General features: G+C 60.3%; 57 protein-coding genes, 1 tRNA gene and 1 pseudogene (2 of these 59 cut by a window edge). 16 read left to right on the top strand and 43 right to left on the bottom strand.

Annotation, left to right across the window (positions count from 1 at the left end; all coding sequences use genetic code 11):
• The 3 genes from ACEN2T_RS02425 to ACEN2T_RS02415 all read left to right on the top strand — a co-directional run.
• On the top strand, positions 1-793 hold the 3' portion of the coding sequence (locus ACEN2T_RS02425; protein WP_442116236.1) for an MFS transporter. It extends 755 nt beyond the left edge of the window; only the last 793 of its 1,548 coding nucleotides appear in the window; its start codon lies beyond the left edge, outside the window; it ends in the stop codon at positions 791-793.
• A 228-nt stretch (positions 794-1,021) separates the two neighbouring features.
• On the top strand, positions 1,022-1,531 hold the full coding sequence (locus ACEN2T_RS02420) for a sigma-70 family RNA polymerase sigma factor (protein ID WP_442116235.1): 510 nt from the start codon (positions 1,022-1,024) through the stop codon (positions 1,529-1,531).
• A complete protein-coding gene (locus ACEN2T_RS02415; protein WP_442116234.1) occupies positions 1,528-2,463 on the top strand; it encodes a FecR family protein in 936 nt (311 codons plus the stop codon). The genes ACEN2T_RS02420 and ACEN2T_RS02415 overlap by 4 nt, the downstream gene beginning before the upstream one ends.
• Positions 2,464-2,574: 111 nt before the next feature.
• Here ACEN2T_RS02415 and ACEN2T_RS02410 read toward each other — a convergent pair whose 3' ends face one another.
• The 18 genes from ACEN2T_RS02410 to ACEN2T_RS02325 all read right to left on the bottom strand — a co-directional run bounded on the left by ACEN2T_RS02410 (position 2,575) and on the right by ACEN2T_RS02325 (position 23,531).
• Positions 2,575-7,782, bottom strand: coding sequence for a putative Ig domain-containing protein (locus ACEN2T_RS02410; RefSeq protein WP_442116233.1), 5,208 nt, complete (start codon positions 7,780-7,782; stop codon positions 2,575-2,577).
• Positions 7,783-7,880: 98 nt separating this feature from the next.
• The gene (locus ACEN2T_RS02405) at positions 7,881-8,369 is read right to left on the bottom strand and encodes a GNAT family N-acetyltransferase (protein WP_442116232.1); all 489 of its coding nucleotides are present in this window, start codon (positions 8,367-8,369) and stop codon (positions 7,881-7,883) included.
• The gene (locus ACEN2T_RS02400) at positions 8,366-8,917 is read right to left on the bottom strand and encodes a phage tail protein (RefSeq protein WP_442116231.1); all 552 of its coding nucleotides are present in this window, start codon (positions 8,915-8,917) and stop codon (positions 8,366-8,368) included. The genes ACEN2T_RS02405 and ACEN2T_RS02400 overlap by 4 nt, the downstream gene beginning before the upstream one ends.
• 25 nt (positions 8,918-8,942) lie before the next feature.
• Complete coding sequence (locus tag ACEN2T_RS02395; RefSeq protein WP_442116230.1) at positions 8,943-9,512, bottom strand: phage tail protein; 570 nt, start codon at positions 9,510-9,512, stop codon at positions 8,943-8,945.
• Positions 9,513-9,548: 36 nt separating this feature from the next.
• On the bottom strand, positions 9,549-10,130 hold the full coding sequence (locus ACEN2T_RS02390; RefSeq protein ID WP_241089564.1) for a tail fiber protein: 582 nt from the start codon (positions 10,128-10,130) through the stop codon (positions 9,549-9,551).
• Between the two features lie 182 nt (positions 10,131-10,312).
• Complete coding sequence (locus tag ACEN2T_RS02385) at positions 10,313-11,464, bottom strand: iron-containing alcohol dehydrogenase (protein ID WP_181639556.1); 1,152 nt, start codon at positions 11,462-11,464, stop codon at positions 10,313-10,315.
• 13 nt (positions 11,465-11,477) lie between these two features.
• Positions 11,478-12,080, bottom strand: coding sequence for an ANTAR domain-containing response regulator (locus ACEN2T_RS02380; RefSeq protein WP_095184698.1), 603 nt, complete (start codon positions 12,078-12,080; stop codon positions 11,478-11,480).
• Positions 12,081-12,096: 16 nt separating this feature from the next.
• The gene (locus ACEN2T_RS02375; RefSeq protein WP_032885738.1) at positions 12,097-13,221 is read right to left on the bottom strand and encodes a transporter substrate-binding domain-containing protein; all 1,125 of its coding nucleotides are present in this window, start codon (positions 13,219-13,221) and stop codon (positions 12,097-12,099) included.
• A complete protein-coding gene (locus ACEN2T_RS02370; RefSeq protein WP_442116229.1) occupies positions 13,218-14,732 on the bottom strand; it encodes an amidase in 1,515 nt (504 codons plus the stop codon). Before ACEN2T_RS02370 ends, ACEN2T_RS02375 begins: the two co-directional genes overlap by 4 nt.
• Positions 14,733-14,742: 10 nt before the next feature.
• Complete coding sequence (locus tag ACEN2T_RS02365) at positions 14,743-15,447, bottom strand: ABC transporter ATP-binding protein (RefSeq protein ID WP_032885736.1); 705 nt, start codon at positions 15,445-15,447, stop codon at positions 14,743-14,745.
• Entirely contained in the window at positions 15,440-16,162 is a 723-nt protein-coding gene (locus ACEN2T_RS02360; RefSeq protein ID WP_095184702.1) for an ATP-binding cassette domain-containing protein, read from the bottom strand. Before ACEN2T_RS02360 ends, ACEN2T_RS02365 begins: the two co-directional genes overlap by 8 nt.
• Positions 16,159-17,184, bottom strand: a complete 1,026-nt coding sequence (locus ACEN2T_RS02355) for an ABC transporter permease subunit (RefSeq protein WP_442116228.1) — start codon at positions 17,182-17,184, stop codon at positions 16,159-16,161. The genes ACEN2T_RS02360 and ACEN2T_RS02355 overlap by 4 nt, the downstream gene beginning before the upstream one ends.
• On the bottom strand, positions 17,184-18,053 hold the full coding sequence (locus tag ACEN2T_RS02350) for an ABC transporter permease subunit (protein WP_032885732.1): 870 nt from the start codon (positions 18,051-18,053) through the stop codon (positions 17,184-17,186). The genes ACEN2T_RS02355 and ACEN2T_RS02350 overlap by 1 nt, the downstream gene beginning before the upstream one ends.
• Positions 18,054-18,063: 10 nt before the next feature.
• Positions 18,064-19,302, bottom strand: a complete 1,239-nt coding sequence (locus ACEN2T_RS02345; protein WP_442116227.1) for an urea ABC transporter substrate-binding protein — start codon at positions 19,300-19,302, stop codon at positions 18,064-18,066.
• A 525-nt stretch (positions 19,303-19,827) separates the two neighbouring features.
• Entirely contained in the window at positions 19,828-21,000 is a 1,173-nt protein-coding gene (locus ACEN2T_RS02340; protein ID WP_442116226.1) for an acyltransferase family protein, read from the bottom strand.
• A gap of 1,226 nt (positions 21,001-22,226) precedes the next feature.
• A tRNA-Leu gene (locus ACEN2T_RS02335) sits at positions 22,227-22,313 on the bottom strand.
• Between the two features lie 254 nt (positions 22,314-22,567).
• Positions 22,568-22,849, bottom strand: a complete 282-nt coding sequence (locus tag ACEN2T_RS02330; RefSeq protein WP_032885726.1) for a hypothetical protein — start codon at positions 22,847-22,849, stop codon at positions 22,568-22,570.
• A 154-nt stretch (positions 22,850-23,003) separates the two neighbouring features.
• Positions 23,004-23,531: a DinB family protein gene (locus tag ACEN2T_RS02325; protein ID WP_099602528.1), complete on the bottom strand. Its 528-nt coding sequence runs from the start codon at positions 23,529-23,531 to the stop codon at positions 23,004-23,006.
• A 103-nt stretch (positions 23,532-23,634) separates the two neighbouring features.
• Here ACEN2T_RS02325 and ACEN2T_RS02320 point away from each other — a divergent pair, with 103 nt between their 5' ends.
• The gene (locus ACEN2T_RS02320; protein ID WP_442116225.1) at positions 23,635-24,333 is read left to right on the top strand and encodes a tellurite resistance TerB family protein; all 699 of its coding nucleotides are present in this window, start codon (positions 23,635-23,637) and stop codon (positions 24,331-24,333) included.
• Here the strand turns inward: ACEN2T_RS02320 and ACEN2T_RS02315 are convergent.
• The 7 genes and pseudogenes from ACEN2T_RS02315 to ACEN2T_RS02285 form a co-directional block, all read right to left on the bottom strand.
• Positions 24,297-24,536: pseudogene (locus ACEN2T_RS02315) on the bottom strand (hypothetical protein); the annotation flags it as partial. The gene ACEN2T_RS02320 and the pseudogene ACEN2T_RS02315 overlap by 37 nt on opposite strands.
• Before the next feature lie 18 nt (positions 24,537-24,554).
• Complete coding sequence (locus tag ACEN2T_RS02310) at positions 24,555-24,902, bottom strand: DUF2493 domain-containing protein (protein WP_095184707.1); 348 nt, start codon at positions 24,900-24,902, stop codon at positions 24,555-24,557.
• A gap of 65 nt (positions 24,903-24,967) precedes the next feature.
• Complete coding sequence (gene mgtA / locus ACEN2T_RS02305) at positions 24,968-27,682, bottom strand: magnesium-translocating P-type ATPase (RefSeq protein ID WP_442116224.1); 2,715 nt, start codon at positions 27,680-27,682, stop codon at positions 24,968-24,970.
• 235 nt (positions 27,683-27,917) lie between these two features.
• Positions 27,918-28,211, bottom strand: a complete 294-nt coding sequence (locus ACEN2T_RS02300) for a hypothetical protein (protein ID WP_442116223.1) — start codon at positions 28,209-28,211, stop codon at positions 27,918-27,920.
• Positions 28,212-28,528: 317 nt separating this feature from the next.
• Complete coding sequence (locus ACEN2T_RS02295; RefSeq protein ID WP_442116222.1) at positions 28,529-29,140, bottom strand: LysE family transporter; 612 nt, start codon at positions 29,138-29,140, stop codon at positions 28,529-28,531.
• Between the two features lie 73 nt (positions 29,141-29,213).
• Positions 29,214-30,005 carry a helix-turn-helix domain-containing protein gene (locus ACEN2T_RS02290; RefSeq protein WP_442116221.1) on the bottom strand — a complete coding sequence of 264 codons (792 nt, stop codon included), beginning with the start codon at positions 30,003-30,005 and terminating at the stop codon, positions 29,214-29,216.
• Between the two features lie 12 nt (positions 30,006-30,017).
• A complete protein-coding gene (locus ACEN2T_RS02285; protein ID WP_099602524.1) occupies positions 30,018-31,301 on the bottom strand; it encodes an arsenic transporter in 1,284 nt (427 codons plus the stop codon).
• Positions 31,302-31,531: 230 nt separating this feature from the next.
• Here ACEN2T_RS02285 and ACEN2T_RS02280 point away from each other — a divergent pair, with 230 nt between their 5' ends.
• The 4 genes from ACEN2T_RS02280 (at position 31,532) to ACEN2T_RS02265 (ending at position 33,348) form a co-directional block, all read left to right on the top strand.
• Positions 31,532-31,747 carry a hypothetical protein gene (locus ACEN2T_RS02280; RefSeq protein ID WP_003191339.1) on the top strand — a complete coding sequence of 72 codons (216 nt, stop codon included), beginning with the start codon at positions 31,532-31,534 and terminating at the stop codon, positions 31,745-31,747.
• 71 nt (positions 31,748-31,818) lie between these two features.
• Complete coding sequence (locus tag ACEN2T_RS02275; RefSeq protein WP_032885718.1) at positions 31,819-32,514, top strand: AzlC family ABC transporter permease; 696 nt, start codon at positions 31,819-31,821, stop codon at positions 32,512-32,514.
• The gene (locus ACEN2T_RS02270; RefSeq protein ID WP_032885717.1) at positions 32,511-32,822 is read left to right on the top strand and encodes an AzlD domain-containing protein; all 312 of its coding nucleotides are present in this window, start codon (positions 32,511-32,513) and stop codon (positions 32,820-32,822) included. Before ACEN2T_RS02275 ends, ACEN2T_RS02270 begins: the two co-directional genes overlap by 4 nt.
• 172 nt (positions 32,823-32,994) lie before the next feature.
• Entirely contained in the window at positions 32,995-33,348 is a 354-nt protein-coding gene (locus tag ACEN2T_RS02265) for a hypothetical protein (RefSeq protein WP_095184714.1), read from the top strand.
• A 144-nt stretch (positions 33,349-33,492) separates the two neighbouring features.
• Here ACEN2T_RS02265 and ACEN2T_RS02260 read toward each other — a convergent pair whose 3' ends face one another.
• The 11 genes from ACEN2T_RS02260 to ACEN2T_RS02210 form a co-directional block, all read right to left on the bottom strand.
• Entirely contained in the window at positions 33,493-34,197 is a 705-nt protein-coding gene (locus ACEN2T_RS02260) for a YoaK family protein (protein ID WP_032885715.1), read from the bottom strand.
• 69 nt (positions 34,198-34,266) lie between these two features.
• A complete protein-coding gene (locus ACEN2T_RS02255; RefSeq protein ID WP_442116220.1) occupies positions 34,267-35,889 on the bottom strand; it encodes an ABC-F family ATP-binding cassette domain-containing protein in 1,623 nt (540 codons plus the stop codon).
• A 124-nt stretch (positions 35,890-36,013) separates the two neighbouring features.
• Positions 36,014-37,042 carry a DNA topoisomerase IB gene (locus tag ACEN2T_RS02250; protein WP_442116219.1) on the bottom strand — a complete coding sequence of 343 codons (1,029 nt, stop codon included), beginning with the start codon at positions 37,040-37,042 and terminating at the stop codon, positions 36,014-36,016.
• 72 nt (positions 37,043-37,114) lie between these two features.
• A complete protein-coding gene (gene modC / locus ACEN2T_RS02245; protein ID WP_442116218.1) occupies positions 37,115-38,194 on the bottom strand; it encodes a molybdenum ABC transporter ATP-binding protein in 1,080 nt (359 codons plus the stop codon).
• Between the two features lie 5 nt (positions 38,195-38,199).
• Positions 38,200-38,880 carry a molybdate ABC transporter permease subunit gene (modB, locus tag ACEN2T_RS02240; protein ID WP_442116217.1) on the bottom strand — a complete coding sequence of 227 codons (681 nt, stop codon included), beginning with the start codon at positions 38,878-38,880 and terminating at the stop codon, positions 38,200-38,202.
• A complete protein-coding gene (gene modA, locus ACEN2T_RS02235; protein ID WP_095184717.1) occupies positions 38,881-39,639 on the bottom strand; it encodes a molybdate ABC transporter substrate-binding protein in 759 nt (252 codons plus the stop codon).
• A gap of 117 nt (positions 39,640-39,756) precedes the next feature.
• Positions 39,757-40,815: an NAD(P)H-dependent flavin oxidoreductase gene (locus ACEN2T_RS02230; RefSeq protein WP_442116216.1), complete on the bottom strand. Its 1,059-nt coding sequence runs from the start codon at positions 40,813-40,815 to the stop codon at positions 39,757-39,759.
• Positions 40,816-40,921: 106 nt separating this feature from the next.
• A complete protein-coding gene (gene ada, locus ACEN2T_RS02225) occupies positions 40,922-41,968 on the bottom strand; it encodes a bifunctional DNA-binding transcriptional regulator/O6-methylguanine-DNA methyltransferase Ada (protein WP_442116215.1) in 1,047 nt (348 codons plus the stop codon).
• Positions 41,969-42,043: 75 nt separating this feature from the next.
• The gene (gene alkB / locus ACEN2T_RS02220; protein ID WP_442116214.1) at positions 42,044-42,709 is read right to left on the bottom strand and encodes a DNA oxidative demethylase AlkB; all 666 of its coding nucleotides are present in this window, start codon (positions 42,707-42,709) and stop codon (positions 42,044-42,046) included.
• Between the two features lie 4 nt (positions 42,710-42,713).
• Positions 42,714-42,878, bottom strand: a complete 165-nt coding sequence (locus ACEN2T_RS02215) for a hypothetical protein (protein WP_095184721.1) — start codon at positions 42,876-42,878, stop codon at positions 42,714-42,716.
• 30 nt (positions 42,879-42,908) lie between these two features.
• Positions 42,909-43,211, bottom strand: coding sequence for a DUF1883 domain-containing protein (locus ACEN2T_RS02210; RefSeq protein WP_003173824.1), 303 nt, complete (start codon positions 43,209-43,211; stop codon positions 42,909-42,911).
• A 213-nt stretch (positions 43,212-43,424) separates the two neighbouring features.
• Here ACEN2T_RS02210 and ACEN2T_RS02205 point away from each other — a divergent pair, with 213 nt between their 5' ends.
• Positions 43,425-43,778 carry a hypothetical protein gene (locus ACEN2T_RS02205; RefSeq protein WP_032885707.1) on the top strand — a complete coding sequence of 118 codons (354 nt, stop codon included), beginning with the start codon at positions 43,425-43,427 and terminating at the stop codon, positions 43,776-43,778.
• A 22-nt stretch (positions 43,779-43,800) separates the two neighbouring features.
• Positions 43,801-44,031, top strand: a complete 231-nt coding sequence (locus ACEN2T_RS02200; protein WP_032885706.1) for a hypothetical protein — start codon at positions 43,801-43,803, stop codon at positions 44,029-44,031.
• Positions 44,032-44,038: 7 nt separating this feature from the next.
• Here ACEN2T_RS02200 and ACEN2T_RS02195 read toward each other — a convergent pair whose 3' ends face one another.
• Positions 44,039-44,320 carry a hypothetical protein gene (locus tag ACEN2T_RS02195; protein ID WP_032885705.1) on the bottom strand — a complete coding sequence of 94 codons (282 nt, stop codon included), beginning with the start codon at positions 44,318-44,320 and terminating at the stop codon, positions 44,039-44,041.
• A 143-nt stretch (positions 44,321-44,463) separates the two neighbouring features.
• Positions 44,464-44,649, bottom strand: coding sequence for a hypothetical protein (locus ACEN2T_RS02190; RefSeq protein ID WP_003191311.1), 186 nt, complete (start codon positions 44,647-44,649; stop codon positions 44,464-44,466).
• Between the two features lie 310 nt (positions 44,650-44,959).
• On the opposite strand from ACEN2T_RS02190, the gene galU reads away from it, so the two are divergent.
• Positions 44,960-45,799 carry a UTP--glucose-1-phosphate uridylyltransferase GalU gene (galU, locus tag ACEN2T_RS02185; RefSeq protein WP_003212579.1) on the top strand — a complete coding sequence of 280 codons (840 nt, stop codon included), beginning with the start codon at positions 44,960-44,962 and terminating at the stop codon, positions 45,797-45,799.
• 99 nt (positions 45,800-45,898) lie between these two features.
• A complete protein-coding gene (gorA, locus tag ACEN2T_RS02180; protein WP_442116213.1) occupies positions 45,899-47,257 on the top strand; it encodes a glutathione-disulfide reductase in 1,359 nt (452 codons plus the stop codon).
• Here the strand turns inward: gorA and ACEN2T_RS02175 are convergent, their stop codons facing one another.
• A complete protein-coding gene (locus tag ACEN2T_RS02175; RefSeq protein WP_181643478.1) occupies positions 47,258-48,265 on the bottom strand; it encodes a DNA-binding protein in 1,008 nt (335 codons plus the stop codon).
• A gap of 170 nt (positions 48,266-48,435) precedes the next feature.
• On the opposite strand from ACEN2T_RS02175, the gene ACEN2T_RS02170 reads away from it, so the two are divergent.
• From ACEN2T_RS02170 to ahpF, 3 genes are all read left to right on the top strand, one after another.
• Positions 48,436-49,368 carry a site-specific integrase gene (locus ACEN2T_RS02170; protein ID WP_179178952.1) on the top strand — a complete coding sequence of 311 codons (933 nt, stop codon included), beginning with the start codon at positions 48,436-48,438 and terminating at the stop codon, positions 49,366-49,368.
• A 133-nt stretch (positions 49,369-49,501) separates the two neighbouring features.
• Entirely contained in the window at positions 49,502-50,065 is a 564-nt protein-coding gene (ahpC, locus tag ACEN2T_RS02165) for an alkyl hydroperoxide reductase subunit C (protein ID WP_032885701.1), read from the top strand.
• Between the two features lie 123 nt (positions 50,066-50,188).
• Positions 50,189-51,754: an alkyl hydroperoxide reductase subunit F gene (gene ahpF / locus ACEN2T_RS02160; protein WP_032885700.1), complete on the top strand. Its 1,566-nt coding sequence runs from the start codon at positions 50,189-50,191 to the stop codon at positions 51,752-51,754.
• A 50-nt stretch (positions 51,755-51,804) separates the two neighbouring features.
• Here ahpF and gloA read toward each other — a convergent pair whose 3' ends face one another.
• Positions 51,805-52,326 (bottom strand): lactoylglutathione lyase, encoded by a 522-nt coding sequence (gene gloA, locus ACEN2T_RS02155; RefSeq protein ID WP_032885699.1) that lies wholly within the window; start codon positions 52,324-52,326, stop codon positions 51,805-51,807.
• 198 nt (positions 52,327-52,524) lie between these two features.
• Here gloA and ACEN2T_RS02150 point away from each other — a divergent pair, with 198 nt between their 5' ends.
• Positions 52,525-53,061: a DUF4946 domain-containing protein gene (locus ACEN2T_RS02150; RefSeq protein WP_095184728.1), complete on the top strand. Its 537-nt coding sequence runs from the start codon at positions 52,525-52,527 to the stop codon at positions 53,059-53,061.
• 111 nt (positions 53,062-53,172) lie between these two features.
• Here ACEN2T_RS02150 and ACEN2T_RS02145 read toward each other — a convergent pair whose 3' ends face one another.
• The 3 genes from ACEN2T_RS02145 to ACEN2T_RS02135 all read right to left on the bottom strand — a co-directional run.
• Positions 53,173-53,538, bottom strand: coding sequence for a histone-like nucleoid-structuring protein, MvaT/MvaU family (locus ACEN2T_RS02145; protein ID WP_095184729.1), 366 nt, complete (start codon positions 53,536-53,538; stop codon positions 53,173-53,175).
• Positions 53,539-53,736: 198 nt separating this feature from the next.
• Entirely contained in the window at positions 53,737-55,278 is a 1,542-nt protein-coding gene (locus tag ACEN2T_RS02140) for an EAL domain-containing protein (protein WP_442116212.1), read from the bottom strand.
• Between the two features lie 52 nt (positions 55,279-55,330).
• Positions 55,331-55,500, bottom strand: the 3' portion of a protein-coding gene (locus ACEN2T_RS02135) for a LysR family transcriptional regulator (RefSeq protein WP_442116211.1). 736 nt of this gene lie beyond the right edge of the window; 170 of the gene's 906 nt are visible here — the last part of the coding sequence; its start codon lies beyond the right edge, outside the window; its stop codon occupies positions 55,331-55,333.

Below are 55,500 nucleotides of genomic sequence, written 5' to 3'. Positions count from 1 at the left end.
GATGCTGGACCTGTCGCTGCTGGCAAGCGGGCCTTTTGTCGGCCTGGCGTTGGTCACCGTGGCGGCATCGTTTGGCTTTGTGACGCTGCTGACGTACTTGCCGAGCTACCTGTTCGGCGTACTGCAATTGAGCGCGACCCACGCAGGACTGGCGATGTTGCTGCTGACGGTGCCAATGCTGTTCTGCCCGATTCTGGCCGGCAAGTGGGCGGCGCGTGGGGTGTCGGCGATCGGCATTCTCAAGGTCAGCCTAATTGCGTTGCTGGTGGGCGTCGTGTCGTTGGCGCTGGTCAGCCAGGTTGGCGTGGCGTTGTGGCAACTGGCAGTGCCGTTGCTGCTGGTGGGCATTGGCATGGGATTGTCGGCCGGGTTGGTGGATGGCCTGGCGCTCAAGACCGTGCCCGAGCAGAAAGCCGGGATGGCTGCCGGTTTGCTTAACACCTTCCGCCTGGGCAGCGAGGCGATTGCTGTGGCGTTGTATGGTTCGTTGCTGGCCACCTTGCTGGACAGCCAATTGCGCACAACCTTGAGCCGCCTGGCGCCCGATCCCTCGACCCTGCAACGCTGGATCGATGACGTGGCCGCCGGCAATCTCACCGGGTCGTTGCAAGCCCTGAGTACGGAACAGGCCGGCACGGTGCACAGCCTGTTTATCGGCGGCTATGACAGTGCGTTCCACGGCGTGCTCTGGGTGTTGGCCGCGATCCTGCTGGTGCTGACCGCAGTGGTCGCCTGGCTGGTGCGCCCGCTGCGTGAACAGGAGCGTACGGAGGCGCAATTAGCCGCTAACTGAGTGACTCACCACACCGCCTGCGGCGCTCGCAGGCGGTGCTTTTGCGTGCCTGCAGGGATGCCAAGGGTTATGCAGAAAATGCAGCTTATTGGATGTTTTTATTCTTTTATCCGGTGATGCCCGCTGGGGCAAACTGGACTCACCTGCCTGGATGCAGGTCTACCTCAAACCGACAGGCCCACCACCACTTGTCCGCTGGCGTGTGCAGTCCATGAAGACTATGGACCTATGGACCCGAATGCCTTGCTCAAGAGCCGCCTCATCGGCCAGATTTTCCAACAGCACTACAGCTGGTTGTGCGCACGCTTGTCGTACCGCACCGGTTGCAGCCACAGCGCCGAGGACATCGCCGCCGAGACCTTCCTCAAGGTGTGGATGCTGTCCGATCCCACGGCCATTCGCGAACCGCGCGCGCTGCTCACCACCATCGCCCAGCGCCTGATGTATGAGGGCTGGCGCCGTCGCGATCTGGAAAAAGCCTACCTGCAAATCCTCGCCGAAGTGCCTGAACACGTGCACCCGTCGCCCCAGGAACAGTTGATCCTGATCGAAAGCCTGCTGGCCATCGACCGGCTGCTGGATGGCCTTTCAGGGCAAGCCAAGGCGGTGTTCGTGCACAGCCAGTTGGACGGCATGACCTACGCGCAGATCAGTGAACGGCTCGGCCTGTCGCTGGGGCGCATCCACCAATTGATGACCCAGGCCCTGCGCGCCTGTTACCTAGGGTTGAACGAGTGAGCAAACGAGCGTTGAACGACCCGGTGGCCGAGGAGGCCATTGGTTGGCTGGTGCAGATCCAGTCCGGAGATTTCAGTGTCGAACAGCAAGCGGCGCTGGAGGTGTGGCGTGGCACTTCGGCCCATCATCGTCAGGTCTACGCGCAACTGATCGCAGGGCTGGATCAACTCAAGGCTTCGCCGTGGCGCGGACGCTCCAGCTCGCAACTGTTGCGCAGCCTGGAACAGCCCAACAGTCGCCGCGCGTTCCTGCGCACCAGCTTGTGTGCGCTGGGGCTGGCGGCGGGTGTGGGTTGGGTGACGCGCTTTGAACCGGGCGGGCAGTCATACGCCACCGGCACGGGCGAGCGGCGCACCTGGCAGTTGCCCGACGGTTCGACGCTCAAACTCAATGCCCGCAGCCAGGTGATCGCGACGCTCGCCGACGGGCAGCCCAGCCTGGAGCTGCGTGCAGGCGAAATGTTGGTGAATGCCTCGGGACCGTTGCAGGTCAGTAGCCATGCCGGACGTATCACTGGCGCCAGCGGTCGCTTGATGATGAGCGAGCAGGGTGCGGCCTTGCGTCTGGTCACCCTCGACAGCGATGTGGTGTTGCATCTCGAAGGCGGTACGCAGCAGCGCGTGGCGATGCATCAGAGCACGGTGTTTGATCATCAGCGGATTCTCACTCAGGTGCCGATGGCGACCAGTGAGACCGCTTGGTTGGAGGGTTGGTTGGTGGTGCGTAATCAGACATTGGCGAGCGTGGTGGATGCGATTCGGCCCTACCGCAATGGCATCGTACGGCTGGACTCGGCAGTGGCGGGGTTGCGGGTGACAGGGCGGTTTCCGTTGGATGATGCGCAGCAGACGTTGGAGGCGCTGGAACAGAGTTTGCCGATCAGGGTCAGGCAGTGGGGGGGAATGGTTGTGTTGATTGGGGGGAGGGTTTAGGCGGGTTGGGTACATATCCGTTGCTGCGGTAACGGCTGCCTAGGGCTCCGCTCTTACAGTGGGTCAGTCACTGTTGCATTGACTGACCCACTGCTATCACCAGTAAGCGCGTCAGAACTTGCCATCCACGCCGATGCGGAAGGTGTCGTTTCGTTCGTCGCTACCCAGGGCGGTCTTGTAGGAGACGCCCATTTGCCACGATCGGCCCAGGTTGAAGTCCAGCCCGAGGTCCAGATTGGCGAAGTTGCTGTCCAGTGGGTCGGGTTTGAGGCGATAGAGCACGCCGTCGGAGCCTTGGTCGGTGTAGCGCATTTTGTAGTCACTGCTGCCACTGAAATTGTGGCCCCAGGCCAAGCCGATCTTGGGGGTCATGACACCGAGTCGGGTCGCTACGTCGTAGCCTGTGCGCAGGCCGATGAACGAGGTGAAGTTCTGTTGGCGTTGCTCGTCGTAAGACAATCCATAGATCCCGCCACCGCTTTCGCGGAAGGCGTCCATGCGCGTGGTGCTGGCGTTCAGGCGCCCGTAAGGCGTGAGCGACAGCGGGCCCTGGCGGTATTCGTAGCTGGTGGTCAGCGAGGCGAATAGCTGGTCGGCATCACGGGAGCCCTTGGCGTATTGCGCATCGCTGCCGGTGATGTAGCGCCGTGAATCGAAGCTGATGCGGTTGTAGCCGAGCAAGCCATCGACGAATACCTTGGGCGCCAGGTTGAGGCTCAGGTAGGTGGCAATGCCGAGTGCGTCGGCGTCGCTGCGGGTCTTGTTGTTGCCGATGTCGCTGCGGTCGTTGCCATAGCCGAAGCCAATGCCGGCAATCGCGTTCGGCGACAGTCGATAGTCGACACCGGCGCTCAGGCCGAAGGTGGTGAAGCTGTTGTCTTTCGCGCCGCGGGCATGGGTCGAGCCGTTATTGATAAAACCGTCGCTCCAGTAGGCAATGGCGTCTTCTTTACAACCATCTTCGACTTGGGCAGCGGTCTGTCTTTTCTCTTCGTCGGTGCTGTTGGCCGAGCCGCCCATCTGTTTCTGTACGGCACTGGCGATGGCCTGCATGGGCACGTTTTCACCGTCTTTGCGCACGCTGGCATTAAACGAATTGCGGTTGCAGGACACTTGGTGCAACTGCTCCAGGCGGCGGTTGAAGTTGTCCATCTGGGTGCTGGCAAAGCGTTCTGCCGCGCGGGTCTGTGCGTTGAGCAGGCCGATGACTTCGGCATCCTTGGTCGGGTCAGGACGGGGCGCGATGATAAAGCTCACCGAGCTGTTGGCCAGGGAACCGCTGCCGTTTTGCAGGCTGAAGCGCACGACGGCCGTACCGGCAAACGCCGCCGATGGCACGAAACGCATGGAGAACCGGCTGACCATAAATGCCCGGCCAGCGGAAGCCGGGGTGACTGTGCCCAGGTTGGCCTGGGTGAACGGGCCACCGGTGGCGCCTTTGGTCAGGTCCACTTCGGCGCTTTCCCCGACGCTAAGGATTTGGCTGGAGGCCGGCACGGTGATCGGTACGGCGGCAATGTTGATCGAGTAAGCCTGTGTTCCGCTGGCGCCGTTGGCGTCGGTGACGGTGAGTGTGAAGTTGGCGGTCTGGTTGGTAGTGGGCGTACCGCTGATCGCCCCGGTGGCGGCGTTCAGGCTCATGCCGGTCGGCAGGCTGCCGCTGGTAACGCTGTAGGTGTAAGGCGCGGTCCCGCCCGATGCGCTGACCGCGGCGCTGTAGGGGCTGCCCGTTGTGCCGGCCCCCAGGGACGCCGGGCTCACCAGCAGGGTGGGCGCGCTGATGGTCAGGGTCACAGTGGCGGGGCTGGACGTGCCGCTGGCGTTGCTGGCGGTGTAGGTGAAGCTGTCCGCGCCGGAGTAACCCGCGCTCGGCGTGTACGTGATGCTGAGACCACTGGCAACGGCGCTGCCATGTGCGGCGGCGCTCGCGATGGCCACGTTGGTGGCGCTGCCGCCACTGAGGTTCAGGGCGATCGAATTGGCGCTGCTGTTGGCCGCGACGGTGGCGCTGACGGCTGACGCCACAGGCAGTGCCACGCTGACGGTGCCGGAGAAGGTGATTGACCCGGTTGCGCCGTTGCTGTCGGTGACGGTGACCGTCGAGCTGTAAGCGCCTGGCACCGACGGGGTGCCGCTGATGATCCCGGTCGATGGGTTCAAGGTCAGGCCGCCGGGCAGGTTGCTCGCGCTGAAGGCGTACGGCGCACTACCACCGCTGGCACTCAAGGTCGTGCTGTACGCACTGCCGACAGTGAACGCGCCCAGCGTCGCTGGCGTGATTACCAGCGTAGGCGCTGTCACGGTGATGGTCACGGTAGCGGGGCTTGATGTGCCGCTGGCATTGCTGGCGGTGTAGGTGAAGCTGTCCGCGCCGGAGTAACCCGCAGTCGGGGTGTAGGTGATGCTGGTGCCACTGGCAGTGGCGGTGCCATGGGCGGCAGCACTGGCGACGGCCACGCTGGTAGCGGCACCGCCGCTGAGGTTGAGAGTAATCGGGTTGGCGCTGCTGTTGGCCTCGACGGTGGCGCTGACGGCTGAAGCGACAGGCAGTGCCACGCTGACGGTGCCGGAGAAGGTGATTGATCCGGTTGCGCCGTTGCTGTCGGTGACGGTGATCGTCGAGCTGTAAGCACCTGGCGCCGACGGGGTGCCGCTGATGATCCCGGTCGATGGGCTCAAGGTCAGGCCGCTGGGCAGGTTGCTCGCGCTGAAGGCGTACGGCGCACTACCACCGCTGGCACTCAAGGTCGTGCTGTACGCACTGCCGACAGTGAAAGCGCCCAGTGTCGCCGGCGTGATCACCAGCGTTGGCGCTGTGACCGTAATCGTTACGGTGGCGGGGCTCGAAGTGCCGGCGGCATTGGTGGCGGTGTAGGTGAGGCTGTCCGCGCCGGAGTAACCCGCAGTTGGGGTGTAGGTGATGGTGGTGCCACTGGCAGTGGCAGTGCCATGGGCGGCAGCACTGGCGACGGCCACGCTGGTAGCGGCACCGCCGCTGAGGCTGAGGGTGATCGGGTTGGCGCTGCTATTGGCCGCGACGGTGGCGCTGACGGCTGAAGCCACAGGCAGTGCCGCGCTGACGGTGCCGGAGTAAGTGATCGACCCGGTTGCGCCGTTGCTGTCGGTGACGGTCGCCGTGAAGCTATAGGCTCCAGCGGCAGTGGGGGTTCCGCTGATCTGGCCGGTTGATGTGTTCAAGCTCAGACCGCTGGGCAGGCTGTTGACGTTGAAGGTGTACGGCGCGTCGCCGCCGCTTGCGCTCAGGGTCGCGTTGAAGGCGCTGCCGACGGTAAAAGTGCCCAGTGTCGCCGGCGTGATCACCAGCGTTGGCGCTGTGACCGTAATCGTTAAGGTGGCGGGGCTCGAAGTGCCGGCGGCATTGGTGGCGGTGTAGGTGAAACTGTCCGCGCCGGAGTAACCCGCAGTCGGCGTGTAGGTGATGGTGGTGCCACTGGCAGTGGCGGTGCCATGGGCGGCAGCACTGGCGACGGCCACGCTGGTAGCGGCACCGCCGCTGAGGTTGAGAGTGATCGGGTTGGCGCTGCTGTTGGCCGCCACGGTTGCGCTGACTGCTGAAGCGACAGGCAGTGCCGCGCTGACGGTGCCGGAGTAAGTGATCGACCCGGTTGCGCCGTTGCTGTCGGTGACGGTCGCCGTGAAGCTATAGGCTCCAGCGGCGATGGGGGTTCCGCTGATCTGGCCGGTTGATGTGTTCAAGCTCAGACCGCTGGGCAGGCTGTTGACGTTGAAGGTGTACGGGGCGTCGCCGCCGCTTGCGCTCAGGGTCGCGTTAAAGGCGCTGCCGACGGTAAAAGTGCCCAGTGTCGCCGGCGTGATCACCAGCGTTGGCGCTGTGACCGTAATCGTTACGGTGGCGGGGCTCGAAGTGCCGGCGGCATTGGTGGCGGTGTAGGTGAAACTGTCCGCGCCGGAGTAACCCGCAGTCGGGGTGTAGGTGATGCTGGTGCCACTGGCAGTGGCGGTGCCATGGGCGGCAGCACTGGCGACGGCCACGCTGGTAGCGGCACCGCCGCTGAGGTTGAGAGTGATCGGGTTGGCGCTGCTATTGGCCGCGACGGTTGCGCTGACGGCTCCCGCGACGGGCAGGGCCTGGTTGATGGTGACGGAGTAGGAACGTGAGGCCGTCGCGGGGCCGTTTCCGCTGCTGGAGTCGGAAGCAGTCACTGTAAAGTTATAGGTGCCTGCGCTGCTGGGCGTACCGGTCAAACTGCCAGAAGAAACAGCCAAGCTGAGGCCGGTTGGGAGGGTGCCACTGGTGATCGCGTAGGTATATGGGGCTGTGCCGCCCGTTGTGTTGAGCGACTGGCTATAGGCCGTATTGACCGTGCCATTTGGCAGTGACGCCGGGCTGATGACAAGCGTTGGCGCACTGACGGTGAGGGTGACGGTGGCCGGGCTTGAGGTCCCGCTGGCATTGGTCGCGGTATAGGTAAAGCTGTCCGAACCGAAGAACCCCGCAGTCGGGGTGTACGTGATACTGGTGCCGCTGGCGGTGGCGGTGCCATGTGCGGCGCCGCTGGCAACCGCCACACTGGTGGCCGCCCCCCCGCTGAGGTTGAGGGTGATCGGGTTGGCGCTGCTACCACTGGCAACCGTCGCACTCACCGGGCCGACGGTAGGCGCCGGTACGGTATAGGTGAAGCCGTTGGTGAGGGTCGCGGTTCCGTTTGAGGTCGTGACGACCACGTTTACCGGGCCTGCGGCATGCGCGGGGGTGACGGAGGTAATGCTGGTGCCGCTATTAACGACGCTACTGGCCGTCGAGCCGCCAATGGTGACGCCGGTGACGTTGACGAAGTTGGTGCCCGTCAAGGTAACCGAGGTGCCACCCGCCGTGCTGCCGGTATTAGGGCTCACTGACGTCAAGGTCGGGGCCGAGCCGCTGGTGACGACCAGGGTATAGGTGGCGACTCCGGTCTGGGATTGGTTGTCGTTGAGTGAAACCTTGAAGGTGTAGGTCCCGGCTGTGGTCGGTGCGCCGTGCAGTAGTGTCGTGGTGCTTCCGAATGACGGGTCCAGGGTCAATCCCGCTGGCAGGCACGGGGAGCCGTCGTACGCTAGGTCAGTGATGTCACACTCAAACCACTGATCGATGGGGAAGTTGTCGATGGTCCCCGACAGGGTAATGCTCATCGACTGATTCACCGCGACCGAAGGCAACGTGCTGCCCGACGCAGGGCTGGTGATGACCGGTGCGGCCAATACCTGGCTGGCCAGGGGCAGCGCTATTAGCAGCAACGCGGCTGAGGCCAGCCTGCGGGTCAGTCTGGCGGCACGGGTCGAAAGTCTTGTGATCATGTTTAGGCATCCTGCCGTATGCGCCGCTAGGGGCGGTGTCCAACGAAAATGTCGATGAGTGGCTGACAGCGTGGTTTAAACAGTCTTTGCTGCCTTTTCTAATCTGAATCCAGGCGCGGGGGCCTGTGCATTTGAAGGTAAAGGCCGGTTTCTTCGCCGGGTTGGAAACCGAGGCGCTGGTACAGGCGACGTGCCGGGCTGCCTTGCTCGACGCTCAGGCGGCATGGCTGCCGACGCGCATCGGCCTCAGACAGAACGGCCTGCAACAGGCCCGTGCCTATGCCCTGGCCATGCCAGGCCGGCAACAGCGCAATGTCGACAATTCGCACGTCTTCATCGCTGTGCAACACGCACAGGCGTCCGATGGGCGCTGCTGCCTGCTCAATGATCAGGAACTGTGCCGATGGGTAATGCTTTTCATAGTGCTGGCGTTGCAACTCGGCCTGGGAATGCAGAAACGCGCGGCGCTGGACGTCACTCCAGCCCGGTACGGCGCTGACCTCGGCCCAGCGGCGGGTAACGAAGAGCTCCCGCAGAAAGCCCAGGTCATGGGCCGTTTGTGGACGCAACTGCGCGCTGATCGTCATGGCCTGAGGGGGTATTCGCCATTGATGCAGATGCAATAGGCCAAGGTCAGGAACGGTTGCAGTGTGCTGCGCGGCACGCTGCTGCCGGGAGCAAGCTGACCGGCCTGGCTCACAGTGGTGGGCGCCAGGGTCGGGCCTCCGGCAACGGGTTGGGTGGCGTTGTACAGGAGAACGTTACGGGGTTGGGACAGATAGCTTGTGGAAGTGGGTGTGTCCACCGCCGCTGCGGTATCGCCACCGACTTTCACCTGTACCGCATGGGTATGGCCGGCCATGTTGGCGGGTAGCAGGGTGACCTGGTCCTCGCCCACGGCAGTGCCGGTCGGTCGAGGAGTGAGACCCGGGCCATTGCCCGCGCCCATGGCTGCGCGCCCGTTAAGGTTGGGCAGCTTGAAATTTTGCCCAGGCGTGCCGCCATAGAGATTGCCGATGATGGAGTACAGCGCGGGCGCCTGTTGAACCGTTAACGTCGACCCATCGCAATAGGCCCAGTCTTGCGGAGCGAAAGTAAAGGGAAACAGCCTGATTTCACCGGTAAAAGCGTCCATGAGCGGTCATCCTGAAATAAAAGACTTACGGGCGTGATGGGTAGATCCCTGCCAGGCAGATGATGTAGTTGACGGCCAGGGACCCCATGAGGTTGGTGTGGGGCGTACCCACTGCCGGGCCTAGCGCCGTGTCGAGAAAATTCGGGTTCAGGTTGACCGTCGCCGAGGTGCCGGTTGCAGTGCTATAGAGGCCTTTGATGGCGCCAAGCGGGCTGAATTGGCCGAAGGTCTGGCTAGCCGACGCAGGAGGCGAGGGCACGGGCGTCGTTGAGGTCGCCATCGTGCTGCTGACCACAAAGGCATGGCTGTGCGCCGGAGTGTTCGCCGACACCAGGGCGACCGTTTCCACGCCGGTGGTTTGCGCCAATAGCCGAGGGCTCAACCCGGTGCCGGTGCCTTGCCCGATGGGCAAACGGCCCCGATAGTCCGGCAGGCCGAAGGTGGTCACGCCGTCACCGCCATACCGCGTGCCCAATAGGGTAAACAGTGCTTGATTGGCGTTGACGGATAGCAGCGAGCCATTGCACAGCGCCCAGTCTTGAGGCGCATAGTCGCCGGCAAACATGCGGATTTCTCCGATATAGGCTTCAGACATTTCAGTTTCCTTACACGAGAGTCTGTCAATGGGTCGCTACGGGCGCGGCGGATAAATCCCGGAGATGGCGATGCAAAAACAGCCAACAATCGAAGGCTGCATATTGGCCACTGGCGTACCGGGGGCAGCCACCACGGTGGCGCTGTTCAGGGAGACGGGCGTCGAGCCTGCGGCTGTCACGTAGACCGGCCGGGACTGTAGCTGAGCAGCATTGGCACTGACGGCCGGAATGCCACCCGCAGGCCCGGTGTTGGCGCCGATGGCATCGGAGACATGGGTGCCGTGTGTATGGGTGACAAGCGCAGTGGCGCCGAGGGTGACCGTTTCACTGCCTCCCACGCTGCCTAAAGCATGAACGCCAAGGGCCGGGGAGACGGAAGCTACCGCGTTCTGACCCAACGCTGTACGACCGCGCAGGTCGGGCAGGCCAAAGGTTGTCCTGCCATCGCCGCCGTAGAGATTGCCCAGTAACGAGGCCAACGCTACGTAGTTATTGAAGGGAAGAATTTGACCTTCGCAGGCCAACCAGCCGGAAGGTGCCCAGCCCCATGGGAACAGCCGAATTTCGCCGACAAAGGGATCCATCATTTTCCTCCTTGGAAAAATCACAAGCGTCATGCTTGCGCATCTGCATCACCGGGGTGATGGCATATTGCTTACAATATCCACAAGTTGATTTCATACGCAAACACTATTTTCCGGCGCCACGGAACTGAAGTGTCAAAGCGTTGTCGCGCGACGCAATGCCCCTACTGGCCGGTGCGCAATAGGGGCCGAATTCGCTTTGCCGCGCCAGATTTTCAATAGGCTGCGGTATAAATCGCCAACGCGTCCTCCTCAAGCACGGGCCGTGGATTGTTCACCAGCAGTCGCTGTTGTTGCATCGCACTGCGGGCCAGCTCCGGCAGGCTTTCCAGGGTGACTCCGGCGTCTCTCAAGCGCAAAGGCAGCCCGACCGCTTCATGAATCCTGCGCAGTTCTTCAATCAGTTGTGCGGCGCCATCTCCTGGCAGCAGACGCTCACCCAGCACGCACGGCGCCAGTTCGGCGTAGAGCGCATGGGCGTGGGACAGATTGAAGGTCAGCACCGGGTTGAGAACCAGTGCGTTGGACAGCCCGTGGGGCAGGTGGAATGTGATGCCCAGCGGGTAAGCCAATGCATGCACCGCCGCGACCGGCGCGTTGGCGAAAGCCTGGCCGGCCAGGCAAGCGCCCAGCAGCATGGCCTGGCGCGCTTCAAGGTCCTGCGGCTCGCGCACGGCTTGCTCAAGGTTGGCGCTGAGCAGGCGCAGGGCTTCGCGGGCCAGCAGGTCCGAGATCGGGTTTTTACGCAACTTGCTGGTGTAGGCCTCGATGGCGTGCACCATCGCGTCGATGCCGGTGGCAGCGGTGACCGGGCCGGGCAGGCCGACGGTCAGTTGTGCGTCAAGGATCGCCAGGTCCGGCAGCAGTTGCTGGGACACCACGCCGGATTTACCAGTGGCGGTAGTGACGATGGAAATCGGCGTGACTTCAGAACCGGTCCCGGCCGTGGTCGGCACCTGGATCAACGGCAGACGCGCGCCGTTGGCCTGATTGACCCCGTAGATGTCGCTCAAGCCCTGGCGTTGCTCGGGGTGTGCCAAGTAGGCGACCAGCTTGGCGGTGTCCATGGAGCTGCCGCCGCCGAAGCCGACGATCAGGTCGGCACCGATTGCACGTGCTTGTTCAGTGGCCGCCAGCACCAGCTCTTCGGCCGGGTCGGCGAGGACGTCGCTGTACACCTGCAGGTTGATCCCCGCAGCGGTGAAACCGGGCAAGACTGAATCCAGCAGGTTGTGGCGCAGGATGCCTGCGTCGGTGACCAGTAATACGTTGCGTGCACCACGGGCGGCGCACTGTTCGGCCAATTGGGCGGCGGCGCCGCTGGCGCAGATCAGGTGCGCGGTGGTGCTGAAGTTGAATGCTTGCATGAATAACCTCTGCTTATTCTGATTGAGGTGGCAGGCCGGCATCGATGATCGTCTGGGCCACCGCTTCCATGCTGGTGCGGCTGGCCATGGCATCGCGTTGCAGGCGCCGGTGAGCGTCGTTTTCGCCGATGCGATGGCGGGCCATGAGCAGGGCCTTGGCCATGGAGATCTTCGACACCGCCGGTTGCCGGGTCTGTAATTTGCGCAGTTGCGCCAGCATGTCGATGCGCGCACGCCAGGCAGCGCGGGCCATCAGTAACTGGGTCAACAAGCCAAAGGGTCGCAGTGGGCGCTCGATCACGGCTGCCGGCTGGGTTTCCAGCACCAGTTGCAGCATCGACGGGTTTTCATAGCCCACCACGGCAATGATCGGCGGCGCCTGTTCGCTCAAGCCTTCCACCAGCGCCTGGGTATTCAGGCGCTGGCTGAGTTCCACGGCGAGCAGGACCACATCGGTGTGCTCCGGCAAATGCGCAGGCACCGGCCAGCATTGCTCAACGATGCAACCGATGCGCTGCAACTGGTCCAGCACCACGCGGGCCTCGGCATCTACCGGGTGAATCACCAGCACGCGCAGGCCCTTGAGTTCGCGCAACAGCGAAGGTGCCTGGGTCATCTCGCACTCCCACTGTTCATGGCTGCACATCCAGCTGGTAATCGACCATGTAAGGGCTGGGTTTCACCGGCTGCTCGCTCTGCACCACCAGCTCGAAACGGCGTTGGTGGTCGAGACGCGCAATACGAGGCCACAGCCAAGTGTGCTGGGTGTCCGGGTCGATCTGCACGCGGCCCTGGGGCGCGTCGAACTGCGCACCGGCCAAGGCCTTGCGCAACGCTTCAATGGACGAACCCTCCGCACGCCGCGCTGCTTCGGCGAACAGATGCACCTGGAAGTACGCCGCCTCACCGCCCGCCGTCAGCGGCGCCGTGTCACCGAAGCGCGCTCGGTAACGTGCGACGAACGCCTGGCTGGCAGGCGTCGCCAGGGTGGAGAACCACGGCGCCGCCGACACATGCCCTTCGGCCTCTTCATCGCTCATGTGCAACACGTCGACCTCGTTGGTCGCGAGGCTGACGATGGGCATGCGCGCCGGGTCGAAACCGGCCTGTCGGTACGCGCGGTGCAGGGCCGGAATATCGCTGCCGACGATGGTCGAGTAGATCGCATCCGGAGCCGTGGCCCGCGCCCGTTGCATCACCCGTTCGAAGTCCTCGGCGGTGGCGTGGAACGGCAAGTAGATCTCGTCCACCACTTCGCCACCGGCCTGTTCGAACAGTTCGCGCATGATGCGGTTGGACTCGAACGGGTACACGTAGGAGCCACCGACAAAGAGCACGCGGTTGCCGAAATGCGCCAGTACGTACTGCGCCAGTTGGACTGAGTTCTGGTTCGGTGCGGAACCGGTGTAGTAACACCAGGGCGAGTATTCAAACCCTTCGTAGAGGGTCGGGTAGAACAGCAGTCGGCGGCGGCTCTCGACCACCGGCAACACTACTTTGCGGGTGCTCGACATGTGGGTGCCAAACAACACCTGCACCTGGTGTTCGTCACACAGGCGCAGGGCGCTGTCGCGGTAGTCCGACGGTTCCGCGCCGGGATGGCCGTCCACTGGCACCAGTGGCCGTCCGTGGATGCCGCCGGCGTCGTTGACCTCGGCGATCGCCAGGTGGGTGGCATTGGCCTGGGTGGTTTCCGAGGCAGCGGTAAGGCTGCTCTCGGAAAACAGCAGGCCGACTTTGTAGTCAGAGGCGCTCATGAAATCAGGCTTTCCCAGTCGATATGTTGTTCAAAGGCGTGCGCGACCTGGTACAGCGTGGCTTCGTCGTAGTCCCGCGCCACCAGCATCATGCCCACTGGCAGGCCACTGGCAAGCCCACACGGGAGTGACAGGGCAGGGTGGCCGGTAACGTCGAAGGGCGCGGTGTTCGCGTTCATTTCCAGGGCCCGTTGCACCCACTCGCTGGGTGAGGCGTCTGCTGCCGGCAATATTGGCGCCTTGAGCGGTACGGTGGGCATCAGCAGCACATCGAAGTCCTGCAATTGCTGGTCGTAGGCCGCACGTAATTGCCGTGCAGCATTCTGAGCCTTGGCGTAGTACTGGCCGCCAAAACACGTGTACGCGTATTCACCGGCCAGCAGGCAGGTTTTCAGGTCGTGCGGGAATTGCCCAGCCTGGGTCTGCCAGTCTTGCTGTGCGTTCATCAGGCTCTCTACGTACAGGCCTTTCCAATTCGAGCCGTAATTGTAGCCGCGCAGCAATTGGGTGGTGCCTTCCACCGCGATGGGTGTCCAGATGGCGTGGCCCAGGGCGTGCAGCGGTATCGAGATGTCCTCCACCCGTGCCCCGAGGTCTACGAACAACGCAGCGGCACGGCGCACCGCCGCGTCCACATCGGCCTCGGAGTTGGCATGCCCGAAGCCCTCGCGCACCACACCGATCCGCAGGCCCTTGCAGCCTTTGCCGAGGGCCTGGGTATAAGCTTCGGTCGGCACGACGCGGTCCTGCCTGGGGTCGAGGCCATCGGCGCCGGCCAGCACTTCCAAGAGCAGCGCGTTGTCGGCGAGGTTGGCACTCATGATGCCGGCGTGGTCCAGGGTCATCTCGATGGGCATGATCCCGGTGTAGGGGATCAACCCATGGGTCGGCTTCATGCCGTAGATACCGGAGTAGGCCGCCGGAATGCGGACCGAACCGCCCTGGTCAGTGCCGATGCCCAGATCCACTTCGCCGGCCGCGATCAGCGCCGCGCAGCCCGACGACGAACCGCCGGTGGAATGCCCCGGATTACGCGGGTTGTGCACTGCGCCGGTGGCGTTGGTATGGCTGCTGCCCGACACACAAAAGAACTCGCAATGGGCCTTGCCCAGAATCTGTCCGGCAGCGTCCAACACACGTGTCGCGACAGTGGCGTCAATGTCCGGCACGTAGCCCTGCAGGGTCGATGCACCGTTCATCATCGGCACGCCGGCCAGGCAGATATTATCCTTGAGCGCCACGCGCTTGCCGGCCAACTTGCCCGTTGGTGCCCCCTGAATCTCGGTGCGTACGTACCAGGCGTTGTAAGGGTTGTGCTGCGGCACCTGGCCGGGGCCGCGAGGGTAACGGGGGGGCAATGGCGGGTTGGCGATGCCATCCAGGCGGTCGTAGTCCTGCCACACGGCGTCGAGAATGTTCGCGTATTCGTGCAGCAGCGGCTCGGCCATTTGCAGGCCAAGGCTGTGGCCGACTTCGGTGAGATCGGCCAGGGTAGGACGTTGAATAGACATGGCAGGTTCCTTATGCATGAAAGCCCATGAAGCGCTCAGCGATGGCTTCGGCGCTGGTGTGAGCCGGGTCGACCTCGTCCACCAGTTGGCCGTTCTCGATGATCAGAATGCGGTCGGACAGGGCACTGAGAAATTCGATGTCCTGTTCCACCAGGATCACCGCCAGGTTCTGTTCCACACGCAGGCGCTGCAGGGTTTCAATGATTTCGTCGCAGATCGATGGCTGGATGCCCTCGGTGGGCTCGTCCAGCAGGATGATTTTCGGGTTGCCGCACAGGCAGCGAGCGAGGGCCAGCAGTTGTTGCTCTCCGCCGGACAGCGCGCCACCGGGCTGGTCGAGCAGGCGGTGCAGGCGCGGGAAGTACGCGAGGATGCGTTCGATGGTGGCGTCGGCTGCGGCGAAGTCCTTCACGCAGCCCATGCGCAGGTTTTCCCGCACGCTCAGGTACGGGAATATCTGCCGGCCCTGGGGCACATAGCCGATGCCGGCGCGGGCGCGTTGGTGGGCGGCGGCTTTGCTTAAGTCTTCGTCGGCAAAATGCAGGCTGCCGGCCATGGCGGGGATTTCGCCCATTAAGGCGCGCAACAGGGTGGTCTTGCCCATGCCATTGCGACCCAGTACACCGACGCAGGTGTTGGCGGCACAGCTCAAGCGGATGTCACGCAACACGGGAATACGCCCATAACCGGCGGATAGACCGATGACTTCAAGCATGTTTGATCTCCTGCTTGCCCAAGTACGCTTCGCGCACGGCCGGGTCCTGGGTCACTTCGGCAAAGCTGCCTTGGGCGAGGATTGCGCCTTGGTTGAACACGGTGACGGTGCCTGCGATCAGGCGGATGAACTCCATGTCGTGCTCGACCACCACCACGGTGCTGTGGGCGTTGATTTCTTTGATCAGCGCGGCGGTCTTGCGCACTTCCTGGTAGGTCATGCCGGCGGCGGGTTCGTCCAGTAATACCAGCTCCGGGCGCGAGGCGAGGATCATGCCCAGCTCCACCCATTGGCGTTGGCCGTGGGCCAGGTCGCCCACCAGGCGTGCGCGCAAGTCGACCAGGCCGATGCGTTCCAGGGTCTGCTCGGCAGTGGCGCGGGCTTCGTTTGGCGCTTGTCGGCGACTGGCGGCCAAGCGCAGGTTTTCCAGCACATCCAGGCCGTCGAAGACGCTGGGGGCCTGGGTTTTGATGCCGATGCCGAGCCGGGCGACATGGTGCGGCGCCAGCCCTGAAATGCGCTGGCCCTTGAAGTGGCATACGCCGCGCGTGGGTTTGAGTTGGCCGCTGAGCATCTTGAAGAAGGTGCTTTTGCCGGCGCCATTGGGGCCGATCAGGCAACGCAGTTCGCCGCTTTCGAGGGTGAAATCCACGGCTTTGACCGCGTGAACGCCGCCGAAGCTGACGCCCAGGCCTTGGGTTTGCAACAGGCTCATAGTGCGCGCTCCTGTGCAGGTGTCGGTTGCGGGCGACGTTGGAAAACACGCGCTGCCCAACCGGTCAAGGTCGGCAGCAAGCCACGGGGCAGCAACATGACGAAGACCAGCAGAATCAGGCCGAGCACAAAGCCGCTGTCCACATGCTGCTGTTCACCGAGGCGCGCCATCAGCGCCTGTATGCCGATGCACGCCAGGATCGGCCCGAACAAGGTGCCACGGCCACCAACGATGACCCAGATGATGATCTGCGCCGATTGCGCCAATCCGAACACGCCTGGGCTGACAAACGCGCCCCAGTTGGCGAACAGGCAACCCGCGAGCCCGGCGATGCCGCCACCCAGGCTGAACACGATCAACTTGTGCAGGCGCGTGTCATAGCCCAGCAAACCGGCGCGCTGTTCGTTCTCACGAATGGCCACCACCACTTTGCCGAAGCGGCTGGCGAGCAGCCCGCGCAGCCCCAGGTAACAGAGGATCAGCGCGCCGCCGATTACCTGGAACAGGGTTTCCGGTTCGAGCACACGTTCAGGGTTGAACGGCATGTTGAGGGTGGGAATCGCCGGAATGCCGTTGAAACCGCCGAGCAGTGCGCTGCCGATGTGGTATTCGGAGCCCGAGGTGGAGTTCATCACGTTGAACAGAATCAGCGTGACCGCCAGCGTAATCACCCCCAGGTACACGTCGCTGATGCCGCCGTAGAACATGAAGTAACCCATGGCGGCGGCGACCAGGGCGGGCACTGCGATGGCCAGCAGCACCGGCCAAGTGCTGTCGCCGATGTTCAGCACACCGATGGCATAGGCATAGGCGCCCAGGCCAAAAAACGCCGCCTGGCCAAAGCACAGGATGCCGCCGAAGCCCCAGATAAACGCCAGGCTCAGGGCCAGCAGGGCCATTACCAAGTAGATGGTCAAGGACAGCAGGGTAAACAGATCCAGCCACTGTGGCAGGACCGCCACCAGCAGCGCAGCCACGACGCAGCCGAGCACCGGTAATAGGGTGCGGGTATCAACAGGCATCAGAACGCCCTCCGAAAGAATCGACCGGTAATGCCCTGGGGCAGTACGCGAATCAGCACAATGGCCGCCAGCAGCAACGCCACTTCACCAAACACCGGAGTGCTGAAGAACGTCACCACCTGGCTGATCACGCCGAAGCCACCGGCGGCGGTGAGGGTGCCGGTGATCACTGCACTGCCGCCGCCGATCACGGTGATGAAAGCCTTGGCGATGTAGCTGGCGCCGAGGGTTGGAATCACCCCGGTGAGCGGCGCCAGCACGGCACCGCCCAAACCCGCGAGCGCTGCGCCCAGGCCAAAGGTCAGGCTGTAGATCCGTCCGGGATTGGCCCCGAGTGCAGCGGCCATCTTGGCGTTTTGCATGGTGGCGCGGGCGCACAGGCCGAAGTGGGTAAACCGCAGCAGCGCCCACATGCCGAGCAGCACGGCGACCGCCACGGCGATCACAAACAGGCCGTAGCCGCTGGTTTGATAAGCGCCCACGGTGATGCCTGGCAACGGCGAGCTGATGCCCACCGTCGTGTTGCCGAACAGCATGGTGGCGGCGCCGGTCAGTGCCAGGCTCAGGCCCCAAGTGGCGAGCATGGTGTCGATCATGCGGCCATACAGGTGTCGCACCAGAAGGCGTTCCACCAGCATGCCGAACAGGCCCACGCTCAAGGGCGCCAGCACCAGGATCGAAATCCAGATCGGTACGTGCAGGTTGTGGGTGGCGAGCACGGCGACGTAACCGCCGAGCATCATGAATTCACCGTGGGCGAGGTTGATGATTTTCATCATTCCGAACACCACCGCCAGGCCAATGCTCAGCAGCACCAGCGTGGCGATGGCGCCCACGATTTGCAGGGAAAAAATGGCAGCCCAATCCATGTCGGCCTCCTTACAGCGCGATGCTGTATTGTTTGGCGTCGCGCGGGTTCTTCACCAGGTCACACACCGCGGCGGTGTCGGACGGCGCTTGCTGGGCGAAGCTTTCGACCACCTCCAGGCGGCGGTCGCGGACTTCGGCGATGTGCACGTCGAGCACACAGTGGTGGGTCGCCGGGTCGATGCTGACCTTGCCGCTGGGCAGGTCCAGGCTGATGCCTTTTTCCAGCGCCTGGGTCACGGCCATGCGCTCCACCGTACCTGCCTGGCGCACGCCTTCGGCCCACAGCATCATGCCCTGGTAAGCGCCCATGGCCAGTTCGGTGATGTACGGATAGTCCGCGCCGAAGCGCTTATGGAAGCGCTCGACGAACGCCTGGTTCTGCGACGTGGCCAGTTCCTGCACATAGTTCTGGCAGATCAGGATGCCGTTGCATTCTTCCGGCGACAGCACGATGTGCTCGTTACCGCCGGCGAAGGTGGTGGAGGCAATCGGCAGCTTGCCGGTCATGCCTGCGGCTTTCCACTGGCGATAGAACGACATGTGCGCGCCGCCCACCAGCGCCGACCAGACGAAGTCCGGCTTGGCTTCCTGGATCTTCGAGATCGTCGCGCCGAAGTTGGTCACGTCCAGTGGGAAGAACTCGATGCCGACGCTTTCGCCGCCCGCTTGCTCGACGTACTTTTTGACCCAGGCGGTGACGATCTGCCCGTAGTTGTAGTCCGCCGCGACGATGTAGACCTTCTTGCCCCACTTCTTGGTGACATGGGACACCAGCTTCTCCACGGTCTGGCCGGGTGTGACACCGGTGCCGAAGAAGTTGCGGTCACACACGCCGCCTTCGTATTGGTTGTTGTAGAAATACAGGGTCTTGTAGCGGTCCAGCACCGGACGCACCACTTCCCGCGACGCCGACGTGATACCGGCGTGCACCACCGCCGCGCGATCCTTGAGCGCGGCCTGTTGGGCGTATTGCGCGTAAAGCTGCATGTTCGACTGGGTGTCGTACTTGATCAGGTTGAGCGGGCGGCCGAGCAAGCCGCCGGAGCTATTGAGTTCTTCGACAGCGAAGGTCAGCGCATCGACGATGGGTTTGCCGTAGATGTCGAGGCCGCCGGAGTTGTCATACAGCGAGGCGATATTGATCGCGTCGTCGGCAGCAAACGCCGAGAAACTCTTGAGGCTCAACGTGGACACAGCAGCCGCGGAAATCGCAGATGCACGCAGGAAAGCACGACGATTCATAGCCATTCGGAAGACTCCTGAAACCCGGACTCCCTATCCACTGCAGCCCGAAGCACGCCAGGAAAAGCGCCGGGCATGACGGTTTGCAATGAAGGAAAGAAGGTCTGGGAAGAAATGCAGGCGGGGAAGGAGGGCCTGATTTCACATACCGACGGCGCTGTCGGCTGGATATGTGATTCGCTTCACTTGGAGACACCAGCCGCATCGTTGAGGCTGGGTCGCCCACCCTGAGAGGATGGGGGAAACGAGTGCCGCATGGCGCGGCGATAGCTTAAAAGCAAGCTTCAGGCCATAAACGCTATGTTTATGATTTTAAAGGAAACCAGTGTGTAAGACGACGCTGACCACGCTCCGAAAAATGTCACCTGGGTAGAAACGACGCACCGTGTGCGTGCGTTTGGAACAGGTGCGCGGTTGCTTTACGCCGTGTAAACGGCGCCTCAAGAGCCAAGCCCACGCTTGCATGATGCAAATACGGTCAGTGTTCAATCTGTCGTCGCGTGAGCACGGGAGAACGGCGAGGCGATATTCTCAGGCTACGGATTCAGTTTTAACGGGTGAACGCTTCATGCGTTTTGCATAAAAAACTTTGATCGTTTTTGAAAGGGTTTTTTCAATCAGGAAGTATGAAGCGATGGATAGCGAAATTAAAAAGATGACAAAGACTGAAAAATTAATCGTACTGGATTCAAAAAGAAACTGAGTCGGCAGCATTTGGAAAGCAAGGTGAGCCGGCGCTTGCAATATGTAAAGCGAATAGCTGGATTCTCCGAGTATGACAAGCACGGGTATGAAGGGGGCTTTTTTTAGTAAGTTGTTTGCTATGGCGCAAAAGTAAATCGCTGGGGCAAACAGGATAGCTGTGAAACTACTTCCGTACGCTAAGTGCGCGCCGATGGCATCATCTATTCTTGGGCCGTAATCAATTATCTTGCCGATAATGGCGAACAACACGATGCTGAGAACGAGCGCAGTCTTCTCCCCGACGACGTTACGCAATACGCCTGCTTTGAACATGAGCCCGGCAGTGAACCCAAGGACAAAGCTGCACAGGTGTGAAGGTGGAAAATAATTGATCAGCGAGTGCAGGCGCGGACTGGTATTGCCATAGGGGTCTGTACGGCTGTAGTAGCTGAGCACGACTTGGCTGAAAACCCAAAGGAGTAGCGAGGACGCCAGCCACACCTTGAGGCGTACGTGTTTTTTTGTATTGCTGACAAAAATCAGCAATGGGCAAATCAAATAGAAAAACATCTCAACTGAAACAGACCAGCCAGGGTAATTTAAAGTCGTTGCGTATTTTGGGAGCCACGCTTGAATAAGGGCGGCGGATATAAAAAATTTGCCATTTAGTGAGCTGCTTGTTATTGCCATGTAAGCCAGTAGCGCTATTAGATAAATGGGCAATATCCTGGCGGCTCTGTTTACATAGAATTGTGAGGTCGGAATGTTCTTTTTTGTATTCGATAGGGCGAGCACAAAGCCTGACAGTACGAAAAAGAAAGTGACCATGATCGGCCCGCAATTCAGTATCGTTGGCAAGCTTGCGTAAATTTGCGTTTCTTTTCCGTAATGGAAAAGAACCACTACGATGGCTGCAACAAAGCGCAGAAATGTTAAAGACTCTAGCCGCTCTACGGGCAATTTTGCATTTCCCAAGGACTCATCAATTGTGTTGCAGGCATGCATTTTTTGTTCGGGCACGATTCCTTTGCCTCTTGAGATGTCGCGTGAATAGTTGGCTTTTATCTAGCTGGCACGAGAAAACCGGTACCACGCCGACTATTAGCCGGTGATGGCTGCTGGGTTCTCCCTGATAGGTGGGCGCGCAGACGGGTGACCAAAGCCACATTTCGACAATTCGCTTTGTAGGAAGGTTCGTTGCGGGCAGTCAGATTGTTGTGCGCGTACGGCAGTCGCGGTTTGGAGGCCGAGCTTGAGCCCGAAGAGGATCTGGCGCCTTTCTAACGGGCAAAAAAAAGCCCGCTTGTGGGCGGGCCTAAAGGGAATTCTTCAAAGGAGTAGGGTGATTTAGCACCCTGTCCTGTAAATGCCAGGTGAAAAGGATGTCGCAAAAGCAGAAAGCCACGCACGTAGCGGGCTCTATGTAACACCTGAGGAAGTTGTAATCGTCAGGATTCCCGACTCAATAGATGGCGCTCCGAAGGGCAGATACAAGACGCCCAGCGCGAAGATCGTCCAGCAAACGCCAACGATCAGTGCGAACGGACCCACTACTTTCAGTCGAATCTTCCCGTGACCGAGCCAAAACTTCGCCATTAATGGCTTATGGCCGCCATTGGTCGGCAATAACGAGATCATGCCGAACGCGCCCGGCAACCTAATACATACTGCCTCATCTCACCATTAGGGGCCCTCGATGAGAGAGGCACAGCGAAGACTAGCCATGACAGCCTGGCGCGACCTGTTTACACAGGCCGTAAGTCAAACGGACGCAGAGGTTAAGTATTTTGGATTGTTGCGGCGGGCTGACGCCATGGAGCTTGCCGAACTCATCACCAGCGATGAGTGGAGAAAGCTGGTGCAGCAGGCGGGAGCAATGCTTTCCAGCACCGCAGAGTGTATGGGCGGACCTGGCTAGGGTAGAGACTTGGTTGCTTCGGTTTCTTCGGCTATCGCCATGCTGGTGGTGGCGGGATCCCCTCGCAGGTACGGAGTCGCCACAGAAGCTTTAAGGGTTAAGTAGCACGGCACATATTTTTTACTGAGTTTCCCTATCTGAGCCCAGCGCGATTGCTGGGCTTTTTTGCTATGCAGTCATGAGAACAGCGAAGTAGTCGGTGAAGTATGCCGATTTGATTTGCGTCGGCGGAACGCCAGGGAAGGGAGTTGCGAAGCAGTGTCAAAAATTGCTTAGCGCAAAAGATAAGGGCCTGCATGACGTTAATCATGCAAGCCCTTGATATCTATGGTGCCCGAACCCGGAATCGAACCGGGACGCCCTTACGAGCGGGGGATTTTAAGTCCCATGCGTCTACCAGTTTCGCCATTCGGGCGGTAGCGCGGTGTAGCAGGGTTGGGAATATATAGATCAAGGCGCGTATGCGCAAGGCCGTAACGCACCTTTGTTGGGCATCGAGCAAGATGAAAAAGCTCGAAAGATCAGTGGGCTACAGGGGTTTTAAAAGAGAGTCCAGTAGGTTTCTGCTGCCCGAACACAAGAATCACAGATGGGCGTCATGAATCTTCAGCAGAAAGGCAGAGCGATCGCAAACAAGCCCCGGTTTAGCCGGGGCTTGCGTGTGCAGGCCTATACGAAAGGCTGGCCGCTGAACCCTCTGGGCAAACGCTGCAACCCTGGCAGGTCGGTGAGACGTTGGGTCCAGGCGCTGCGCCAGTCAGTGGCGGTGGGGGACTTGGCTTTGCGCGAAGCACGCCGAGCGGCATTGCGTTGGGTGCGGCGGGCTTCCTTGTAGGCCTCAGTGTTGCGGCAGGTACGGCACTTGACCCGGTTCAGCTCAGCGCTGGAGGGGAGGTTGGTACCGTGGTGGCCGCAAGCCAGATGCCCGGCGACCTTGAAGTGAATGACCATGTAAGCGTCTCCTTCTTATGGGGTGCACCCATCGGTAAACCCACGACGGGTGCGAAGAGGGCGGGCGCAGAAAGATCCCGGCACCTGTCATTACGACCTCACAGTTGCCTAGGCGTTCGTTTATGGCTCTAGCCTGCTCAGCAGCGCGCTGCCGTCAGTCGATCAGTGCCAGCAGGTCCGTGTCGCCGACATCCACTCCGGCCTGGGTCAGCAAGGTGGTCGCCTGACCCCGGTGGTGGGTCTGATGATTGAAAAAGTGCAATAGCAGGCTGGAAAAGGGCTTGTCGGCGGCGGCGCCACGCATGTTGTGGTAATGCAAGCGCAGGTCGAGATCAGGCTCGCGCAGGGTCTTGGTCCAATCGATGATCAGTTGGTCCAGCCAGGTACGACGGGCAGCCAGCGCGCTAAGGTCGGCAAAGGCCAGATGCTTGAGGTCGACGGGCATGGCAATGGCTTCCAGTGGGGCTAGCGCTGTAAAGCCTGCCGGGTGCTGGGCGAAGCGTTTGAGCCAGACCGTGTCTCCCTGCGCCAGGTGGTTGAGTGTGCCGAGTATCGAGCCGAAAAAAGCCTGACGGTCCGTGCGTAATTGCGCATCCGAAAGCCTGGCGGCGGCGTCATAGACTTTGCGATTCATCCACTGGTTGTAGGTCGCCATCAGCGCAATCTGCTCGATTCGGTTCACGGGTTTCCCTGCTTGAATACGCGCCCGCTCGGCGGTCATGGAGTTTCGGCAGCGGCGGACTATGGTTGTTGAACGCCAATTCTACGCGCGCAAGGGTGACACCATGAACACAAGCGACCTACTCGAACAACTGCTGCGCGCCGGGCAGTCCGGCGGTGGCGCTACGGGCGGCGGCCTGGGCGGGCTGCTCGGGGGGGTGCTCAAGGGCACCAGCACCGGCAATGCTTCGGCCGGTGGCGGTCTGGGTGGATTGTTAGGCGGCCTCGGCGGCATGCTCGGTGGCGGGGCGGCGACACGTTCTGCACAGGGGCGCTCCGGCGGGATGAATTACGCGGCGTTGGCGTCGTTGGGGATGATGGCGTTCAAGGCGTATCAGGCATGGCAGAGTCAGCAGGCCTCCAAACCGCAATCGTCCTTTCAGACAGTCGACCAGCTGGGTGGCCCCGAAGCCGAGGCCCACAGCCATGCGGTGTTGCGTGCCTTGATCGCCGCGGCGAAGGCCGACGGTCGGATCGATGACGCAGAGCAGCAAATGATCTCCACTGAACTGGGCAAGCACACCGACGACCCGCAACTGCAGCAGTGGCTCGACGCCGAAGTCGCCAAGCCCTTGGATGCTGCGGATTTTGCCGAATTCGCACATGACCCGGCGATAGCGGCCGAGGTGTACCTGGCCAGTGTGATGCTGGTGGATGATCAGCAGGACGCAGAGCGCAATTATCTGGATGAGCTGGCGGCTACGCTGAGCATTGATCCTCAAATGCAGCTGCAACTTGAGCAGCAGCTTAAAAGCCCAGCGTAGGCAGCGCCTGCCGCATTGGCCTTCGACACGACGGCGATAAGCAAAATAACGCTCAGGGCCAGGCCGATAAAGATCAGATTGCGCCGCAGCGCACGGCGTTTGGCCGGCGGCAACAGCAGCAGGCTGTGGCGCACATCGCGGCGGTGACGCGCGCGGTATTTGGCAAACCCGTCAGGGCGCTTTGGGGTGTGTAGGTTGTGCATGACGCACCTCGCTTGGGTTCAGTTTTCTACGGTAAGTACCGAAATGCCGCTGGCTCGGGCCTGGCAGACCAGCTCCGATGTGTCCTCACCGCCCGGCAAAGCGATGACCACGTCGGGGTGGCTGTCGGTCAGCATGAAGTGGTTGCGTTGGCGTTCTGCCTGCTTGCCGTGGCGTTGCCAATTGGGTGGGTAACGCACCACGTCGATACCGATTTCACGGGCCCATTCTTCGATGTCGCTGCCGAGAAACTGGTTGCCGCCGTGGATCAGTACCTGCACCGGGCGCAGGCGATGGTAGGCGTCCAGTACCTGGCGAGACTTTTTGGTGTCGGCGTAATGACGACCTGCACAGATCAAGATGCGCATAGTCCGATTCCTTGTAAGACACGGTGGCGGCCCAGCGACCGCCACCGTTTAAACGGCAGGGGTGATCAGTACCACTGCTTGAAGCGGCGGATGTAGATCGTTTTCATCAGTTGGGCCACGCAGCAGTAGCTGAGCAAGGTGCCCACCAGCCAAGGGAAGTACGCCAAAGGCAGTGGCTGCAAGCCCACCAGGGTGCCCAGGGGCGAGAACGGCACGTAGATCCCCAGTACGATCACCAAGCAGGTCATCATCAGCACCGGCCAAGCGGCCGTGCTCTGGAAGAAGGGGATCTTGCGGGTGCGCAGCATATGCACCACCAGGGTTTGCGACAGCAGTCCTTCGATAAACCAGCCGGACTGGAACAGCGTCTGCATCTCGACGCTGTTGGCGGCAAACACGTACCACATCAGCGCAAAGGTAGTGATGTCGAAAATCGACGAGGTCGGCCCGATCCACAGCATGAAACGGCCGATGTTTTTCGCGTCCCACTTGCGTGGCTTGGTCAGGTATTCCTTGTCCATCTTGTCCCACGGCAACGCCAGCTGGGAGATGTCATACATCAGGTTTTGCAGCAGCAAGTGGATCGCCAGCATCGGCATGAACGGGATAAACGCACTGGCCACCAGCACTGAGAACACGTTGCCGAAATTGGAGCTGGCGGTCATGTTCAGGTACTTCATGATATTGCCGAAGGTTTCGCGGCCCTTGAGCACGCCTTCCTCCAGCACCATCAGGCTTTTTTCCAGCAGGATGATGTCCGCCGACTCCTTGGCGATGTCGGTGCCACTGTCCACCGAGATGCCCACGTCGGCATCGCGCAGCGCAGGGGCATCGTTGATGCCGTCCCCGAGGAAGCCCACCGTATGGCCGTTGGCTTGCAGGGCCTTGAGCACACGGGATTTCTGCAACGGCGTGAGTTTGGCGAATACCGTGCGTTCCTCTACTCGGCGCGCCAGGGTGACGTCGTCCATCAATTCGATTTCAACGCCCAGCAGCGGTTGACCGGGCTCAAGGCCGACCTGACGGCAGATCTTGCTGGTGACGACCGCGTTGTCGCCGGTCAGCACTTTGACCGCCACGCCGATCTGTTGCAGTGCGGCAATCGCAGGGCCGGCGGTTTCCTTCGGTGGATCGAGGAAGGTCAGAAAACCGTGGATCACCAGGTTGCGCTCATCGACGGTGGTGTACTGCTGGCGTGCCAACGCCTTGGGGATCGTGCGAGTCGCCACCACCAGCACGCGAAAGCCGTCTTCGTTGTAATCGTTGGCAATTGACAGCAGTTGCTCGCGACGGCGCTCATCCAACGGCACCGCGGCGCCAGCGTCCATTACATGGGTGGAAATACCCAGCATCTCTTCTACGGCGCCTTTGCACACCAGCAGATGGTCGTCGGCCGCGTCCCTGACCACGATGGACAGGCGGCGGCGTACAAAGTCGAAGGGCAACTCATCGACCTTGCTGTAGGCAAACGGCACTTGGAATGTCGGGTTCTGTTGCGAAAACTGCACCACCGCCTGGTCCATCAGGTTCTTCATGCCGCTCTGGTGGTAGCTGTTGAGCCAAGCCAGGGACAGCACGGCATCATCACGCTGGCCTAAGGCGTTGACGTGATGTTCGAGGATGATTCTGTCCTGGGTCAGGGTGCCGGTCTTGTCGGTGCACAACACGTCCATGGAGCCGAAGTTCTGGATCGCGTTGAGGCGCTTGACCACCACTTTGCGCTTGGCCATGGCCGTGGCGCCCTTGGCCAGGTTGGCGCTGACGATCATCGGCAGCATTTCCGGTGTGAGGCCCACGGCAACCGCCAGCGCAAACAAGAAGGCATCGCCCCAGTCACCCTTGGAGAAACCGTTGAGGAAGAACACGATGGGCACCATCACCAGCATGAAGCGGATCAGCAGCCAACTGACACTGTTGACCCCACGGTCGAACGCGGTCTGCACTCGCGAGCCGACAATCGCCTTGGCCAGGGAGCCAAAGTAGGTACGCGACCCGGTGGCCACCACCACGGCCGTGGCCCGGCCGCTGACCACGTTGGTGCCCATAAAGCAGATATTGGGCAGGTCCAGCAGGTTGCCTTGGTCGGCGATCACCGGTCCGGCGGTTTTTTGCGTAACGTCGCCCAGGGTGTCGTACTTCTCCACCGGCAAGGCTTCGCCGGTGAGCACGGCCTGGCTGATAAACAGGTCTCGGGATTCGATCAGGCGGATGTCGGCGGGGATCATGTCACCGGCCGACAGTTGCACGATATCGCCCGCCACCAGGTCGCGCATCGGTACTTCGCGCAGGGTCGGTTGGCTGCCCACTTGCTCACGGCGCAGCACGGTGGCGGTGGTGCGTACCATGGCTTTCAAGGCCTCGGCGGATTTTGCCGAGCGGTGCTCCTGCCAGAAGCGCAATAGGCTGCTGAGCAGGACCATGGTCATGATGATGATGACTTTGGTCGGGTCAGCGTCTTCGCCTTCCTGCATCGGCAGCCAGCAATCGGTAAAGAAGCTGATGGCGCCCAGGGTCAGCAGCACGTAGATGAACGGGTTGTTCAGTGCGTGCAGGAACTGGATGAGGGCGTGCGGCGGCTTGTCATGGGCGACTTCGTTAGCGCCTTCCCGTTGCAGACGTGCAGAGGCGTCCAATTCGGTCAGGCCATCCTGGGTGGCGCGTACGTTGGCCAGGGTGGCTTGCAGGCCGTTTTGGGCTTCGCGGGCGGCACGCATCGACAGTTTGGTGCCTTCGCAGGTGCTCTTTTTCTTGCTCAGTGGCGTGTTTTTTACGGCGCTCATTGTTTGTACTCCTGTCGCCAATTCTCGACAAAACATACCCGGTACTTACCTGAATACAGGCGAGCAAAAGCATGCCGAGCCGCGGACTTCGCGATCGGTTTTATTAAAGTGTTCACATAACTTCTATAACGCCCGCCAACAGCGCGTTAGTTAACTAACGTGCAGCGGGCTACGACTGGATGCGTTCATAAAGAACTCCAGGGAATTAATAAGAAAGTTGCTGTTTTCAGCCAGGTCAGGCGGCGCGAGCGCTCACATACAGACCGAGCATCAAGCCAGCGTGAGCCAGGCTGGAAACCTTCGGTCTCTGCGGGTCTTGAGGGTCGGCATGTTCCCAGTGCTGCATCAATTGGCCGCTTTGCGGGCAGATACGCCAGTGCGCCAGCGGTCGGGCTGGATGCACTTGAGGGGAGGGTGCAACAAAGGCCGAGCGGGCAGGGCAAAAGCCTGCGGGTGCTCGGCCTGGCTTGGCGCGCAGGGCAGCGGCCAGCGTGCGTACATCGGGTAAAACAAGGAGTTGGAAGGTCATAACACACCTCGGGACCGGACGGGCATCCGGTGAGGCAGTTACGGTGGAGCATCAAGCTCTAGCGCAGCTTACCGGACCGGGGAGACGAGTCCTGTCATATTCTGGGTTTGGCGCCCGACGCCCGCAAATGCGGTGCTCGGACAGCGACTAGATACTGTGTCCATTGGCTTCTTTTGTGAGGTTTAAAAAAGGCCCCAGTTGCGGGCAGGGGCAATCTACTCAGACAGTTACAAAATGTCAACGCATGATTAATTAAACTGACCAGTATTCAGACTTCATTCAGACAAAACGCATTGGAAGTTGTTGGCTATATAACTTCATATACCGTGCGCGGCGAGAATCGCCAGATATATCAATACCAGCCCGCAGGCGCCATAACTGATGCGTTGCCACATGGGCGAAGCGTTTTTGCGTAGCAGGTTAACCAGCGCCGCGATCAGAAAGCAGGACAACACCGATGCCAGCATGAAGCCTGCAAAAAACATCAAGGTTTGCCCATGGCTGGGCGTGGCGCCGACAATGCCAGACAAGGCACTGCCCAATGCCCCCCAGTAAACAATGTTCTTCGGATTGGCCAACGAGATCGCCGCGCCCACCGCCAAGGCATTCTGCCCGGAGCTGGCCGGTGCGCTGCCGGCTTCAGGCAACTGCCAGGCGTCGATCAGGCTACGCACGCCGAGCCACGCCAGGTACAGCGCGCAGACAATGGTCAGCGGCACACGCACGGCGTCGTGCTGGATCAGCAGGGCAATGCCGGTCAGGCCGATCACGGCCCAGACGGCGTCACCGACCAGTGAGCCGATCTGCACCATCAGCGCGGGAGTAAAGCCATGGAGCAAGCCGCGCCGTAAGGTCTCCGCCAGCACGGCGCCAGGGGAGAGGCAAAACACAAAACCGAATACCAGCGCGTAGAAAAAGATCGTCAACATGCCCGCGTTCCTTCAATTGATGGGGGCAGTGTGAGGCGCAGGTTGGAGGGTGTCTTGAACCAGATTGCGCAGTTCAACGTTTCACGACGCTCTGGTAACGACCCGGGGTCATGCCGTAAGCCGCGCGAAAATGCCGATTGAGGTGGCTCTGGTCGGCAAACCCGAGGTCATGGGCGACGTCCGAGGCTGGCGCGCCCATGCGCAACAAACCCTTGGCGCGACGGGTGCGCAGTTGCATGGCCCACTGCCGAGGACTTAGCCCGGTGGCTTTCTGAAAGGCGCGCAGCAGGTGGAACTTGGACAGCCCCAACTCATCGCCGAGGTGGTCCAACGGCAGGGATTGATGCAGGTGCGCCGCCAGCAACTCCTGGGCGCGGCTGACCATGGGGTTAGCCGTGGCAGGGGTGCTGGGCAGACGCACGCCGCTGATCGCGACCACCTCTCCCAGCAGCGACACCAAGGCGTCTTCGTTCAGCTCGCGAACCAAGGCGTCGGCGCTCAATGCGCCTTTCACCGCCGCCGCCAGGCGTTGCGCGAGCAGCGGTTGAAAACATAATGGGCGATCAAACTCCAGGTGCGCCAAGCCCAAGTCCGCGGCCAATTGATCCGCCGTGACGTAGAGGCTGACGAACTGCCAAGGCGCGCCATCCGCCGCACCGCCGCCTTGAATCTGCCCTGGGTTGTACAGCGTAATGCTGCCCGGCCCGGCGTCGAATTCCCTGCGGTCCAGCCAGACGTTCTCCTCGCCCACCAGGTTCACGCCGATCACACACTCGTCGTGACTATGGCGAGCGAACGTCAGGCCGGTGCAAACCGTGCTGCTGACTTCGTAGTTGCCAAGCCAGGCGTGTTGCAGGGCTTTCATCGGCATTCTCCGTCAGATACTCAGACGCAGGGCGAGGGCGGCGAGGGTGACCAGCAGCACCGGCAAGGTCAGCACAATCCCGACCTTGAAGTAGTAACCCCAAGTGATGGTGATGCCTTTTCGCGCCAGGATATGCAACCACAGCAAAGTGGCGAGGCTGCCGATGGGGGTGATTTTCGGGCCCAGGTCGCTGCCGATGACGTTGGCGTAGATCATCGCATCCTTAACCACGCCCACGGCATGGCTGTGCTCAATGGACAACGCGCCGATCAGCACTGTGGGCAGGTTGTTCATGACTGACGACAGCAAGGCCGTCAGCACACCGGTGCCCATGGCCGCGCCCCACACGCCGTACTCGGCGAAGGTGTCGAGCCAGGTGGCGAGGTAATCCGTGAGGCCAGCATTACGCAGGCCGTAGACCACCAGGTACATGCCCAAGGAAAAGATCACGATCTGCCACGGCGCTTCCTTCAGCACTTTGCGCGTGGAGATCTTATGGCCCTTGGCGGCGATGACCAGTAAGAGCACGGCACACACGGCGGAAATCGCACTGATGGGAATGCCCAGTGGCTCAAGCGCGAAACAGCCGATCAACAGGATGCCCAGCACCCACCAGCCAGCGCGGAAGGTGGCACGGTCGTGGACAGCACTGGCGGGGTCGGCCAGGTCGGCGGGGTCGTAGGTTTGCGGGATATCGCGGCGGAAGAACCACAGCAACACCGCCAGCGTGGCCGCGACGCTGACAAAGTTGACCGGAACCATCACCGCCGCATATTCGTTGAAGCCGATCTTGAAGTAGTCCGCCGAGACGATGTTCACCAGGTTCGATACCACGAGTGGCAGGCTTGCAGTGTCGGCGATAAAGCCTGCACCCATGACGAACGCCAGGGTCGCCGCCGGCGAGAAACGCAGGGCCAGCAGCATCGACATGACAATCGGAGTAAGGATCAGTGCCGCGCCGTCATTGGCGAACAGCGCCGACACCAGCGCACCGAGCAGCACCATATAGGCAAACAAGCGACGGCCGCGTCCACGGCCCCAACGCGCCACATGCAGCGCGGTCCAGGCGAAGAAACCGGCTTCATCCAGCAACAGGCTGATGATGATCAGCGCGACAAACGTGCCGGTGGCGTTCCAGATGATGTGCCATACCACGGGGATGTCCGAAAGGCTGACCGCGCCGCAGGCGAGGGCCAGGATCGCGCCCAAGGTGGCGCTCCAGCCGACGCCAAGCCCCTTGGGCTGCCAGATAACCAGGACGATGGTGGCGATAAAAATAGCAACGGCGACAAGCATGAATTAACGCTCCGGTGGCTCAGCGGCAGGTGCTGGCCCGTTGTGGTCTGCAACCATGGCGGGTTGTATGAAGGGGGTTAGGGAATATACGTATTTCCCGATATTTCAGCCAAACCTTGTTTCAATTGACGTGGATCAAACACCGACAAATCAACCACAAGTGATTGAAATTAAAATGAAACACGAATGTCCTAAAGTGCCCGCCCATTGCTGAAGAAGGAAGACCCCGCGTGACCCGTGCCACTCGTAACCTGCGCAAGACCCTGGATTCCGTCGCGGAAAATAACGAAACCGCGGCGTTTGACCTGATGCGCGCCGTCGAAAAGCTCGGCGATGAAGTGCTGCGTCAACGCTTGCTCAATACGATTCATCGTCTGAACCAGGACGCCTACGAATTGCGTGAAGCTCGCGACTCGGTGGAGCAGGTCTCTGTAAAGCTCGCTTGAGCAAGATCGTTCAAGACAACTCCCTGATTACGCTGGCATGCTTGTCGACTGTCTGTCGATGAGCCGTCTCCATGCCTACTGCCTTACCTCATTACGCCTTCGCTCGCGGCGCCATCGCCGTTATTCCCCTGTCCCTGGCGTGTGCCCCTTGGGGGCTGCTGGCCGGCTCCATGGCCATCGATGCTCAATTCACCCCGCTGCAGGCCCAAGGCCTTTCCGCCATTGTGTTCGCCGGTGCTGCGCAACTGGTTGCCATCGGGATGGTCAAGAGTGGCGCCAGCCTGATTTCCATCGTGCTGACCACCTTGCTGCTGACGTCCCAGCATTTGCTGTACGGCATGCATATGCGCCCCACGTTGTCGGCACTTAATAGCCGTTGGCGCATGAGCCTGGGGTTTCTACTGACCGATGAGTTCTTCGCACTGGTCAGCCACTATGATCGCCAGACCTTCAATCGCTGGTATGCCTTGGGCGTCGGCCTGACGTTTTATATCGCCTGGAACCTGTTCACCCTGGCCGGCATCGTGTTGGGCAAAAGCATTCCCGGTCTTGATCAACTGGGCCTGGAATTTTCCATCGCCGCGACTTTTATCGCTCTGATAACTCCCGTTGTGCGGGATGTGCCGACCGTGGTCTGCGTGGCGGTGTCGCTGCTGTGTTCGGTGTGGCTGAGTTTCCTGCACTGGGAGTCAGCAGTGGTGGTGTCCGGCGTGCTGGGCATGAGTGCAGGGTTTGTCTGCAAGCGATTGGGAGTAGGGCAGCGATGATTTACCTGATGATTGTGGCCATGGGCCTGGTGGTATTTCTCAACCGCTACCTGTTTATCGAACCGCGCCTGCCGGTGCGCCTCAACCGTGGCGCTCGGGAGTTTCTCGGGTTTGCCGTGCCAGGGATGCTTACAGCGATTTGCGGGCCAATTATTTTTCTCGCTGACCATCAGCTCAACCTGAGTCCGGCCAATCCCTATTTGCTGGCGGGTATCAGTGCGGTCGCGTTGATGTTCTGGACGCGCAATGTGCTGCTTACGGTGCTGCTGAGCATGGCGTTGTTCTATCTGTTCCGCTGGTGGCTCTGAAGCGCAGACAAAAAAAAGCCCGCGGGAGGGCGGGCAGAAGGGAGACTTCTAAAAATGAGCCAAGCCACTATAGATGGCACGCTCCTGCGTCACAGTGAAACAAAGTTCATCCAGGCGTCAGTCAGCTGCGCGGCAATGCTACAGTCGCGTTTTTTTTCATGGAGGCGATGGCATGCACAAGGTGGTAATGGGCGCATTGGTATTGGCGGCACTGACCGGCTGCGCAGGTTCGAAGATGAACGAAGCCCGTTCGGGAGCCCCCTACAAGACTCTGGCATCGGACAAGGCCACCCTGGTGGTTGCCGAGTGCATCCAGTTTGGCTGGCAGGATGAAAGCGTGTTTGGCGTCGATGCCGGCGGCTTCAAAGAGCCGAACGGGGCGGGTGGTTTCACCGTCTACACCACCGGTGGCGATTACTTCGTCGACGTGCAAAGTGCGGGTGCCGGATCGTCCGTCAAATACTACGCCGCCGAGGATGAGATGCCTGCCAAGCGTCGTTTGGCCGCGCTGGCGACTTGTCTGTAGTCCCTTGCCTTAGTCTGTTTAGGAAACGCCCGGCGGGACAGCCGCCGGACATTCGCTTATCATTCTCACTGCTCGCCCGGCTTGATGGCTCTTTACCAGTACAAGGACGTCGAGGCCAAATTGTCGGGCGAGCATCTTTTCCCCTTATCGCGGCATGAAACCCAAGTGCCAGCGACGAGGGATCTTCAGTGACACCACCCCCAACACCCCAGCCAACACAGCGCTGACCAGCAACGCCTTCAGGCCCATCTGCTGCTCCAGCAACGCGCCGATCACGGCCCCCACAAACATGCCGCCCCACGGGATCAACTGCACCCGCCAGCCATTGCGACGCTCGCCCAGCATCCAACGCCCGAGGCCACGGCCAAAACGAGACAACGCACCCGTGACGTAGGTAAGGCCTACGGGCAAACCGTTGACCTCTTCGACGGCCGCATTAAGCATGCCCATTGCAATGATCGCTGCCAGCAACGCGGGCAAGGTATCGTCTGACGGCCACAGCGCGCCTGCGCACAACAACGCAGCAATACACAGCAGCAAAGGTAGGGCATGCCGCTTGCCAAAACGACTCACTACTACGCCCAATGCGTTGCCGACCACGAAGGTGGCGACCAGCAATAACAATCGCGCCGTCAGCCCCAAGTCCCCGGCACTGATTGCCACCGCAAGGCGCGTAGTGTTGCCGCTCATGAACGAAACGAAGTCGCCGCTGGCCATAAAACCGATGGCGTCGGTCATGCCCGCCAGCACCGAAAGACTGGCCACCAGCATCATGCCGACCCGGCCGCGCCAACGCTGTCGATGGGCAAGTGCAGCATTGACGTAAGGCTTTCGGGACGAAGGCAGCATAGGACCGGGCTCCACGGTGAGATTATCCGGCCACTACGGTAGGGCGCTTTGACCACGCATGCAATGACCTCAGGCAGCTTCCAGGCGCCAGCCCTCCTGCGTCCAGTTCAAGCGGTGCGTCGGCCCGATCGCCTGCACAAACGCTTCATCATGCGACACCACCACCATCGCTCCGCTAAACCCTTGCAGCGCCTGCTCAAAAGCCCTCACCGATTCCAGGTCCAAGTGATTGGTGGGCTCGTCGAGCAGCAACAGTTGCGCGGGCACGTGGCGCCACAGGGCAATCGCCATCGCTGCTTTCAAACGTTCGCCGCCGCTGAGTTGCACCGCGGGTTGTGTCACGCGCAGGGCGTCCAGTTGCAGCAAGGCCAGGCGCGCACGCAACTCGGCTTCGGTCAGCGGCGTACCGAGCAGGTTGAGCTGTTCGATGATCGAGCGCTGGTTGTCCAGCAGGGTGAGATGCTGATCAATGTAGACACTGGGCACGTGCACGCTGCATTGCCCCGTGACCGCTTGCCATTGGCCAGCCAACAGCTTGAGCAGCGTGGACTTGCCGCAACCGTTCGGCCCATGCACCGCGACACGTACCGGGCCTGTGAGGTGCATGTTGACGCACCTCGCGGGCAGCCACGGCAGTTGGGCATCGATTAAGGTCGCGACTGTGCGCCCGCTGGGCACCGTCGACGCCGGTAATGCGAGCAACGTTGTCGACTCATCCTGTACCCGCTCGTAAGCCTGGCGCACCTGGCTGTCCAGATCTTCTTTGCGGTGCCGATGGGCGCTGCGTACGGTGCTGACGATTTGTGTGGCCGCGCCTTTCCAGCGTGCCTTGGTGAATCGGTCAATGTTGGCGACTTGCGCCTGCTTGCGGGAGTGGGCTGCGTTGCGTTGCAGGCTGTCGTGGTCCTTTTGCAGGCGCTTGCGTTCGCGGCTGCGCTCCAGGCGTGCGTGGTCCAATGCGGCGACAGCGGCCTGCTGTTGGTTGTCTCGTTGCACGCGATAGGCATCGTAATTACCGCCATACACCCGCACGCCGAGGGGCGACAGATCGATGATGCGCCCCAGGCTATTGAGCAACTGCCGATCATGGCTGACCACCACCAGGCCGCCACGCCAATCAGCCAGAACCCGCAGCAGCCACGTGCGGCCTGCGCTGTCGAGGTGGTTGGTGGGCTCATCAAGCACCAGCAACTGCGGCGCAGACAACAGCGCACCGATCACCACAACCCGCGCCAGTTGGCCACCGCTGAGTTGCTCGGCAGGCGTGCTGGCACTCAGCTGTAACAACCCCGCTGTATCCAAAGCGCTGCGTAAGCGGTCGGCGAGGTCCCAGCGTTCATTGATCAATGCCAGATCTTCCACGCTGGCGGTGCCTTGGGCCATGCGCTCCAACGCCGCCAAGGCGTCTGCGATTCCCGTGAGTTGGGCGACGGTATCCCCCGGTTCGACGACAACCGCCTGTGGCACATATGCCACGTTTGGCGGGCGATCCAGCGCGCCGGAGGAGGGTGAAAGCAACCCGGCGATCAGCTTGGCGAGAACACTTTTGCCCCGGCCATTGCGCCCCACAATCCCGGTGGGCGTAAGGTCAATGGACAGCGTGAGGTCTTCCAGCAGGGTTTCGCCGTTGGCGAATTGGAAAGACAGGTGTTGCAGGGAAACCAACGCGGGCAGCCGGTTGACGTGAGTCATCAGCACCTCCAAAGCAATGTCGAACAGGCCAACAAGCACGCCAGGCGGCTCGTTGCAGGTACATTCTGGAAGGCTTAGTGGTTCACGTCGGCGGTCATCCCATAGGGCAGAAAGGAGACAGAGCCTAACTCGCCTTGGCGAGCTGTTCAAGGAACATGGCCAGTGCGACTTCCTCAGCCTTAAGCCCTTTGCGCACCCGAGGCTTGGGTAAGGTGTGCAGTTCGCCCAGGCTGAAATGCTCCAGCACTGCTGGATGGATATAGCACTTGCGGCACACTGCCGGTGTATTCCCCAACTGCCGGGCCACGTCCTTGACCATGGCCACCACATGCCGTTTGGCGTCGGATTCCGGCTGCCATTCCAACTCACGCAACACGGCGAGCGCCATGGCGGTGCCGGCCCAGGTGCGATAGTCCTTGGCGGTGAAGTCGGCGCCGGTGAGGCTGTGCAGGTACGCATTTACATCATGGGAACTGACGGTGCGCCGCTCGCCGTCTTCGTCCAGATACTGAAACAGATCCTGCCCGGGCAATTCCATGCAGCGCTTGACCACGTTCGCCAAGCGTCGATCCTTGACGCTGACCTGATGCTCCACGCCGCTTTTGCCGCGAAACTGGAACTGAATCTCGCTGCCCTTGACGTCCACATGGCGGTTACGCAGCGTGGTCAAACCGTAGGATTTGTTGTCGCGTGCGTACTGGGTATTGCCGACTCGGATCAAGGTGGCGTCCAGCAGCATCACCACCGTGGCCAGCACTTTTTCTCGGGTGAAACCGGGTTCGGCCAGTTGCGCTTCCAGCTGCTTGCGCAGCTTGGGCAGTGCGCTACCGAACGCTTCCAGGCGTGAGTATTTGTCGGTGTCGCGCACTTCGCGCCAGCGTGGGTGGTAGCGGTATTGCTTGCGTCCACGGGCGTCGCGTCCGGTGGCTTGCAGATGGCCACGCGGGTCGGCGCAGATCCACACGTCGGTGTAGGCGGGCGGGACGGCGAGGGCGGTCAGACGTTTGATTTCGTCCTTGTCTGTGATGCGCTCAGCCTTGGCATTGAAATACTGGAACTTGCCGCGCACATGTTTGCGGCGAATGCCGGGCTGGGTGTCGTCAACGTAATGCAGGTCGCGGGGCAGGTCAGCGGGGATCGCGGAGTCAGGCATAGCGGGTTCCTTGGCAACAAATCAGGCCGGTATGTCTGATTGACCACAGCGTTTTGCGGTCGTGCCAAATGGTTACGCCAGTACCGCGACTGCCTTGATTTGTGCCCACAGCGTCTGGCCCGGATGCAGGTGCAACTGGTCGCGGGAGAAGCGGGTGATGCGCGCCAGCAGGGGCGTGCCCTCGGCTTCCAGGCGTACAAGTACGTGGGCGCTGTTGTCTGCGGGTATTTCCTGGATGACCGTTACCGGCAAGCGGTTGAGGATGCTGCTCGGTTCCGATCCTTGCAGGCTGAGGCTGACGTCTCGCGCCTGCACCTTGACCCGCAGCGCTTTGCCCACGGCCAGCGGTGCATGGGCCACGCGCATGGACAGGGCGCTGTCGGGCAGATGCAGCGTCAGCAACTGATAGTCCGCGTCATAGGCACTGACGGTGCCGTTGATCACCACGCCGGCATCGTCGCCCCGCGCCAACGGCAGGTCGAGCCGCGCCAGGGTTTCGCCGATCGGGCCGCTGGCCAACGCCTTGCCGTCACTGAGCAGGACGATGTGGTCCGCCAGGCGCGCGACTTCATCCTGGGCATGGCTGACGTACAGCACCGGGATGTCCAGTTCGTCGTGCAGGCGTTCCAGGTACGGCAGGATTTCATTTTTTCGCTGGCTGTCGAGGGCGGCCAACGGTTCATCCATCAACAGCAGTTTCGGGCTGGTGAGCAAGGCGCGGGCGATGCCGATGCGCTGGCGTTCACCGCCGGACAAGTGCTGGGGGTTTCGCTCAAGGAGGTGACCGATCCCCAACAGCTCCGTGGCCTGGGCCGTGTCCACCCGGCGCTGCTGGGGGGGAATGCGTTTGAGACCAAACTCCAGATTGGCCCGCACCGACAAGTGCGGGAACAGGCTGGCCTCCTGAAACACATAACCCAGCGCGCGTTTATGGGGCGGCACGAACAACCCGCTGCGGCTGTCTTGCCAGACGTCATCGTTGACCTGGATAAAACCGTCGGCGGCGCGCTCCAGCCCGGCGATGCAGCGCAGACAGGTGGTCTTGCCGGAGCCGGAATGCCCGTACAGCGCGGTGACACCACGCCCTGGAAGATGGAGGTCCACCTCCAGGGCAAAGCCGGAATAGTTGAGTTGCAGGCGTACATCAATCATCGACATCAGCTCCAGCCTATCTTGGTTTTACGGCTGGAGTAGAGCGCCAGCAACACGAGGAACGCGAACACCACCATGGCGCCGGCCAACCAATGGGCCTGGGCGTATTCCATGGCTTCAACATGGTCGTAGATCTGCACCGAGACCACGCGGGTCTTGTCCGGGATATTGCCGCCGATCATCAGCACCACGCCAAACTCACCGACAGTGTGGGCAAATCCGAGGATCGAGGCAGTGATAAACCCCGGGCGCGCCAGGGGCAGGATGACCGTAAAGAACGTATCCCATGGATTGGCGCGTAAGGTCGCGGCCACTTCCAATGGGCGAGTGCCGATGGCGGAGAAGGCGTTTTGCAACGGCTGCACCACGAACGGCATGGAATAGATCACCGAACCAATGACGAGCCCGGCGAAACTGAAGGTGAGGGTGCCCAGGCCGAGCCATTGGGTGAGCTGCCCGAAGTAGCCATGGGGGCCCATGGTCAGCAGCAGGTAAAAGCCGATTACCGTGGGTGGCAACACCAGCGGCAGGGCCACTATCGCGCCGATGGGACCGCGCCACCAGGAGCGGGTGCGCGACAGCCACAGCGCAATTGGAGTGCCGATGACCAACAGGATCACGGTGGTCAGTGACGCCAGTTTGATGGTCAACCAGATAGCGGAAAAATCGGCACTCGATAGGGGCATTTATTTGGCCAGCTCGTAACCGTAGGACTTAATGACGGCAGCGGCTTTCGGCCCTTTGAGGTACTCGACCAGCGCTTTGGCAGCGGCGCTGTCTTTGCCTTTGTTGAGGATCACCGCGTCTTGTTTGATCGGGTCGTGCATGGCTGCGGGCACAATCCACGCCGAACCGCTGGTGACTTTGCCGTCTTTATAGATCTGCGACAAGGCGACAAAACCCAGCTCTGCGTTGCCGGTGGACACGAACTGGAATGCCTGGGTGATGTTCTGGCCTTCGACGAGCTTGTCCTTGACCTTCTCGGTCAGGCCTTCTTTCGCCAGTACTTGGGTCGCGGCCAGGCCGTAAGGTGCGGCTTTCGGGTTGGCGATGGACAGGTGCTTGAAGTCGTTTTTCTTCAGGACTTCACCCTTGGCGTCCACATAGCCGTCTTTGGCCGACCACAGCGCGAGGGTGCCCACGGCGTAGGTGAAGCGCGTGCCTTTGACGGTGTCGCCTTCGCTTTCGAGTTTTTGCGGGGTGGTGTCGTCGGCGCTGAGGAACACTTCAAACGGGGCACCGTTCTTGATCTGGGTGTAGAACTGCCCGGTCGCGCCGTACGCAGCAACCAGCTTGTGGCCGGTGTCTTTTTCGAAGTCGGCGGCAATAGCCTGGATCGGCGCGGTGAAGTTGGCGGCGACGGCCACTTGCACCTCATCAGCGTGGGCGGAGCCGAAAGAGAATGCAGCGACCAGCAAGGCAAGGCGTGAGGCGTGAATCATCATGAAGCAGCTCCTTGGGATGTACGGCTTGTTCTAGGGAGAAGGGCTAACCGCTATGTATTGGAATATATAGCGGTTAGCCATCGCCGGTACAGCGCAAAGTTGCCACCTATTTCTGGGCTATTTAAGTTTGGCCAGCGTTTGTTCGGCCAGTTCGCGGGTCAGGTCGTAGGTCGTCATGTCTTTGCCAAGGCGCAGTGCCTGGCCTGACCACAGGTTGCTGAAACCCGCTTCATCCTTGGCCTTGAGGGGCATCAAAGCGCCGCCAGCACGCGGAAACGCGGGTGCTGCCGGGTTGATTGCACCCAGTTCACGCATCACCCGGTTGACGATGCCTCGCGCCGGACGGCCGGTGAACAGGTTGGTCAGCGCAGTTTCGCTGGCCTGTGCGTGACGCAGTGCGCGGTGATGGGACGCGCTGACCGTCGCTTCAGGCGTGAATAAATACGCGGTGCCGATTTGTACCGCGCTCGCCCCCAAGGCAAACGCCGCGACAATGCCCCGTGCATCGCCAACACCACCGGCGGCAATCACTGGCACCTTCACGGCGTCGACGATCTGGGGTAAGAGGGCGAACAGACCTATCTGCGTGTTGAGGTCATCACTGAGGAATAATCCTCTATGCCCGCCGGCCTCACTGCCCATGGCGATAATTGCGTCGCAACCGTGCTGTTCAAGCCAAACGGCCTCTTCCACGGTGGTGGCCGACGACAACACCCGGGCGCCGGTGGCTTTTACCCGTTCCAACAAGGATGTTTCCGGCAGGCCGAAGTGGAAACTGACGACTTCGGGTCGGAATTCTTCCACTACCCGGCAGGCAGCGTCGTTGAACGGGGCGCGGTCACTGAAAGGGGTAGGCGCCTCAAAGTCAGCGCCCAATTCACGGTAGTAAGGCTCCAGCAACGCCTTCCAGCGGCGATCCCGCGCTTCATCTGCTTCGGGCGGCTGGTGGCAGAAGAAGTTGACGTTGATAGGGCGGGCGCTGGCGTGGCGAATAGTGATCAGCGCCTCGCGCAATTGCTCGATACTCAGTGTCGCCGCAGGCATTGAGCCGAGTGCACCGGCTTGGCAGGCCGCAATGACCATTGCAGCGGTAGTGGCACCGGCCATGGGCGCCTGAATGATGGGCAGGTCGATGCCCAATAGGTCGAGAATGCGCGTGTCTGGCCAGTTGCTCATGGGGTGCGTCTCCAGCGATCGTCGGACTTTTCGCTGTTTTAGCAGGGCATCCGCCGTGCGGCCAGTCCGTTTTATTCACTGGACGACGTTGCGTTTTCGTGCGGGTTTAGTGGTCGCGTTCACGGTCGAGCAATTGCTGCTTGCGCTCAACGCCCCAGCGATAGCCGGACAGATCACCATTGCTGCGTACCACGCGGTGACACGGAATCGCGACCGCCAAACGGTTAGCGCCGCAGGCCTGGGCTACAGCCCGGAACGACTTGGGCGCGCCAATGCGCTCGGCAATTTGCCCATAGCTCGCGGTGTCGCCTACCGGTATATCGCGCAACGCCTGCCAGACCCGTTGCTGGAATGCGGTGCCGCGCAGGTCCAACGGCAAATCCAGCCCGAGGGCGGGTGCCTCGATGAAACCTACGACGTGTGCGATCAGCTGTTCGAAGTTGTGGTCGGCTCCCACCAGGTCAGCGTTGGGAAACTGGTCTTGCAGGTCACGCACCAGTTGGTCCGGCTCATCCCCTAGCAGGATCGCGCACACCCCGCGGCTGCTCTGGGCCACCAGAATCGAACCCAGTGAACATTCTCCGACAGCAAACAGGATTGCACTGTTGGTGCCGCCGGCCTTGTAGTCACTGGGTTTCATCCCCAGCAACTGGTCGGCTGATTCATAAAAGCGGCTATTAGAGTTGAAGCCAGCGTCGTACAAGGCATTGGTCACCGTCTGTTTTGCCTTGAGTCCGTTGCGCACTTTTTGTGAGCGATGTGCGCTGGCGTAGCCCTTCGGCGTCAAGCCGGTGACGGCTTTGAAGATCCGATGGAAATGGAAAGGGCTCAGCCCGGCGAGGGTGGCGAGGGTGTTGAGGTTGGGTGGGATTTCTGCCTGCTCGATATGCCGGCAGGCGTCGGCCACCCGTTGTGCGTCTTGCGCGGCCCGTTGAGTCTGATCACCGGCGGCGCGTTTGCTGGGACGATAACCGGCTGCTTCGGCCTGCGCGGGTGTGTCGAAGAATTCGATATTTTCCGGGCGCGGCAAGCGCGAGACGCTGCTGGGACGGCAATACACGCCGGTGGTTTTCACACCGTAGACGAACAGCGTGTCGGCCTTGGAATCACGGGCGAGTATCGCCGCCCAGCGCGGATCTTGTTCGGTAGTCATGTTCGGCACTCTTGACGGATCCCGGCCAGATTAGCCGTGCCGCGCCGGTCAGGCACTCCGAAGCTTGCGCTCAAATTAGCCAGCGGTGCGAAAAGTCAGGTTGATGCGTTGCGGGCCCATGATCGGGTGCACGCCTTCCTTGATCGGCATCACACCATGAAAACGCAGGCGATCAACGCCGCCCCAGACAACCACGTCGCCATGGAACAGCGAGACCTTTTGGGTTTTGTCACTGCGCTGGTGTCCACCAAAAAGGAAAATCGCCGGTAACCCCAGCGAAACCGACACCACGGGCGCGCTGTACTGACGTTCATTCTTGTCTTGATGCAGCGACATTTTGGCGCCTGGTACGTAGCGGTTGATCAGGCAAGCGTCGGGCGCGAAGTCGATAAACCCGGCGTCTGCCGCCGCCAGGACGGCAAGTTGTCGCAAAACATCGGGCAGTGCCGGCCACGGTTGTTGACTGCGCGGATCCAGCGGGCTGTAGCGGTAACCGCTGGTGTCGGTGGTCCAACCCAGGGCGCCGCAACTGCTCAGCGCCGCGGACATGGTGAAACCACCAGGGGTGACCATTTGCCGAAACGGGGATTGAGCCAGCACGCGCCGCAACTCGGGCAGAAGCCGCTCAATCCACGGCAGGGCGAAGCCCCGAAATACGTAGGACTGTTCACCAATTTGCTCGCGCCCCGCGGGTTGTTGCAAGGCGTCATCGGCGAAAAGGTCGGCTGTGGGGCCGGGCATGCTCTTACAGCGCCTTGCTCACGTTGATGTCGGTGATCACATCACTGGCATCATGGATTTTCGCCAAAGCCTGCAAGGCCTCTTCCACGCTGTTGGTCGTCAGTTGGGCGAACTCAAAGCGGCGCTCGCCGTTGAGTTTGTACTTGATTACGTATTTGGTGGTGGTCACGGTGATTTCCTGTGGCGTGTTCGAATCAGCTCAGCTCAGCTTGGTGCTGGTGCGACGTACAATGCGAATCTTGTGGGACAGCGCGGGTTTGCGCGTAACGCTGATGGCGCGGCGGGTCACTACATCCAGGGTAATGTTCCAAAATCCGGTGCTGGGAGCAGTGATCTTGGCGGGAAACTTGTCGAACGCGCCGCCGTGGTAAGTGTGACGGCCGCCATTTTTAAAGCTGCGAAAATTCGCATCGCTCATCAGGCGGATATTGCAAGTCTGCGAGCATTCGATGACGACGATATCTCCCTCATTGAGGTGCTCGCGCTGGTGAATGAATTTCATGAGGGTGTCTCCAGAAGGGCTTTTTCTGAAAAATCAGAACGATACGTAGGTTAAGATGGAGTTTATCAGCCCCAGCGCGTTTATTATCGGCCTGTCTTCAACGTCGTCGACAATTTAAAACAGTTATTTACCGAGTAATCAGGGATAAATCCTACGTGGGCGGGAGAAAATTACCATCCCGGCTGTCGTAGGGTCTTTAAGTGGAGATTTTGTATGAAGTGGAGTGTGTTGGTTCTGGCCTTGGCGATAGGTGGGTGTGCTTCGGTTGCAGATATCAAGCAGACCCCACCGACGCTGGCGGTCATTTCCGGGAAGAAACCCCAGGAATACGCCGCGTGTGTGGTTCGGAAACTATCTACTACCCGCCGGCCGCCCCAGATCGAACCGCATAAGGACGGTGGCGTGCAGGTGATCGTTCCACAGAAGTTCTCGGCCGATCCTTCGGCGATTTTCGAAATTGACGAGCGTTCCAGTGGTAGCAGCATCAAGCTGTACGAGAGCATGTCCAACGTGCCGATCCGCCCGGGCGACGTAAAGAAGGCCGGGGAAGAATGCATTTCTGGCTGATGCCGTTGTGGAAAAATCAGATATGAAGCGTGAACACGTCCAAGCCCGGCATGCCGAGGGGCAAATCTCGGCGACCCATGTCATCCAGAATCCTGCCGACCTTGGCGAATGGATCGTGTTCTTCAAGAAAAGCGGGGGGCGCAGTTATTTCCTGGTCGATGATCAGGATGAGGTCGAATCCTTTGCCAGCCTTGATGAGCTGACCGAGATCCTAAGGGAGCTGGGCATCAAGTTTGCCGAGATCCACTTGTAGCCTGCAGTTACTTGCAGACCACCACCACACTGCGGTTTTTAAAATTGCCGACGTCCTGGCCCAAGGTCTTGTCGCTTTCCTTCAAGGATGGCGTGCCCTCTGTGCCGACGATGCGATAGCCGGTGCCTGCGCAGGAGGCGTCGGCTTTTTCGTAGCAGCTGGCCCAAGAGTTGGCTTCGCCGGAGCAGTCGATGGTCAGGCCTTGCTCGCCGTTTTTTAGGTAGACATCGGAAGTGGTGGTGCAGCCGGCAAGCGCCAGTACCGCAGTCAGTGCCAGAAGTTTGTTCATGAGTGTTCGTCGTCGAGGGTGTGGGAAGGGCGCTGACACTGTCGTGGGGCGTTTTCGGCAGATTATAGCGAACTGCCATCTAGGTACAGATAAACACAAAAAAAGCCCCTTGAATCGGGGGCTTTTTGCGTAGGCCTGTAGGCTTACTTGGTCTTCGGTCGTTTGCTCGACGCGTGGCCCGCTTCATCCACAAACACTTCGGCTACGGCAATCGCCATGCTCTCGGTCTCGAAAACGCCCGCGACGCTGTCGCCGTGGAAGTTGATCAGGTGCCAGCCGTCTGCTCGCTTGGTGATCAGGTAGCCGTTCACGCCTTTGGGTTCTGACATCTATTAACAATCTCGCGGTCTGGTTCAAGGTCATCATGATAGCGCCAAATGCCGAGCAGCCGCGCAAGTTATTCCAAGGCAGTGTTCCGGCCTTGAAAGCGTGCTAAAAGGGTTTACGCTCTTTTAAACAGGGGCGCGGGGGCATTTTTTGCCGTGGCGGTGCAAACGTTCTTCGTAAGATAAGTGGAACTTACGCCGACATTTTTTCTCTATGTTGACATCGCAACGCCAGCAGGACCCATTGTAAGGTGACTGCGGCGTGATTAGACTGCGCCGAATTCCGTACGCACAGCCCTTTGTAAGGACTTATATGATCAAGAAATGCTTGTTCCCAGCAGCCGGTTACGGCACTCGCTTCTTGCCAGCGACCAAGGCCATGCCTAAAGAGATGCTGCCGGTGGTAAACAAGCCACTGATTCAGTACGGCGTCGAAGAGGCATTGGATGCCGGTCTGAACGAAATCTCCATCGTTACCGGTCGTGGTAAACGCGCCCTGGAAGACCACTTCGACATCAGCTACGAGCTGGAAAACCAAATCAAGGGCACCGACAAGGAAAAATACCTGGTCGGTATCCGCAAGCTGCTGGACGAGTGCTCGTTCTCCTACACCCGTCAGACCCAGATGAAAGGCCTTGGCCACGCCATCCTGACCGGTCGCCCGCTGATCGGTGACGAACCGTTCGCCGTGGTGCTCGCGGACGACCTGTGTGTGAACCTGGAAGGCGACGGCGTACTGACCCAAATGGTCAAGCTGTACCAGAAATACCGTTGCACCATCGTTGCGGTTCAAGAAGTTGATCCTCAAGAGACCAACAAGTACGGCGTGATCGCCGGTGACGACATTGGTGATGGCCTGATCCGCGTACGCGACATGGTTGAGAAGCCGGCGCCTGAAGATGCACCGTCGAACCTGGCGATCATCGGTCGTTACATCCTGACTCCGGACATCTTCAAGCTGATCGAAGAAACCGAGCCAGGCAAGGGTGGTGAAATCCAAATCACCGACGCCCTGTTGAAGCAGGCCAAAGACGGTTGCGTGATCGCGTACAAGTTCAAGGGTCGTCGTTTTGACTGCGGTGGCGCCGAAGGCTACATCGAAGCAACCAACTTCTGCTACGAGCACTTCTACAAGACTGGCAAGGCTTACTGATTCACGCTTGCCCGCTGCTAAAAAGCCACCTTCGGGTGGCTTTTTCGTTTTTCAGCCCCATGTAAGTCGGTATGCTGATGTCCTGCCGAGGAGAGTGAAATGGCCTACGATTTTGATCTGTATGTAATTGGCGCCGGTTCCGGCGGTGTTCGTGCGGCGCGCTTTGCTGCGGGCTTTGGCGCCAAGGTAGCCGTGGCGGAAAGCCGCTATTTGGGCGGCACCTGCGTTAACGTGGGCTGCGTACCTAAGAAGCTGTTGGTGTACGGCGCGCATTTTGCCGAAGACTTCGAGCAGGCCAGTGGCTTTGGCTGGTCCCTTGGGGAGGCGAATTTTGATTGGGCGACGCTGATCGCCAACAAGGATCGCGAGATCAACCGCCTCAATGGCATCTACCGCAACTTGCTGGTCAACAGTGGCGTGACCCTGCATGAAGGGCATGCGCGCTTGGTTGATCCGCATCAAGTGGAGATCAATGGCGAGCGTTTCACCGCCAAACACATCCTGATCGCAACTGGCGGCTGGCCGCAGATTCCGGATATTCCAGGGCGTGAGCACGCCATCGGCTCCAACGAGGCGTTCTTCCTTAAAGAGCTGCCCAAGCGCGTGCTGGTGGTTGGTGGTGGTTATATCGCCGTTGAGTTCGCGGGTATTTTCCATGGGCTGGGTGCTAAGACGTCGCTGCTGTATCGCGGCGATCTGTTCCTGCGTGGTTTTGATGGTGCGGTGCGCAAGCACCTGCAGGAAGAGCTGACCAAGCGTGGCCTGGACCTGCAATTCAATGCCGATATCGAACGCATTGAAAAACAAGCCGACGGTAGCCTTAAGGCCACCCTGAAGGATGGTCGTGTACTGGAAGCCGATTGCGTCTTCTACGCCACGGGCCGGCGTCCGATGCTGGATAACCTGGGGCTGGAAAACACAGACGTCACGTTGGATGAGCGCGGCTTTGTTCAGGTCAATGACCTGTACGAAACCACCGAAGCATCAATTCTGGCTATCGGTGATGTGATCGGTCGCGTGCAGTTGACGCCGGTGGCGCTGGCCGAAGGCATGGCTGTGGCGCGTCGCCTCTTCAAGCCTGAGCAATATCGCCCGGTGGATTACGCAATGATCCCGACGGCGGTATTCAGCTTGCCGAATATCGGCACTGTCGGCTTGACGGAAGAAGAGGCGAAAAAGAACGGCCATAAGGTGCAGATCTTCGAAAGCCGTTTCCGGCCAATGAAGTTGACCCTGACGGATTGCCAGGAGAAAACCCTGATGAAATTGGTGGTTGATGCCGACACCGACAAGGTGCTGGGTTGCCATATGGTCGGCCCGGACGCCGGTGAGATCGTCCAAGGCCTTGCGATTGCGCTCAAGGCCGGCGCCACCAAGCGTCACTTCGATGAAACCATCGGCGTGCACCCTGCGGCGGCGGAAGAGTTCGTCACCATGCGCACGCCTGTGGCGGACTGATCAGGCTTTAGGCGTTGCCTCTGGCGCCGTTGCAACGACGGCCGCCAGTCGCAATGCCTCGATACTGGCCTGAGCCTTGATAAGATCCAGTTCCAGGGTCTTGTTGGCGTGCTGGTGTTCGGTCAGCGCTTCCTGGCGTGACTGGCTTTCCAGCACGGCTACCCGCAGACGCTCTTGAAGTAGGGCGCGCTCGCTATCTATCTGGTTCATCTGTTCGCTCAGCTTCGCCTGCTGCGCTTGATCTTTGCGGGTTTGCTCCTGCAGCGTCGTCAATTCCTTCGCCGTCACCCGATGTTCGATCAGTAGGCGCTCGTTGTCGCGATGCAGTTGAGTGATCTCATCCTGGCGCACCATAGCGCTTTGTTGGGCCTGGCGCAGTTCCGCCTGTACCTGCTGCAGCTGGCCTTCATGGCGCCGCTGCTCCTGCTCGCGTTGCTCCTTGATTGCATTGCGGTAGTGCTCCAGCGCGTCGCGGGCGTGAAGGTGCTTTTCTTCCAGTGAGCGAATCTGTTCGTCCTTATCGCTAATCCTCAGCTCGTAATCACTGCACGCCTGGCTAAGCCCTGCATTACGGGTTTGCTCGGTCTGAAGACTGGTACTGGCTGTTTGCAGCGCAGCGCTTTCTTCTGCCAGCGCCGCGGCCTGAATATCGAATTGCTGCTTGAGTTGGCCGTGGGCCTCTTGAAGCGCGTCGAGCTCGGCAAGCAGGGCAGCTTTCTGCTGTTCGAACTGCGCCAAGGCCAGGTCAATCGGCTCTTGAGCCTTCTCTTTTAAGCGCTGAGCCAGTCGCGAAACCAGTTCACCCAGCTCGTCGTCAATCGGCGCTTCGGTGATGGTTAGGCGACTTTCGCTGTCGTCCAGCTCCTTCAGGTAGCGATGGATCGTGGTTTTCGAACCGGTATTGCCCATTTCGATGCGTACTGCGTCGATGCTTGGGTTCTCGCCGCGGGCAAGGATCGCCAGGCGTGCCGTTTGAACTACTGCTTTGTTTATGCCGCCGCGAGCCATGGGGTCTCCGTCGATTTAGTATTGTGGTACATGGTATGTATATACGTACTATATCACGAATATAAAGTCCTTAAAAATCAAGCTTTCTCAGATGGGATATTGGCGTATTATCCCGCGTCATAAGCGCTTCACGCGCAGAAACGCATGCCCGCAGTACGAATAGGCCTCCCATGAGCGATCTTGATCGTTATCTCAACGCTGCCACCCGCGACAACACACGCCGTAGCTACCGCGCGGCGATTGAGCACTTTGAAGTCAGCTGGGGCGGGTTTCTGCCGGCCACCAGTGACAGCGTGGCGCGCTATCTGGCGGCCCATGCGGGCGTGCTTGCGGTTAACACACTGAAGCTGAGGCTGTCGGCGCTTGCGCAATGGCACACCAGCCAGGGGTTCCCCGACCCGACCAAAGCCCCGGTGGTGCGCAAAGTGCTCAAGGGGATTCGCGCCGTGCACCCTGTGCAGGAGAAGCAGGCCGAGCCATTGCAGCTCAAGCATTTGGAGCAGGTGGTTGCATCGCTTGACGCTGAAGCGCAAGAGGCAGCCCACGCACACGATCAGCCGCGCCTGCTCCGTGCCAAGCGCGACACCGCGTTAATCCTGCTCGGCTTCTGGCGTGGCTTTCGTAGCGATGAGTTGTGTCGACTGAGCATTGAACATGTTCAGGCCACACCCGGAACCGGCATCAGCCTGTACCTTCCGCGCAGCAAAAGTGACCGCGACAACCTCGGCAAGACCTATCACACGCCTGCGCTGCTGCGCCTGTGCCCCGTTCAGGCCTACAGCGAATGGCTCAGCGCAGCGGCGCTGGTGCGTGGTCCGGTATTCCGGGGCATCGACCGTTGGGGCAACCTGGGCGAGGAGGGCTTGCACCCCAACAGCGTGATCCCGTTGTTGCGTCAGGCGCTGGAGCGCGCAGGCATCGCCGCCGAGCAGTACACCAGCCATTCCCTGCGTCGGGGCTTTGCCACCTGGGCCCATCGCAGCGGCTGGGATTTAAAGTCGTTGATGAGTTACGTCGGCTGGAACGACATGAAATCCGCCATGCGCTATGTTGAAGCGACGCCCTTTCTTGGCATGACATTGGCCACTCAACCGCTGCTTTGAGATTTCTTCTATTAATACAGTCTCCTGATAGGGAAAACCAATCGTCAGCATCAGGTTTGCCAATGAGCCAGCGTCGGAAAGAGTGGGTAGGATTCACCCCATCAACTTCTTAACCCCTGACGGAGAGTCAACGATGCCTATCATCAACAGCCAAGTAAAACCGTTCAAAGCTACCGCGTTCAAAAACGGCAACTTCGTAGACGTGTCTGATGCTGACCTGAAAGGTAAGTGGTCGGTGTTCTTCTTCTACCCAGCCGACTTCACCTTCGTTTGCCCAACCGAGCTGGAAGACCTGGCTGACAACCACGCCGAATTCCAGAAACTGGGCGTCGAAATCTACAGCGTTTCCACCGACACCCATTTTGCCCACGCTGCCTGGCACAACACCTCGCCAGCCATCGGCAAGATCCAATACACCATGATCGGCGACCCAACCCTGACCATCTCCCGCAACTTCGACGTGCTGATCGAAGAAGCTGGCCTGGCAGATCGCGGTACGTTCGTGATCAACCCAGAAGGTCAGATCAAGATCGTTGAACTGAACGACGGCGGTGTTGGCCGTGACGCTTCCGAGCTGCTGCGCAAAATCAAAGCTGCCCAGTACGTCGCTGCCCACCCAGGCGAAGTGTGCCCAGCCAAGTGGAAAGAAGGCGAGGCCACCTTGGCTCCGTCCCTGGACCTGGTCGGCAAGATCTAAGTCTATGAAGCATCAAGGGCGGGTTTCCGCACCTACCAAGTAAGCTGCAACCGCCCTCAAAAGCGCCCGGGCGAGATTCGCTCGGGCGTTTTTTTATACCCAGAATTAAAGGAAATCGCCCGTATGTTGGACGCCAATCTTAAAGCTCAGTTGAAGTCATACCTGGAACGGGTCACCCAGCCGATCGAGATCGTCGCCTCCCTCGATGACGGCGCGAAATCCCAGGAAATGCTTGCCCTTCTGCAGGACGTAACCAGCCTCACCACGCTGATCGCCCTGAAAACCGATGGCGATGACGCGCGCAAACCGTCGTTCTCCATCAACCGCCCAGGTGCCGATATCAGCCTGCGTTTCGCCGGCATCCCTATGGGCCATGAATTTACTTCGCTGGTGCTGGCCCTGCTGCAAGTCGGTGGCCACCCGTCGAAGGCCAGTGTCGAAGTGATTGAACAGATTCGCGCCCTTAAAGGTGAGTTCAGCTTCGAGACTTACTTCTCGCTGTCATGCCAGAACTGCCCGGACGTGGTCCAGGCGCTGAACCTGATGGCCGTTCTCAACCCGAACATCCGTCACGTCGCCATCGACGGTGCGCTGTTCCAGGCTGAAGTCGACGAACGCCAGATCATGGCGGTGCCAAGTGTGTACCTCAATGGCGTGAACTTCGGCCAGGGCCGCATGGGCCTGGAAGAAATTCTCGCCAAGCTCGACACCAGCGGTATTGAAAAAGCCGCCGAAAAAATCAGCGCCAAAGACGCCTTTGACGTACTCGTCGTCGGCGGTGGTCCAGCCGGTTCAGCGGCCGCTATCTATGCTGCGCGTAAAGGCATCCGCACCGGTGTTGCCGCCGAGCGTTTTGGTGGTCAGGTGCTGGACACCATGTCCATCGAGAACTTCATCTCGGTACAGGAAACCGAGGGGCCGAAACTGGCCAGCGCACTGGAGGCTCATGTGCGTCAGTACGACGTGGATATCATGAACCTGCAACGTGCCAGCAGCCTGGTCCCGGCGAAAAACCCTGGTGACTTGCACGAGATTCGTTTTGAAAGCGGCGCGACGCTCAAGTCCAAGACCGTGATTTTGGCCACTGGCGCCCGCTGGCGTGAAATGGGCGTGCCGGGCGAGCAGGAATACAAAGCCAAAGGCGTATGCTTCTGCCCGCATTGCGATGGTCCGTTGTTCAAAGGCAAGCGTGTGGCAGTGATCGGCGGCGGTAACTCCGGCGTGGAAGCAGCCATCGACTTGGCGGGCATCGTGAGCCACGTAACCTTGCTGGAGTTCGATAGCAAGCTGCGCGCCGATGCGGTGTTGCAGCGCAAGCTGTACAGCCTGCCGAATGTTGACGTGATTACCAGTGCGCTGACCAGTGAAGTCAAAGGCGATGGCCAGAAAGTCACGGGCCTGGCATACAAGGATCGTGACAGCGGCGAGTTCAAGACCATCGACCTGGAAGGTATCTTCGTGCAGATCGGCCTGCTGCCTAACACCGACTGGCTCAAAGGCACCGTAGAGTTGACCCCGCGTGGCGAAATCATCGTTGATGCGCGTGGTGAAACTTCACTGCCCGGTGTGTTTGCCGCGGGTGACGTGACGACCGTGCCGTACAAGCAGATCGTGATTGCAGTAGGCGAGGGCGCCAAGGCTTCCCTGAGTGCTTTTGATCACCTGATCCGCACCTCCGCGCCAGCGTAACTACCCGGCTGCAAATGAAAAACCCCATGATCACTCATGGGGTTTTTTCGTTACAGCGGCGTGGGCTGGATAATCTCAACCCAGTACGCATCCGGGTCCTTGATGAACGCCAGGCTCTTCATGCGGCCATCGGTCAGGCGCTTCTGGAAATCGCAGCCCAGGGCTTCGAAGCGTTCACACGCCGCGACGATATCCGGCACCGCGATGCAGATATGGCCAAAACCACGCGGGTCGGTGTTGCCGTTGTGGTAGGCGAAGTCGGCGTCGTTTTCGGTGCCGTGGTTGTGGGTCAGTTCCAGGATGCCAGGGATCGACTTCATCCACTGGGTGCGCGCGGCGGCGTCGGCCGGGATCTGGGATTTGTCCACCAGGGCCAGGAAATAGAGGCTGAATTCAGCCTCGGGGAAATCACGCTTTTCAACCAGCGAAAAACCCAGTACGCGCGTGTAGAAGTCCAGGGACTTGGTGATGTCCTTGACCCGCAACATGGTGTGGTTGAACACGAAGTTCGTGGTGGCGGTGTCAGGTTGGGCGGTGACGCCCGGGAAAGTGTTCAGTTCGTGCAGGCTCATGGGCCCTCCAGAAAAAAATGGGGCAAACGCGGCTCCAGGTGAGAGGAGCGTTCCCTTGGCTTGCGGCTGGCATCCGTGCAGCCGGGCCATGATACGCAAGGCCCGCCTGCTGCGCCAAATGAAAAAGGTCACGCGGGTCTTGCGATCAGCGGGTAGCGGGCCTCACACTTTGTCGCTTGAACCTTGGGTATCTTTCGCATGACCGAACGTCGTAAACCGCTGTTGAGTGCTGTATGCCTGCTGTTGGCCAGTCCTTTCGTTTCGGCGGCGGATCCGGAAATCCACTGGCCCAGCGGCTGGCAAGTCGAGGAGGTGGTGCGTGATGGTGAAACGCCGGCAACGCCACAGCCGGTTTCGCGTCAGCGTGCAATCAAGAACGATGAAAACGGCATCACACTGATGGTGATGGAGTTGACGGCAACGCCGACTGAGGCGGGCCATAACGTTAATCTTCAGGGTGTATTGCTGGAAATGCGCAAGTCCATCCAGAAAGATTTTGCCCAGAGCGGTTACCAAAGTGTCTGCAGCAAAATGCACTCGACAACATTGAGTCGGCTTGAGGCCATGGAAACTACCTGTGTGATTACCGAGAATGGACGGCACGTGCTTTCACAAACATTGGTGGGAGCTGTTGATACCGATAAAGCGTATGTTTTCTCATACGCGGGTCAAGCCGATGCTTACGAGGCGAGTAAGGATGAAGTCCGTTCGGTGCGCGACAGCCTCAAACTTTAAGTGCGTGTTGCGCGTCGAATTTGAACAAAATGAAATGTTATTTAAGTTCGGTTTCGAACCCTTGAATAAAAAAGCCCCGCTGACGCGGGGCTCTTTATTAGTGCGGTGTAATCAGCCGCGAAGCCAGGAATCTACAGTGGCGGCGCCATACTGTTCTTTCCATGCTTTGAGGCCGCGGTGGTTGCCGCCTTTGGTTTCGATAAGCTCGCCGGTGTGCGGGTTGTGGTAGACCTTGACCACGCGTGCACGGCGTTGTTTTGGTGCGTTGGCAGCAGCAGCGCTGGTCTTGCCCGGGTTTGGATCAAGGATCAGGATGATGTCACGCAGGCCTTTGCCGTAGGTTTTCATCAGCCCTTGAAGTTTTTCTTCGAATTCGATTTCTTTCTTCAGGCCAGCATCGTTCTTCAGGGATTCCAGCTGGGCAAGCTGCTCTTGAAGGGCTTTTTCTGCTGCGCGAAATTCGGCGAGTCTGGACAAAATCTGTACTCCAATAGTGTTGTTGGCTGATATCAACTGCAGACAAAGCTATTAGCCAATAGCGTTAAGGCGACTCAAAGAGGACGTCGTCCTGCGAGTTCTGCACAGGCAAGAAAAATTGTAGTAGTTAATCCGCTACGAGTAAATCATGTCTTTTGTCTTACTAACATTATTTCAACGCCGCTAATACGTGGCTATTCAATGGCTGGTCAGGTTTTTAATGAATTCATCGCTGGGTAGTGGCTTCCCAAACAGATAGCCTTGCAGGAAATCCACGCCGTGAGCAGCCAGGTATTCGCATTGTTCGGCCGTTTCCACACCTTCAGCAACGACACCCAGGTCCAGTTTGCCGGACAACTCTATGATGCTGTCCAGGATATGCCTCGACAGTGCGTCTGCACCGATCATGGCGACAAAACTCTGGTCGATCTTCAAGTAGTCCACATTGAAGTTGCGCAAGTAACCCAAGCTTGAGTGGCCGGTACCAAAGTCATCGATGGCAATCATGACGCCCAGTTGGTGCAAGGCGTCGAACAGCTGACGGGTGATATCGGTGGGCTCGATCAGCTCGCGCTCGGTCAACTCCAGCACCAAGGTCACCTGGCCCGGTATGAAGGCGGCGAGAAACTCACGGCAATCGTCCACCAGCGTCAGGTCGAGGCAATGGCGGGCGGTGATATTCACGCCGATGTGGAACCCCGGGCAAAACCGTGCCGCATGGGGAGCCAGTTGTACGGCGGTCTGGCGCAGCAGGGCGCGGGTCATCGGCACGATCAGGCCGGAATGTTCGGCCAGCGGGATAAATAGATCAGGCCGTACCAAGCCTTCCTTGGGATGCTGCCAGCGCATGAGCACTTCACAGCCGGCCCATTCGCGGGTGTCGCCGCGTACCACCGGCTGAAAATACGGAATGAACTCATCGGCGCCCAACGCCCGTCGCAGTTCATGGGTCGGTGCCGAGGAGCGTTTTTGCAGCCAATGCGCGAGCAGGCCTGCCATTGCGCCAAAGAACACCACCAGGCTGAACATCGCACGATAGCGCGCCTGCATGTAACGCCAGACCTCGCCGTCCGGCATGCCGGCGTCGACGCTGTAACCATAGCGTTGCGAGGCCAAGTGATGATGGGCTACGGCAAATTGCGGCACTTCAGTGGTATGAACACTGCCGTCGGCAGCCAGCCAGTTGGGCCCCACTTGCAGGACCAGTTGTGCATAGCGGCTGATCAGGCGCAAGGCGTTGGTCAGGTGATAACCGTCAATTGAAGCAAACGCGCCTTGGTCACCGTCGACCAGTCGGTACACCAGCAGCGCAGTGTCCGGCGTCACCGGGTTGCCATTCATCAACCAAAGCCGACCGTCCACATAGTCGTCGGGGTTTACGGGCGACTCATAGTTGCTGCCGAACAGTGAGCTGCAATAGATATTCTTCTGCCAGGACAAGGTCGTGGCGCGCACGAACGGGCGCCTTGTGACCTGCTCGCGCAACGCCAATTGGGTGCCGTTATCGCACGGCTGGCCTGCCAGCGGCAGCAGGGCCTGGGCGGCGAGGGCGGTGTTATCGAGCATCAGGTCGAACTGGCGCACCGCTTCCTCGGCGGTTTGCGCTGTGCTTTGCTCAAGGGTTCTTTCTGCTTGCCAATACAGGATGGCCAAGCCGAGCAGGATCGGCAGCAGACCGCAGAGGGCGCTGATCGAGTAGCGGACGATTGGCTCTCGCGGGCCTTTGACGGTGAGGGGCATGAGTTGTGCGGCCTGTTGCGGAGTAGGGGATGCGCCGGCAGGCCGGTCAGTATTATTTCGATAATAGATGGCTCGGTGGACAATTGCTTGCCCTACCACCGCGTTGCGCAATCTCGATGAACGCCAGCGTCGCGGGTGATGACTGGCGCCGATCAAGCACTGCCAAGCCAATCTGGCGCGGTACACGAGGGGATAGGGGGCGTTTCACATAGCGCGGGTCGT

Origin of the sequence: Pseudomonas sp. W22_MBD1_FP4 (assembly GCF_052113765.1) — a bacterium.
Lineage (GTDB): Bacteria > Pseudomonadota > Gammaproteobacteria > Pseudomonadales > Pseudomonadaceae > Aquipseudomonas > Aquipseudomonas sivasensis.
This window is presented reverse-complemented; position numbering and strand designations above follow the sequence as displayed.

Excerpts from the sequence above, each read along its gene's own strand:
- ACEN2T_RS02420 (WP_442116235.1), top strand. The coding sequence starts at position 1,022 with ATGGACCCGAATGCCTTGCTCAAGAGCCGCCTCATCGGCCAGATTTTC.
- ACEN2T_RS02410 (WP_442116233.1), bottom strand. The coding sequence starts at position 7,782 with ATGATCACAAGACTTTCGACCCGTGCCGCCAGACTGACCCGCAGGCTG.
- ACEN2T_RS02405 (WP_442116232.1), bottom strand. The coding sequence starts at position 8,369 with ATGACGATCAGCGCGCAGTTGCGTCCACAAACGGCCCATGACCTGGGC.
- ACEN2T_RS02400 (WP_442116231.1), bottom strand. The coding sequence starts at position 8,917 with ATGGACGCTTTTACCGGTGAAATCAGGCTGTTTCCCTTTACTTTCGCT.
- ACEN2T_RS02395 (WP_442116230.1), bottom strand. The coding sequence starts at position 9,512 with ATGTCTGAAGCCTATATCGGAGAAATCCGCATGTTTGCCGGCGACTAT.
- ACEN2T_RS02390 (WP_241089564.1), bottom strand. The coding sequence starts at position 10,130 with ATGACGCTTGTGATTTTTCCAAGGAGGAAAATGATGGATCCCTTTGTC.
- ACEN2T_RS02385 (WP_181639556.1), bottom strand. The coding sequence starts at position 11,464 with ATGCAAGCATTCAACTTCAGCACCACCGCGCACCTGATCTGCGCCAGC.
- ACEN2T_RS02380 (WP_095184698.1), bottom strand. The coding sequence starts at position 12,080 with ATGACCCAGGCACCTTCGCTGTTGCGCGAACTCAAGGGCCTGCGCGTG.
- ACEN2T_RS02375 (WP_032885738.1), bottom strand. The coding sequence starts at position 13,221 with ATGAGCGCCTCTGACTACAAAGTCGGCCTGCTGTTTTCCGAGAGCAGC.
- ACEN2T_RS02370 (WP_442116229.1), bottom strand. The coding sequence starts at position 14,732 with ATGTCTATTCAACGTCCTACCCTGGCCGATCTCACCGAAGTCGGCCAC.
- ACEN2T_RS02365 (WP_032885736.1), bottom strand. The coding sequence starts at position 15,447 with ATGCTTGAAGTCATCGGTCTATCCGCCGGTTATGGGCGTATTCCCGTG.
- ACEN2T_RS02360 (WP_095184702.1), bottom strand. The coding sequence starts at position 16,162 with ATGAGCCTGTTGCAAACCCAAGGCCTGGGCGTCAGCTTCGGCGGCGTT.
- ACEN2T_RS02355 (WP_442116228.1), bottom strand. The coding sequence starts at position 17,184 with ATGCCTGTTGATACCCGCACCCTATTACCGGTGCTCGGCTGCGTCGTG.
- ACEN2T_RS02350 (WP_032885732.1), bottom strand. The coding sequence starts at position 18,053 with ATGGATTGGGCTGCCATTTTTTCCCTGCAAATCGTGGGCGCCATCGCC.
- ACEN2T_RS02345 (WP_442116227.1), bottom strand. The coding sequence starts at position 19,302 with ATGGCTATGAATCGTCGTGCTTTCCTGCGTGCATCTGCGATTTCCGCG.
- ACEN2T_RS02330 (WP_032885726.1), bottom strand. The coding sequence starts at position 22,849 with ATGGTCATTCACTTCAAGGTCGCCGGGCATCTGGCTTGCGGCCACCAC.
- ACEN2T_RS02320 (WP_442116225.1), top strand. The coding sequence starts at position 23,635 with ATGAACACAAGCGACCTACTCGAACAACTGCTGCGCGCCGGGCAGTCC.
- ACEN2T_RS02310 (WP_095184707.1), bottom strand. The coding sequence starts at position 24,902 with ATGCGCATCTTGATCTGTGCAGGTCGTCATTACGCCGACACCAAAAAG.
- mgtA (WP_442116224.1), bottom strand. The coding sequence starts at position 27,682 with ATGAGCGCCGTAAAAAACACGCCACTGAGCAAGAAAAAGAGCACCTGC.
- ACEN2T_RS02300 (WP_442116223.1), bottom strand. The coding sequence starts at position 28,211 with ATGACCTTCCAACTCCTTGTTTTACCCGATGTACGCACGCTGGCCGCT.
- ACEN2T_RS02295 (WP_442116222.1), bottom strand. The coding sequence starts at position 29,140 with ATGTTGACGATCTTTTTCTACGCGCTGGTATTCGGTTTTGTGTTTTGC.
- ACEN2T_RS02290 (WP_442116221.1), bottom strand. The coding sequence starts at position 30,005 with ATGAAAGCCCTGCAACACGCCTGGCTTGGCAACTACGAAGTCAGCAGC.
- ACEN2T_RS02285 (WP_099602524.1), bottom strand. The coding sequence starts at position 31,301 with ATGCTTGTCGCCGTTGCTATTTTTATCGCCACCATCGTCCTGGTTATC.
- ACEN2T_RS02275 (WP_032885718.1), top strand. The coding sequence starts at position 31,819 with ATGCCTACTGCCTTACCTCATTACGCCTTCGCTCGCGGCGCCATCGCC.
- ACEN2T_RS02270 (WP_032885717.1), top strand. The coding sequence starts at position 32,511 with ATGATTTACCTGATGATTGTGGCCATGGGCCTGGTGGTATTTCTCAAC.
- ACEN2T_RS02265 (WP_095184714.1), top strand. The coding sequence starts at position 32,995 with ATGCACAAGGTGGTAATGGGCGCATTGGTATTGGCGGCACTGACCGGC.
- ACEN2T_RS02260 (WP_032885715.1), bottom strand. The coding sequence starts at position 34,197 with ATGCTGCCTTCGTCCCGAAAGCCTTACGTCAATGCTGCACTTGCCCAT.
- ACEN2T_RS02255 (WP_442116220.1), bottom strand. The coding sequence starts at position 35,889 with ATGACTCACGTCAACCGGCTGCCCGCGTTGGTTTCCCTGCAACACCTG.
- ACEN2T_RS02250 (WP_442116219.1), bottom strand. The coding sequence starts at position 37,042 with ATGCCTGACTCCGCGATCCCCGCTGACCTGCCCCGCGACCTGCATTAC.
- modC (WP_442116218.1), bottom strand. The coding sequence starts at position 38,194 with ATGATTGATGTACGCCTGCAACTCAACTATTCCGGCTTTGCCCTGGAG.
- modB (WP_442116217.1), bottom strand. The coding sequence starts at position 38,880 with ATGCCCCTATCGAGTGCCGATTTTTCCGCTATCTGGTTGACCATCAAA.
- modA (WP_095184717.1), bottom strand. The coding sequence starts at position 39,639 with ATGATGATTCACGCCTCACGCCTTGCCTTGCTGGTCGCTGCATTCTCT.
- ACEN2T_RS02230 (WP_442116216.1), bottom strand. The coding sequence starts at position 40,815 with ATGAGCAACTGGCCAGACACGCGCATTCTCGACCTATTGGGCATCGAC.
- ada (WP_442116215.1), bottom strand. The coding sequence starts at position 41,968 with ATGACTACCGAACAAGATCCGCGCTGGGCGGCGATACTCGCCCGTGAT.
- alkB (WP_442116214.1), bottom strand. The coding sequence starts at position 42,709 with ATGCCCGGCCCCACAGCCGACCTTTTCGCCGATGACGCCTTGCAACAA.
- ACEN2T_RS02210 (WP_003173824.1), bottom strand. The coding sequence starts at position 43,211 with ATGAAATTCATTCACCAGCGCGAGCACCTCAATGAGGGAGATATCGTC.
- ACEN2T_RS02205 (WP_032885707.1), top strand. The coding sequence starts at position 43,425 with ATGAAGTGGAGTGTGTTGGTTCTGGCCTTGGCGATAGGTGGGTGTGCT.
- ACEN2T_RS02200 (WP_032885706.1), top strand. The coding sequence starts at position 43,801 with ATGAAGCGTGAACACGTCCAAGCCCGGCATGCCGAGGGGCAAATCTCG.
- ACEN2T_RS02195 (WP_032885705.1), bottom strand. The coding sequence starts at position 44,320 with ATGAACAAACTTCTGGCACTGACTGCGGTACTGGCGCTTGCCGGCTGC.
- ACEN2T_RS02190 (WP_003191311.1), bottom strand. The coding sequence starts at position 44,649 with ATGTCAGAACCCAAAGGCGTGAACGGCTACCTGATCACCAAGCGAGCA.
- galU (WP_003212579.1), top strand. The coding sequence starts at position 44,960 with ATGATCAAGAAATGCTTGTTCCCAGCAGCCGGTTACGGCACTCGCTTC.
- gorA (WP_442116213.1), top strand. The coding sequence starts at position 45,899 with ATGGCCTACGATTTTGATCTGTATGTAATTGGCGCCGGTTCCGGCGGT.
- ACEN2T_RS02175 (WP_181643478.1), bottom strand. The coding sequence starts at position 48,265 with ATGGCTCGCGGCGGCATAAACAAAGCAGTAGTTCAAACGGCACGCCTG.
- ACEN2T_RS02170 (WP_179178952.1), top strand. The coding sequence starts at position 48,436 with ATGAGCGATCTTGATCGTTATCTCAACGCTGCCACCCGCGACAACACA.
- ahpC (WP_032885701.1), top strand. The coding sequence starts at position 49,502 with ATGCCTATCATCAACAGCCAAGTAAAACCGTTCAAAGCTACCGCGTTC.
- ahpF (WP_032885700.1), top strand. The coding sequence starts at position 50,189 with ATGTTGGACGCCAATCTTAAAGCTCAGTTGAAGTCATACCTGGAACGG.
- gloA (WP_032885699.1), bottom strand. The coding sequence starts at position 52,326 with ATGAGCCTGCACGAACTGAACACTTTCCCGGGCGTCACCGCCCAACCT.
- ACEN2T_RS02150 (WP_095184728.1), top strand. The coding sequence starts at position 52,525 with ATGACCGAACGTCGTAAACCGCTGTTGAGTGCTGTATGCCTGCTGTTG.
- ACEN2T_RS02140 (WP_442116212.1), bottom strand. The coding sequence starts at position 55,278 with ATGCCCCTCACCGTCAAAGGCCCGCGAGAGCCAATCGTCCGCTACTCG.